Raw genomic sequence first — 57,671 nt, forward strand, 5'->3', positions numbered from 1 at the left:
CCGGCCAGGCGGTCGATGGTCGCAGCATCGATTCCGGCAGTGGCGTGAGGACCAGGAGTTCCCTCGGCGATCACCCGGGCGATTTCATCGACCGGCGTGTAGCGCCACGCCTCTTGGCGTGGGTTTGGAAACCCGTGAGCGCGAAACCAGGTCCTGCCGCGCTCGGCTCGGACACCCGTGTTGACCTGCGGTGCGAGTCGGTCGAGCAGTGAGGCCGGGGTGGTCATGCGGCGCCACTTTCGGCGGTCAGGGAGTAGCCGTGCTCCTCGAGTTCGAGCGCGAGTTCATAGCCGCCCGAGTGGGTGATGCGCCCGTCGGCCAGCACGTGGACCCGGTCGGGTCGCACCGCTTCCAACAGACGCGGGTAGTGGGTGATGATCAGCATCGACCGTTGCGGATTCCGGAGGCGTTCGACCCCCGCCGCAACGATGCGAAGGGCGTCGATGTCGAGGCCTGAGTCGATCTCGTCGAGGATGGCCAATCGGGGTTCGAGCAGCGACATCTGCAGGAGTTCATTGCGCTTCTTCTCCCCGCCGGAGAACCCCTCGTTGACCCCTCGGCTGAGGAAGGCCGGATCCATCTCCAGCTGGGCCATGTGCTGTCTGGCGAGGCTGAGGAAGTCGACCGCGGAGACCTCGGAGACTCCCCGGCTTCGGCGTAGCGCATTCAGCGCGGTACGCAGGAAGTACATGTTGCCGACTCCGGGGATTTCCACGGGGTATTGAAAGGACAGAAACAACCCGGCGGCAGCGCGTGCCTCGGGGTCAATGGTCAACAGGTCGATCCCGTCGAGGGTGGCGGTGCCGCCGACCTCGTAGCCATCGCGGCCGGCGAGCACGTTGGACAGGGTGGACTTCCCGGCCCCGTTCGGGCCCATGATCGCATGGACCTCTCCGGGGCCGATCTCGAGGTCGAGACCCTTGAGGATCGGTCGGCCGTCGACCGATGCGGTGAGTTGGTGGATGGACAGCATCACCCCACCGCCCCTTCGAGGCTCACCCGCATGAGCGCCTGTGCTTCGACGGCGTATTCCATGGGGAGTTCATCGAACACCTCGCGGCAGAATCCGTTCACGATCATGGATGTCGCATCCTCCTCGGTCAGCCCCCGTTGTCGGCAATAAAAGAGCTGGTCGTCGCTGATCTTCGAGGTGGAGGCCTCGTGTTCGATCTCGGCGCTGTCGTTCTTCACCTCGATGTAGGGGAAGGTGTGCGCACCACAGTCGCCACCGATGAGGAGCGAGTCGCAGCGGGTGTAGTTGCGGGCGCCGGTGGCCGAGCGCAGCACCTTGACCTGCCCGCGGTAGGTGTTCTGTGCCCTGCCAGCCGAGATGCCCTTGGAAACGATCGTGCTCGACGTGTTGCGGCCGATGTGGATCATCTTGGTTCCGGTGTCGGCCTGCTGGCAGTTGTTGGTGACCGCCACCGAGTAGAACTCGCCGACGGAGTCGTCTCCTTGGAGGATCACGCTCGGGTATTTCCACGTGATGGCGGATCCGGTCTCGACCTGGGTCCAGGAGATCTTGGCCCGGTTCGCGGCGCGCCCTCGCTTGGTGACGAAGTTGTAGATCCCGCCCCTTCCTTCGGCATCGCCGGGGTACCAGTTCTGCACGGTCGAGTACTTGATGGAGGAGTCGTCGAGCGCGACCAGTTCAACCACGGCGGCGTGGAGTTGGTTCTCGTCGCGCATCGGCGCGGTGCACCCCTCGAGGTAGCTGACGCTGGCTCCCTCTTCCGCAACGATGAGTGTCCGTTCGAACTGGCCGGTCTCCTTGGCGTTGATCCGGAAGTAGGTCGACAGTTCCATCGGGCAGGCAACCCCCGCAGGGATGTAGGCGAACGAGCCGTCGGAGAACACCGCCGAGTTCAGTGCGGCGAAGTAGTTGTCGCGCGGTGCAACGACCGTTCCGAGGTACTTGCGAACGAGCTCGGGGTGTTCCTGAACCGCGTCGGAAAAGGAGCAGAAGATGACGCCGACCTCGGCGAGTTTCGCCTTGAAGGTGGTGGCCACCGATACCGAATCGATGATCGCGTCCACCGCGACTCCCGACAGGCGTTCCTGTTCGGCGAGGGAGATGCCGAGCTTGTCGAAGGTGGCGCGGATCTCGGGGTCGACCTCGTCGAGGCTCTTGGGGGCAGGGCCCTTTGGCTTGGGGGCGGCCCAGTAATACATGTCCTGGTAGTCGATCGGCGGGTAGTACACCTTCGGCCAGTCGGGTTCTTCCATGGCGGCGAAGTGCTGGAGCGCGGCGAGGCGCCATTCGAGCAGCCATTCGGGCTCGTTTTTCTTTGCCGAGATGAGGCGGACCACGTCCTCGTTGAGTCCTTTGGGGGCGCGCTCGGTCTCGATGTTGCTCTCGAAGCCGAAGGCATAGTCGCGTTCGATGAGCTGGTCGATGACGTCGGTCATGAAGTCTCCTCTCCAGGTACCGCTAATTTATCTAGTAATGGGTAGAGAAATCAACAGCTGAGAGGAGTGCTACGCCTCGGCGTAGGTCCAGTCCGGCCGTTTGTGCCGGTAGGTGTCGTCGTAGGTGGCGATTCCGTCGACGAGATCGACCAACTTGGCGAGCGGCCGGGAATGGCGTGGGCATCGGCCGCCCTCCAGGTGCTCGACGAACTCCTCGGGAAAGGAGCGCAGGACGCTGGCGACGACCCGTTGCTCCTCGGTGGCGAGGAAGCAGCGGCTGCCGTCGGTGACCCGCTCGAGCCATCCGCCGATGGCGGTGATGTCGTGTTCGGTTCCGGCCCCTGACTCGATCTGCGCCAGATGTTCGGTGATTTCTCCCGTTCCCAGTTTGCAGGGCGGGCACTGCCCGCAGGACTCGATCGACAGGAACCGCGAGAACTGCCAGACGGCATCGACCATGCACGCGTCGTCGTCGAAGACGATGAAGCCGGCCGAACCCATGGCGCTACCCGCGGCGGCGAACCCCTCGTAGCTCACCGGCGTATCGAGTTGGTCCGCGGTGAGGACGGGGTTGGCAACGCCGGAAAACACCGCCTTGACCGTGCGGCCGGGTTTCGTGGCGTGGCCCACGGCCTCGATGACCGCACCCAGCGGAGTACCCATCTCGACCTCGCCGACGTCGGGGTTCACGACATCGCCGACGACGGTCACGACCACGGTGCCCGGCGACTCGGTGGTGCCCATCGAGCGGAACCAATCCACACCTCTGGCGAGGATGTGCGGCACGTTCGCAAGGGTCTCAAGGTTGTTCACCAGGGTGGGATTCGGTTCGCCGAGTCGCGATCCGGACGCGCTCGGTGTGGCCTCCCACCCTTCTTGGGGCGACGATGCGAACAGGCCGTGTTCGTAGGGTGGGAACCAACGGGGCAGCGGCGGCTTGCCTTCGATCACTTCGAGCATCGCCTTCTCTTCACCGAAGAGGTATTCGTCGGGGCCGCTCACGATCGTCACGCTGTAGTCGGTGCAGATGCCCGCCGATTGCATCTCTCGGACCGCGCGGGTGATCGCTTCGACCTCGTGTTCGAAGGAGGCCTTGAGACAGAGAAACGCCTCGGTTGCGTCGACGGCGTGTGCAGCGACGAGCAGGCCCTCGACGACCTGGTAGGGGTTGGCCCGCAGCAGGGCGCGGTCCTTGAACGTGCCGGGTTCGCCCTCTGCCGCGTTGCACACGACGTAGCGGCGTGAGGTCTGTTGGCCGGCGATCCCCGCCCACTTGCGCCCGGTCGGAAAGCCGGCGCCACCCCGCCCGCGAAGGCCGGACGCGGTGATGACGTCGATGGTGGCCGCGGCTCCCAGGCGTTGGGCGGTTTGGATCCCGACGCCTCCGACGTCGGTGGCGAGGTACTCATCGATCGAGGTGATGGGCGTCTTGGGTAACAGGAACGCGTTCATGTCACTCCTCGGTTGTGTCGGCGGTATCCGCCGGGGTGCTCAAGGGCCACGGTAGGCCCCGGCCCGGCGGCGCGTCGAGATTTTCTCTAGTCTGAGACGGAATTTACTGCGGGAGCTCACCGACGCCGGGGGGACCGACCATGTCGACCATTCAAAAGCAAGCCCGAGCCCTTGGAGACCCGACCCGCCACGGAATCTTCATGCTGATCGCCGAGGCCGACCACGCCGTCGGCGTCAGCGAACTCACCGGGCACTTCGGCCTCAACCACAACGCCATCCGCCAACACCTTGCCCACCTGGTGGCAGCGGGCCTGGTGATCGAACGCAAAGGCCGTTCGGCCGGGCGGGGCCGACCGCCGCACGAGTATCTCATCGATCCGTCGGCGCAGAACCGGTGGGGGGTCGTCGGCTCCTACGAGCAGATCAGTCGACTCCTCGCCGAGGTCATCACCTCCGGCCTGGCGCCCGAGGAGGTTGGGCGACGCTCAGCGCAGCACCTGCGGGCACCGGACACCTCGGTCGACCCGATTGCCGATCTGAGCATCGCCATGGCCCGTCAGGGTTTCCAGCCGGAGGTCCGCGAGGTTCCCGGTGGTGCCGACGTCGTGTTGCACTCCTGCCCCTTCGCATCCACGGCGAGCGTTGCTCGAGAGGTGGTCTGTTCGATGCATCTCGGGATCGCAGAGGGGCTCATCGATGGGACCGACCTGCGGGTGGAGGAACTCGTCGCTTGCGATCCCGACAGCGCGAACTGCGTTCTGCGGGTCCGCTACGACGCGTCGACCGAACCGGAGCTTCGCCGCGGGAAGTTGACCCTCGCAGGGGACACGGCTCCGGACGAACCCGGATGAACCCTGAGCAACGCGCGCGGGAGCAGCGGCGGCCATACGGCGGGTGGTTATCCGTGACGGATCCACGCCAGCGCGATGCCGACCGGAGTGGACAACAGGACGGACCAAACCAGCAATCGGTACGCCAAACGCTGGCGCTGGAGTTCCGGCGGTGAGACGGAGACGCCCCGGAGGAACAGCAGCAGCGCCGCCGCCACGCTGAGCGAACCGACCGTCGTGAGCACCGGCGATTTCGTCAGGCTTCCCGCAATCGTCAACGCAGCGCCGAGGTTCCACGTGGTCAACTCGCTGCGCACGAGGTCGGGTTCGGGGAGGCTCGTCGCGATCCACCCCTGGCCGATGCCCAGGCCCAACTGCGCCACGCCGCCGACGAGCACCAGAAATGCGGCGAGCCATGACCCCATCGCAAATCCGGTCGGCCGCGTAACCGCCGCCACGAGGCCGCCGGCCACGATGCAGATGGCCCCGATCCAGGAGAACGCGCGAATCGCCGGCCAACGTTGCCCCAGACGAACCGCTGTGTGCGCGTCAGGGGTTGAAAGGGCGGTGTTGTCGATCGTCACCGGTAGGTGACCGGCATCTTCTTGATGCCGTTGAGCCAACCGGCGCGCAGCCGTCGCTGAGGGCCGGCCGACGCGATGTCGGGGAGGTGATCCGCGATCGCGTTGAAGATGAGATCGATCTCGAGCTTCGCAAGGTGCGATCCGGGGCAGTAGTGCACGCCGCCACCGCCGAATCCGACGTGCGGGTTCGGGTTGCGGCTGATGTCGAAACGGTTCGGATCGTCGAAGACCTCTTCGTCGTAGTTCGCCGAACCGTACAGCAGGCCAACCCGCTGACCGCCGGTGATCAACTGCCCACCGATCTCGACGTCTTCGAGCGCTGTGCGCTGGAAGATCTGCACGGGGGTACCCCACCGTACGATCTCATCGGCCGTGGTCGTCGGACGCTCCCGCTTGTACAACTCCCACTGGTCGGGGTTGTCGAAGAACCCCTGCATGCCGTGGCTGATGGCGTTGCGGGTCGTCTCGTTGCCGGCGACCGCAAGGATGAGGATGAAGAACCCGAACTCCTCGGTGCTGAGCACCTCATCGTCGGCGGCAGCCACCAGCCGCGACACGATGTCGCCGCGCGGGTTGGCCTTTCGGTCTTCGCCCATGACCGTCGCGTACCCGAGGATCTCCGCAGCGGCGACGGCCGGATCGACGTCGTAGTCGGGGTCGTCATAGGCCATCATCTGGTTGGACCAGTCGAAGATCTTCTTGCGGTCCTCCTGCGGAAAGCCGACCAGTTCGGCGATGGCTTGCAGCGGAAGCTCGCACGCGATGTCCGCGACAAAATCGCCCGACCCCTTCTCTTTGGCGTCGAGGATGATCTTTTCGGCCCACCGGCCGAGCAGGTCGTGGAGCTTGTCCACCGACCGCGGCGAAAAGATGCCCCGGGACACGACGCCGCGGACGCGGGCATGGCGTGGATCGTCCATGTTCAGCATCATGTGCTTTTGGACCTCGCGCTCCTGGTAGCCCACGGTCTTGCCGTCGAAGCGAGGAATTGCCGTGTTCTCCTCGCTCGACCAGCCGGTGCGGGCACACGACACGGCCTTCACGTCTGCGAGGCGCGACAGGATCCAGAGCCCACCGTCGTCGAAGCTGCTCTCCGCCGCGGTCTGTGCGTTCCAGAACACCGGCGCCGTGCGTCTGAGCCAGGCGTATTCCTCCAGCGGCACCCCGGTTGCGAAGATGTCGGGGTTCGTCAGGTCGTAACCGGCGGGTACAGGTACAGGCATTTGCGCGCCTCCCTCGTCGTCCTGTGGACAGCGCCTGTCTATCAAGCGGTCTGCCCCGTCACAACCGGTCGTTCGTCACCTCGATGTAGTGGCACGATGTGGAGGCTCTCACCTGTGCCCGGCGCATCCATCGCCCAGCGACCCCGGGCAGAGCCGACCACGAAGGGAACCTCGATGTTCGATTTGAATGCCTCGCTCGAATCCGGCCCCGGTTACGACAACGCCGAGGACACCTTCGGCAACGACCGGGCGCACGTGTTTCATTCGTGGTCGGCACAAAAGCTCATCAATCCGTTGCCCGTCGCTCGGGCAGAGGGTTCGTGGATCTACGACTACAAGGGCAACAGATACCTCGACTTCTCAAGTCAGCTGATGAACGTGAATCTTGGCCATCAGCACCCGAAGCTGGTCGCAGCGATCCAAGAGGCGGCCGGGCGTCTGTGCACCATCGCCCCGTTTCATGCCAATGCGGAGCGCTCGGAGGCTGCCCGCCTCATCGCCGAGGTCGCCCCCGACGGATTGGAGATGGTGTTCTTCACCTCCGGTGGTGCGGAGGCGAACGAAAATGCTATCCGGATGGCTCGGCTCCACACCGGTCGCCACAAGGTGCTGGCGGCGCACCGGAGCTATCACGGGGCAACCCACGGGGCGATCACCCTCACCGGCGATCCTCGTCGCTGGCCGTCGGAACCGGCGATCTCCGGGGTGGTGCGGTACTGGGGGCCGTATCCGTACCGATCCTCGTTCCACTCCCAGAGCCCGGAACAGGAGACCGAGCGTGCGCTCGCTCACCTGGAGGAACTCATCATGTTCGAGGGGCGCGACAACGTCGCGGCGATCATCCTCGAATCGGTCGTCGGCACCAACGGCATTCTGGTCCCGCCCCCCGGCTACCTCGCGGGAGTGCGTGAGATCTGTGATCGCTACGGCATCGTCATGATCGCGGATGAGGTGATGGCCGGGTTCGGGCGATGCGGCGAATGGTTCGCCGTGCAGCACTGGGACGTCACCCCCGACCTCATCTGCTTCGCCAAGGGGGTCAACTCGGGATATGTGCCACTCGGCGGTGTCGTGATCTCCGAGGCGATCGCGGTCACCTTCGCCGAGCGTGCCTATCCCGGAGGACTGACCTACAGCGGGCATCCGCTGGCGGCAGCGGCGGCGGTCGCCTCGATCAACATCTTCCGGGACGAGGACATCTTGGGACAGGCGCGTCGGCTCGGAAGCGAGGTGATCGGGCCGGAACTCGCGTCGATGTCTGAGCGGCATCGGTCGATCGGCGAGGTGCGCGGCCTCGGGGTGTTCTGGGCGATCGAGCTCGTGCGCGATCGCGAGACCCGCGAGATGCTCGTGCCCTACAACGCGTCGGGTGCCGATGCGAAGCCGATGGCCGAGATGGTGGCGGCGATCCGAGAGCAGGGAGTGTGGGCATTCACCCACTTCAACCGCATCCACATCACGCCGCCGTGCAACACCTCACCCGAGGATGTCCGCACCGGGCTCGCGGCGATCGACAAGGCGTTGGAGATCGCCGACGCGTTCGTGGCGTAGGGCGAACTCCGGCGTTTGACTCAGCGCTGGCGCGGCGAGCGCTGGTGGCGCCTTCAGTCGTGTCCCCCAGCCGATATCGAGGTTCTGGGCGCGCTACTTCTTGAACGCTGGCGGGTCGGATGTGACCCGCTAGCGCGCCCAGAACCTGCGGCCACTCTCCATGTGGATGGGTGCTGACTCGACTACGAGAGTGGGGATAGCCCCCGATCGAATTCGGGAGGTCGCCGGATCGAGTTGGCACCCATCTCGGCGTACGTTGACAGTCGTGAACAGCGCCTCGCCCACCGCCCCGGCTCCGGTGACCTCGAATCACCCGGATGCCTCGCAACCCGGTGCCATCGGTCGGGCGTCTCTGGTCGTTCGTCCGCTGCTCGCCCCGTTCGCACCCAGCACCTGGGTGGCATTCGCCTACCTCGCCGTCGATGCCATGTGGTCGTTGGTGACGACATCGGTGATGGTCGCGCTCGTGACCGCAACGGTCGCCACCGTGTTCTTCCCGCCGGCCGCCATCGCCCTCGCCGCGTTCGCGTTCGCCTTCTCGAACGGGTTGGCACGCGTGACCCGCTGGATCGCGGCGACGGCGCTCAACGAATCTCTGCCGAGCCCACATCCTCCCCGCGCAGCGGTGCATCCTCCCGCCACCATGACTCCCGCCACCATGACTCCTGGGACGGGGGGCGATGCCGCGCCATCGCCACCGTCGACCCTGCGTCAAGCCACAGACCGCGGCGTCGCCTACCTCAAACAAACGGGGACGTGGAAGGAGTTGATCTTCCACCTCCTTCATGCGCCGGTTTCGTGGCTGTTCTTCACGATCGCCGTCGCCGTGTGGGCCGTTGGCATTGCGCTCGTCCTCGTGCCTCTCTACACGCCACGGTCGCCTGGTGGAGCTGGAAACCTCTTGTTCGTGTCGCTCGACGGCGCTGTCGAATACACCGTCGCAGCCGGAGTTGGCCTCGCGCTCGTCCTGATCGCGCCCTGGCTCACTAGGGGCCTGTCGACGGTGCTGCTGTCGTTGACTCGCCAGATCATCAGCACCGACCTCATCGAACTCGAATTGCGAGAGCGCGTTGACACGCTCGAAACCACCCGCGCCGGAGCGCTTCATGCAGCAGAGGTTGAGCGGCGCCGGATCGAACGCGACCTTCACGACGGTGCCCAACAGCGACTGGTAGCGCTCGCGATGACGTTGGGGCTCGCCCGCCAAAAGGTTGACGGTGATCGCGAGGAACTCCGATCGCTGCTCGATGAGGCCCATGGCGAAGCGAAGGCAGCGCTCACCGAACTGCGCGACCTAGCGCGAGGCCTGCACCCGCCGGTGCTCACCGACCGGGGTCTCGCCGCCGCGGTTGGGGGGCTCGCCGCTCGAAGTCCGGTACCCGTCGCCGTCGATGTTCAGCTCGACGTGCGGCCACCTCGGGCGATCGAGAGCACCGCCTACTTTGTGATCTCGGAGTCGCTCACGAACGTCGCCCGACACAGCGGTGCGACCCGTTCGTCGGTGCGCGTGTTCGAGGTGCGCCCTCCAGGCTCAGGGAAGGACCACCTCGTTGTTGAGGTCGCCGACGATGGTCACGGTGGCGCCGGCGACCCGACTGCTGGCGCCCCGAGCATCGGCGAACCAGCAGCTCGCGGGCTGGAGCCGACGCAGCGTTCTGGCTTGCTTGGGTTGCGCGAACGGGTCGAGGCGGTCGACGGTCTGCTCACGGTTTCAAGTCCCCCCGGCGGTCCGACGGTGCTACGGGCCGTGTTGCCCGTCCCACCGCCGTCGCCGCCGACTCCACCGCCACCGATCGAGCCGTCGTCATCCCCGCTCGAATCTGCTCGCCGAATCACCGAAGGGCCGTCGTCATGAGAATCGTCATCGTCGAAGACTCCGTTCTCCTCCGCGACGGTATCGCCCGGTTGTTGCAGGACGCAGGCGACGAAGTCGTGGCGACGGCGGGTGATGCCGAGTCCGGACTCGCTGCGGTCGAGGCCTATCGCCCCGACATCGTCGTCATGGATGTGCGCATGCCCCCAACCCACACCGACGAGGGTCTTCGGGCTGCTATCGCGATCCGCGCCCGGCACCCGGAGATAGCGGTGCTCGTGCTGAGCCAGTGGGTTGAGGAGCGCTACGCGACCGAACTGTTGGCGGGGAGCACCGTCGGGGTCGGATATCTGTTGAAGGACCGTGTCGCTGACGTCGCCGAGTTCGTCGACGCCGTGCGGCGGGTCGGCACCGGCGGGACCGCCCTCGACCCCGAGGTCGTGGCGCAGTTGCTGTCGACGAGCCGTCACCGTAACCCGCTCGACTCGCTCACGCAGCGGGAGGCCGAGGTCCTCGCGCTCATGGCCGAGGGATGTTCCAATCGTGCGGTGGCCGCGGCGATGGTCGTGTCGGAGGGTGCGGTGGAAAAGCACGTGTCCAACATCTTCGCCAAGCTCTCGCTCGCACCGGCCGACACCGATCATCGCCGCGTTCTAGCGGTTTTGCGGTACTTGGAGGTGACCTCATGACGAGTTCGCACAAGCTCGCGCGTCCGGCGCTGCTTCTGGTCGGCGCGGTGCTGTCGTTCGGCAGTGTGGGCACAGCATCGTTCGCCATCGCGACGGGATTGGTCGCCAGCACCACAGATTCGACCGCCCGCTACGACGCGACGGCCATTGATCGCATCGTCGTGCACAACGCCGGTCGGGTGAGGGTCACGGGCGTGCCCGACGCGATCGAGTCCGCCGAGGCGTCCGGATCAGCGGAGTCCGCCGACGGGCCGGAGTTCCCGGCCGCCTCCGCGCCCGACGGCAACTCCGTTGCGCCCGACGAGATCACGGTTCGGCGCACGCTTTACCAGTCTTTTTCTGAACCGACGATCGACGACCACGTCGAGGGAACCACCTTGTATCTCGAGTCGCGTTGTTCAGGGCTGGCCGGTCGGATCTGTTTCGGTGACGTCGAGATCGTCGCCCCTGAACGGGTTGCTGTCGACATCGGCGGGAACGACGTACAGGTTCGCAACACTTCCGGCTCGGTCACGATCACGGTTCGAGCCGGAGGCGCATCGTTGTCGAACGTTTCCGGCCCGCTCGAGCTCGACATCTTCGGCGGCGGGGTGCAGGCAACCGGCGTCCGAAGCGAGCAGGTCTCTGCAACCCTCGTCGCCGGAGCGCTCGACATGGCCTTTGACGCGTCGCCGCTCAGCGTCGACGCCGCTGTCACTGGCGGCAGTATCAATCTCGCGGTCCCGTCCGATGCCACGTCCTATCGCATCGACTCGTCCGGCTCGACAACGGTGCTGGTACCGGTCGATCCTGCGAGCCGGCATCGACTCAACCTCTCAGCACGCGGCGGCAACATCCGGGTCGCCAACCGGTGACAGCACAGATTCTCGCCAGCTGAGACCTCGGTTCGGGCCTCCCCGGGCGCCGACTTCAGTCATAGACCATCAAGGAGCATCATGAACACCTCAGCCTTGCGCGCCCCGATTTCGGAGGTTGCGGCCACCGACACGGCGCTTCGAGCAGACATCCTCTCCAAGCGCTACGGCGACGGCCCCGGAGCTCTCGACGCGCTCTCCAACGTTTCGCTCAGCGTCGCATCGGGCTCCTTCGTGGCAATCATGGGCCCGTCGGGATCAGGTAAATCGACGCTGATGCACTGCCTTGCGGGGCTTGACACCCCCACGTCGGGCATGATTGAGATCGCCGGCATCGACATTTCCGGGCTTGACGAGCGCCGGTTGACCGAGTTGCGCCGTGACCGCATCGGGTTCATCTTCCAGGCGTTCAACCTGGTCGCGACGCTCACCGCCGCGGAAAACATCCGGCTGCCTTCGATGCTCGCGCGCACCCGGCTCGACGAGAGCTGGTACCACGAGGTCGTACGGCGCGTCGGGTTGGAAGGGCGCCTCGGCCACCGTCCCAGCGAACTGTCGGGCGGCCAGCAACAACGCGTCGCGGTAGCGCGCAGCCTCGTCGGCCGACCCGAGGTGATCTTCGCAGATGAACCCACCGGCAACCTCGACTCCGGCAGCGGCGACGAGGTGCTGCGCCTGTTGCGCAGCGCAGTCGATGAGGTTGGCCAGACCATCGTCATGGTGACCCACGATCCCGGGGCAGCGGCGTACGCCGACCGCGTGGTGTTTCTTGCGGACGGCAACGTCGTCGACGAACTCGAGGCGCCGAGCGCTTCGGCGGTACTCGATCGAATGAAGCGGTTCGGCGACTGATCCTCGACGGCCCGCCACAGCTTCACCTCCACGAACCAGGGACCAGGACCAACAATGCTCATCATCATCCGGCGCAATCTGACCGCACATCCCCGCCGCTATGTCGCCACCGTCGGCGCGGTGGCGGTCGGAATCGCCTTTCTGTTCGCCGTACTTGTCGAGGTCGCGACCTTCTCGCGCAGCTTCGACGACACCATGCGATCCTCGGTCGCCGGGATCGACGCGAGCATTCGCTCGGCGAATTCGATCTCAACCAACGAGGAGACCTACCGCGGCCACGTCCCGGCGGATCTGGCCGAGATCGCCCGTGCCGTCGACGGGGTTCGCATCGCCGAGCCTGCGTACAGCCGACCCGCGATGATCGTCGGATCCGATGGCGACACGATCGGCGGAAGCGGTCCGCCACAACTCGGGTTTGAATGGCGAGACGACCCCGATCTCAACCCCTTTCGGATCGCCGAGGGGCGCGCACCGCAGGGCCTCGACGAGGTCGTGATCGACCGGGCGTCGGCCAGGCAGGGCGACCTGTCGGTCGGCGACACGGTCGAGGTGCTGGTCCCCAAGCGGCTCCGGCTTCGCCTTGTCGGAATTGCAACGTACGGCACCGCCGAATCGGCCGGGCCCATGACCGCAACGCTGCTTTCTCCCGATGCCGCAGCGGAGTACCTCGCCGATCCGGGTACCGCCGCGTCGATCTCCGTCGTCGCGCTCGATGGAATCAGCCAATCTGAACTCGTGGAACGCCTTCGCACCGCGCTTGACGAGAGCGCTGCGGCCGGATCGCTGGAAGTGGTGACAGGGCAAGAGTTGCAGGATGAGGCGGCGAAGGTGAGCGAGACCTTCTCGACGATCGTCTCTGCGGTCTTGTTGACCTTCGCGTCCATCGCGCTCGTCGTCGCGGCGTTCGGGATCTACAACACCTTCGCCATCCTCGTCGCTCAACGGACCCGCGAGTCGGCGCTGCTTCGTGCCCTGGGAGCGTCCCGACGCCAACTGTCCGGTTGGACGCTCGGAGAGTCGTTCGCGGTCGGGGTGCTCGGCTCCGCTGTCGGTCTGGGATTCGGCCTACTCCTCGCCAGGATGCTGAGTTGGCTCATCGGCCGCGTCGGCTTCTTCTCGCTCGGCGACCATCTCGTCGTTTCGGCATCGTCGGTGATCATCGGTGCCGGTGTCGGTATCGTCTCGACGGTCATCGCCGCCATCGCACCAGCGCGTCGCGGCTCACGTATCGCACCGGTCGAGGCCATGCGGAGCGCGGCGATCGACGGCGGCAGTGTGGGGCGCCGGCGGACGATCCTCGGCGCAGCGTTGATGGCCGCGGGAGTCGGGCTCGCCGTTCAGGCTGCGCTCAGCGCCAATTCGGGTGCATCGACGCGGGCCGGCGTCGGGGCCGCGATCACGCTGCTGTCGGTCGTGGTCATCGGTCCGGCCCTGGCCCCGGCCGTGGTGAGGGTCATCGGTGCGCCCATCGCCCGCACGCGGGGCACCGCCGGATTGCTCGCCCAACGCAACGCCGTTCGTCACCCGCGCCGCACCGCATCAACCGTCACAGCGCTCGTTATCGGCGTCGCCGTCGTCACGCTGTTCGCCGTCGTCGCAGCGTCGCTGAACCGGGCGGTGACCCGGAGTGTCGACGAACAGATGGCCGGTGATGTGATCGTGCAACCGACGAGCTTCAGCGGGTCGGGACTCGACGATGCGCTTGTGGATGAGGTCGCCTCGAGTGATGGGGTCGACTCCTCGCTGCCCTTGTCGTTCATGCCGGTAACTGTCGGAGGCGAGACGGCCTTTGTCACGGCAACCGACATGGCTGCCGGTGCGGCGATGTTCGACCTTGGCGTGATCGACGGGTCGGTGGCGGGAGCCACCGGCGACGTCATCGCTGTGTCGGCCACGTGGGCGTCGGATCACGACGTCGCTGTCGGAGATGCGCTGCCAACCCGGTTTCTCGACGGAGTCGAGTTGCAGTTGCGCGTCGTGGCGCTCTACGACAACACGGCGTTCGCCGGGGACTATGTCATGCCAGCTGACACCGCCGGATCGCACTCGCCCGGCGTTTCGACATCGCTGGTGGTCTTGCGAGCCAGCGAAGGCGTCTCGGCGATCGAACTCGACCGCCGCATCGACATGCTCATCAGCGACGCTCCCGGCGTCGAGTCCCTCGACCGTGAGGACTACGCCGAGACGATCGGGCGACGAATCGACACGATGTTGGCGTTGGTGTACGGGTTGCTCGCGCTCTCAATTGGCATCGCCCTGCTGGGAATCGCCACCACGATCTCGCTGGCGACCATGGAACGGGTTCGAGAGATCGGCCTGATGCGGGCGCTCGGGCAGACCCGCCGCCAGGTCCGAACGACGGTGCGACTCGAGGCGATCATGATCGCTACGTTCGGCACCATCATCGGCTTGGCCGTCGGGATGTTCGCTGCGTGGGCTGTGCTCACGTCATCATCAGACGAACTCCTTCGCACCGTGTCGTTCCCCGTCTCGAGGTTGGTGATGATCCTGTTCCTGGGGGCTCTCGCCGGAATCGCCGCGGCGCGCCGGCCGGCTCGGCGGGTCGCACGCTTGGACGTCCTCGAGGCGATCGCCGCGCCGTGAGCGTGAGGAGCTGATTCAGACGAGGACATCCTGGGTGCGGAGCGTCGGCTTGGTTGCGAGGTGATCGGGCCGGAGCTCGCGTCGACGCCTGAGCGGCATCGGTCGATCGGCGAGGTGCGCGGCCTCGGGGTGTTCTGGGCGATCGAGCTCGTGCGCGATCGCGAGACCCGCGAGGTGTTCGTGCCCTACAACGCGTCGGGTGCCGACGCGTTCGTGGCGTAGGGCGAACTCCGGCGCGACGCGGCTATGCCTGTTCGCAGGCGATGCCGTCGTTGTCGCGATCGAGATGGCTGTTGAACTTGTAGTAGGTCTCCTCCACCTGAAAATCGGTGATTGGATTCGACCCGCTGGTTGAGTCGATGGCGCCGGGCAACCCAACTCCGTGGGGGAACTGAACGCGAAGCGCGTCGCAGTTTGGGAACTTCTCGCATCCGGTAGTGGTGAGTGCGAGCGCCATGGCGGCGAGGAGACAAAGGGTTCGCTTCATGTGGCTCAGGGTAAGGGTGTCTGCTGAGAATCCTCTGGGGCTCCTGGCCCATTTCCGACGGTGCCAAGACCGGTGTCGTTGTGCATGCCGGCAGTCGGCGTACAGCGACGAGTGAGATCAGCGTCGTCGGCGACGGCATCGCCGATAGGGTCGCGATCACAATCGACATTCGTCGTAGGGGGAGGATCTCGACGTGACCGACTTGGTGGTTTCCGTTCACCGCGCCAACAGCGCTGGCCGACCTCGCGGTACGAAAGCGGCGCGTCGTTTCGTCGAGGCGCTGTTGGCCGCGACCGCGCTCGTGGCCGTCACGGCCACGACCGTCGTTCCCGCCGGTGCATCGGCGCTCGACGACTCCGCCGAGGTGGAGGTTCAAGAGCCGTTCCTGTGCACCACCGAGTACAACGATCTCGGCCAGCCGAACGTCGACAATCAGGACCGGAGGGGAACCCCGGTGTACCCGGAGTCCGAGCCCGACACGCCGGATCGTTCCCAGGAGCCGCTCGGCTGGTCGAAAGACTGCCAGGCCGACACCCGTATCGAGTACCGCTATCGCAACACCGACGGTGAGGTGGTGCCGCTCAATGTTGGTGACGGTGTGGACGCGACGTTGCCCGCCGACGTCGCGTACCTCGCCGTCAGCGACCTTGTCGGTGCGGACGACATGGACCTCGGCGGGGACACCCGCATCCCGTATCTCTACCGCTACGAACGAGGAACACTGCCCGACACCCGCTTCATCTACAGCGTGGCGATGCTCGTGCCATTTTCGGAGGTCGTCTCCGGAGCCCCTGACGACAGTCATTGGAACGGCCGACTCGTCTACAGCTTCGGCGGAGGGGTCGGCATCGGCCATAGCCAGGGCTCCCTGTCGGGCGGCGACTCGCAACTCGATGAGGCGCTGCGCCTCGGCCACGCGGTGGTGTATTCGAGCGGCACCCGCACCTCGGTGCATTACAACCTGTTGCGAGGTGCGGAGGTCGCAAAGGAACTGAAGGCCCGTTTCATCGATCAACACGGCGAGCCGCTCTACACCGTCGGTATCGGAGGGTCCGGTGGCGGGATTCAGCAGTACGTCTACGCACAGAACGTTCCGGATCTGCTCGACGCGCTCATCCCGCAGTACGCCTATCCCGACATGACCACCCAGACGATCAATGTCGGTGACTGCGAGTTGTTGGAGTACTACATGGACGTCACCGCGGCCGACGATCCGATGTGGAAGGACTGGGACAACCGCAAGATCCTCCAGGGGCAAAACACCATCGAGGGGTTCAGCTCGGACTGGTCAGAAGCGACCGGTGACTCGGGCTCGAGCGAGTGCATCGAAGGCTGGCGAGGGGCCACACCGCTGGCGTTGAACCCGAACTTTGGACTGGCTGCCGACATGGATGACGCACTGATGCCGTTCGCCGGCGAGCTCTTGAGCCTCGCGGGGGCAGGCGACCCGGCGGTCCCGGAGGACTTCCCGGATATCGGAGCGATGTTGCGCACCTCCACCGACCGTTCCGAGTGGGTCGACTGGACCCATTGGGACGATGCGGTCGATGCGTACGGAACGGATCCGGCCACGGGGGAGGCGTTGGTGCCGTGGGACAACGTCGGGGTGCAGTACGGGCTGCGCGCGGTGGCGAACGGGCAGATCACTCCTGATCAGTTCCTCGATCTCAACGCTCGGATCGGGTCATGGAAGCCGGCTTCTGAGCAGGTCCCCGAGTCGTGCGGCATGGTCGCTCAGATGACCGGGGAGACCCTGGGTGCGTTCGCCGAGGCGGTAGGGATGTGCGAGGGCGATGAACTCGACCAGTACTCGTCGCGACAGATGAACCTCGAACTCGTCAACGGGGTGGCGCCCCGGCGCGAGGCGGACGTCGCCGCGATCACCAACGCGTTCGAGTCGGGTCTTGAGTTCGACGGAAAGCTCGGCCGTGACATCCCGATTCTCGACGTTCGCCACTATCTCGAGGACGAACTCGATATGCACAACGTCCATCAGTCTTTCGTCATCCGCGAGCGGATACGGCGGGCGATGGGTGCGGCCGACAACCACGTCGTGTGGTTCGCCGACGCCCGTCCCGGCGAGGACACTGAGGCAACCTCGGCGCTGCTCGATCGCGTGTACCGCGTGATGGACGAGTGGGTCTTGGCGCTTCACAACGACGCCGACGCCACGGCGGCGTCGTTGAAACCAGTCGAGGCGGTGGACGCGTGCTTCGCCACCGACGGCACCCCGATCGCGTCCGGCGACCACGTGTGGGACGGTGCGGTCGAACTTGTGCTGAGTGGCGAGGGAGCATGGACCTCCGCCGCGCCGCGCGAAGTCGATGGGGTGAAGGTCGGCGATTGTGCGTCTCAGTTCCCGATTCACTCGACGTCTCGCGTCGTCGCCGGCGGTCCGATCACCAACGATGTCTACAAGTGCCATCTCAAGCCGGTCGCGACGGCGGTGGCCGACGGCGACTACGGCTCCTGGACCCCTGACGAGTCCGAGATGCAGCGCCTCGAGGCGATCTTCGCGACGGGCGTGTGCGACTGGTCGAAGCGCTCGGTGGGTTACCCCGCCGACCTGGCCTCGGGCGGGGGAGCCGCCGACTCGGGCCCCGCCGAGCGTCCCTCGACCGACGACGACTCCGATTCGTTGCCGTGGATCTTCCTCGGCGCCGTCGGTGGGCTCATCGTGGTCGGACTCGCCCTGCGGCTCGTGGCCAGACGCGGTGACGGGTCGGAGGACCCGGACGTTGACATGATGGTTGATATGACGGCGGCGACCGAGACGAGTGAGTGATGTTTGAACAATCGGATGTGATCCGCACAGCGACCCGCCTGAACCCTGCTTGGTCCGATCCGGACGCGATCGTGTCGCTCATCCGCAGCGCGGGGCCACTGTCGCCGCTAGCGAACTACGCGGCCAACGATGCCGAAATGGCCACGCTGTCGACTCAGGAGAATTCCTTCACCCCACCGTGGTTCCGTCAGGACTTCGTTCGTGGCGGCGAGGTGCTCGTCGACGGGGCCGAGGTCATCTTCAATAATCCGAACTTCCTCGCCGCGGCCCGTGAACTCGCCGGTCCCGACGCGGTGCTGCGACCGACCGCGGTCTACGTGAACGTGATGGGTCCGACTCCGTTCGCGTTTCCTGCGCATCTCGACATCGCGGCGTTTCGCGGCATCACCCGCGCTCATTATCCGATCTGGCTGTTGAAGGTGATGATGTCATCAGGGCTGTTCGAGGAGTGGCGCACCACCATCTTCACGGCGGTGTCGTGGTTCTACGACGGCGAGGGAGGCGACTTCCATTTCTGGCCGGAAGGGCCGAGCGGAACCGTCGGTGTCGAGTCACCACCGTTCAGCAACGTCGGCGTCATCGCCGACAACGAAACCACCTTTCACGGGGTGGCGCCGCTTGGAGCACCCGGCGCGACGATGCCCGAGGGCCTGCATTCGGGATGCCACCTCGTTCGGGGCGACGGCGGTTGGGACATCGTCGACGGCGATCGGTTGGTCTCGCGCATCGATGATGCCGACGCACGAATCACGGTCTCGTGGAAGGCGGAGTGCTTCGCGGATGCGGAGGCGGCGCAGCGTGTCGACGATGGTGAGGACGCGCTCACGTTGGACATGGTCGTCGACCGGTTCCTCGACGACCTCGCAGCGCGCGGCATCGAGGCGGAGCGCCCCGCCGACCCATTCGGCGACGAGGCGTTCGTTGCGGTACTCGCCGCCGCCTACCCCGAGGTCGCCCCCGAACTCGTCGCCTGAACACCGGTCGAACTCCTGCGAAGCGCCACGGTGGTCGTGCTTACACTTCGCCCATGTCCTCCCACCCGTTCATGCGGCTGTGGCACCACGCCCGCCGTCACCGCTCGCGGCTCGTGCTCGCAGCGTTCTTTTCGACCTTCAACAAGGCGTGCGATGTCGCTCCAGAACTGCTGATCGGGGTCGCCATCGATGTGGTCGTGCGAGGCGACACGTCGATGCTGTCGAGGGTCGTCGGAGTCACCGATCGTTTCGATCAGCTCCTGGTGTTGGCCGCATTGAACGTCGCGGTGTGGATTCTGGAATCCCTCAGCGACTACATCGCGCACCTGCTGTGGCGCGGCCTGGCGCAGTCGATCCAACACGATTTCCGCATCGGCGCCTACCGCCACGTCCAGCAACTCGAGGTGGCCTGGTTCGAGGACACGACGAGCGGCGGACTCCTGGCGGTGCTCAACGACGACGTGAACCAGCTCGAACGGTTCCTCGATCACGGCCCCGACAACATCCTGCAGACCTTCTGGAACGTCGTGTTCGTCGGCATCGTGTTCTTCACGACCTCGCCGACGCTGTGGTTGTTCGCCTTCCTGCCGATCCCGATCATCGTGGTGGGGTCGATCCGGTTTCAACGCCGACTCGAGCCGTTGTACGCGGACGTCCGGGAACGGGTCGCGGACCTGTCCTCGCTGCTGTCGGGCAACCTCGGCGGCATCACCACGATCAAGGCGTTCACCGCCGAAGAACGAGAGGCCGACCGTCTCGAGGTCGTGTCACAGGCCTACGTCGACTCGAACCGGCGAGCGATCCGGTACTCCTCGGCCTTCGTTCCGCTGATCCGTATGGTGATCCTCGCAGGGTTCACCTGCACGCTGGTCGTCGGTGGACGAATGGTGATCGACGGCACCCTCGAGGTGGGTTCGTATTCGGTGCTCGTCTATATGACCCAACGGCTCCTGTGGCCGCTCACCTCGCTCGGTGAGACGTTGGATCTCTACCAGCGTTCGATGGCGTCGATCCGTCGTATCACCGACCTGTTGGAGGTGCAGCCGAAACTCGTCGGCGGACCCGACGCACTCGACGAGCCGGTTCGCGGTGAGGTGGAGTTGCGCGACGTGCATTTCGGCTACGGGAACGGACCCGACATTCTCGACGGCATCTCGATGCGAATTCCGGCGGGGCAGACCCATGCCGTCGTGGGGGCGACAGGGGCGGGAAAGTCGACCCTCGCCCGTCTCGTGTTGCGGTTTCACGACCCTCGATCGGGCGAGGTGCTGGTCGACGGCCGCGACGTGTCACAGCTCGGCTTCGTGTCGTTGCGCCAGGCCATCGGCTACGTCAGTCAGGACGTCTTCCTCTTCCAGGGAACGGTTCGGGAGAACCTGGCCTTCGGTCGTCCCGACGCGTCCGAGGAAGAGATCGTCACGGCTGCACAGCTCGCCGAGGCACACGAGTTCATCGAGGCGTTGTCGGATGGCTACGACACGATTGTCGGCGAACGGGGCCAGAAGCTCTCGGGTGGCCAGCGCCAACGGCTGTCCATCGCCCGCGCCATTCTTCGGGACCCAGCGATCCTGATCCTCGACGAGGCGACCTCGGCCGTCGACAACGAAACCGAGGCGGCGATTCAACGGTCGCTCGCCCGGGTGGCAGAGCACCGCACGGCGCTGGTGATCGCTCATCGCTTGTCGACGGTGCGCGACGCCGATCGAATCTGGGTCCTTGAGGCGGGCGGGGTGGCCGAGTCGGGAACCCACGACGAACTAGTTGCCGCAGGTGGCCTGTACGCGGCGCTGTGGCGGGTGCAGACCGGCGAGGTGAGCTCCTGAGCCTGCGCAGGTGGTCGCGTAGACTGGTGCACGATGACGGCACAGATACTTGATGGTGATGCGGCTGCAGCTGCGGTGAAAGACGACCTCCGCGGGCGGATTGCTGCGCTGGCGGAACGCGGGGTCGTGCCGGGACTTGGCACGATCCTGGTCGGCGACGACGGCCCGTCGCACAAGTACGTGGCGATGAAACACGCCGATGCGGCAGAACTCGCAATGGCGACGACCGACATTCGGCTGCCTCAGGACGCGACCCAGGCCGAGGTCGAAGCGGCGGTGGCGCAACTGAACGCCGACCCGGCGATCGACGCGTACATCATGCAGTATCCGTTCCCGAAGCATCTCGACTTCGCTGCAGCGATGGAAAAGGTGTTGCCGCGCAAGGACGCGGACGGGATTCATCCGTTCAACCTGGGTCTGCTGGTGATGGGCGAGGAGGCCCCCCTGGCGTGCACCCCCGCGGGGATCGTGAGGCTGCTTGAACATCACGACATCGAGATTGCGGGCCGCCATGTGGTCATCATCGGGCGGGGCCTCACCATCGGCCGCCCCCTCGCCAACCTGCTCAGTTTGAAGTCGGTTTGGGGCAACGCTGCGGTCACGGTGGTGCATACCGGAGTCCAAGACATCGGGCAGTTCACCCGCAGTGCCGACATCGTCGTCGCTGCGGCGGGCAGTCCGGCGATGCTGACCAAGGAGATGATCCGCCCGGGCGCGGTCGTCGTGGCGGCCGGGGTGAGCTTCGTCGACGGCAAGGTGGTCTCGGATGCCGCCGACGACGTCGCCGAGGTGGCGTCGTGGCTTTCGCCCCGCGTGGGTGGGGTCGGCCCGATGACGAGGGCCATGCTCCTGGCCAACACCGTGGCAGCGGCCGAACGTTCGACCGACGCCGCAGCGCTCGGAATCCCGCTGTGACCAGGATTTCCGATCTGTTGGCCGAGGGGCCGACGTTGTCGTTCGAGTTCTTTCCACCGGCCACCGCGGCTGGGGTGGACGCGCTCGATGCCGCAGTGGCCGAACTGGCGGTGCTCGATCCGTCGTTTGTCTCGGTGACCTATGGGGCCGGAGGGTCCAACCGCGATCGCACCCGTCAGATCGTCGCTCGGATCACCGAATCGCAGCGTTACCCGGCGATGCCTCACCTGACCTGCATCGGCCACACCCGCGAGGAATTGGTCGACCTCGTCGACGGCTACCTCGCCGCGGGAATCGAGAACATCCTGGCGCTCGCCGGCGATCCCCCGGCCGACGGATCGCCGGCGATCGGCGATTTCGAGCACGCCGCCGACCTCGTCGAGTTGATTCGAACACGTTCCGACGCAGCGGTGGGGGTCGCGGCGTTTCCCGAGGGGCATCCGCGTTCGGCGTCGCTGTCCCAGGACCGTCGCCACCTCGCCGCCAAGTTGCAGCGGGCCGATTTCGGCATCACCCAGTTCTTCTTTCGCTCCGAGCACTACTTGGCGATGCGCGACGATCTCGAAACGCTGGGCTGTGAGGTGCCGGTCCTGCCGGGTCTGATGCCCATGTTGAACCCCACCGCCGTCAAACGGTTCGCCGACATGAACGGGACGTGGTTCGACACGGCGTTGGCGGACAAGGTCGAGGCCGCGGATGAGTCCGATCGGCTGATGATCGCAGCCGATGCCGCCGCCGAGCTCGCCAATAAACTGATCGCGGCGGGAACCCCAGGGATCCACGTCTACTGCCTGAATCGGGCATCCACCGCGATCGCGTTGGTGGAACGTCTCACCGCATTTCGTTGATTCTTGCCTTGACCCGAGGCGGCGCGGCCCGCACAGTCGTTGCGGGAGCGTCGGACGGCGAACCCGGCGAGCCCTAGACGGTGAAGAACGGCAGTGAATGACGACGATACGATTCGGCCCACGGTGAGCGGGGCGAGGTCGAAACGACAGATTCGGACATCGGGCGGGGCGCCGGAACAGGCGCCCGCTGTTGTCATGGCCGTGGCCGCGTCGCCGCGCCGTCGCGTTTCGCAATGCGGTGGCACTTTGGTCGAAGCGCTGTTGGCGATCGCCATCTTGAGCATCCTGCTGCTCGGGGTCATGGCGGCACTGACCACCACGGCCACGGTGTCGCGGTCGACCGGGCAGATTGCGGCGACGCGGAGCGCGTTGTCCACGGTGATCGAGCGGGCAGGAGCCGCTGCGTACCCGGGGTGTGACGCTGCGGGAGCGGTCGATACGCGTTTGCATGACTCGACGAGCCGCTCGTTGGTCGAGGCGCCCGACGGATACGGATTCGAAGTGGTCGCTGTTGCTTCGGCGCACCCGCAGGCCGCCTCCTGTCAGGCCTCCACCAGCGCGGTGCTGGTGACGATTCGGGTGAGTCATCTCGACTCGGGTGAGGCGCTCGACGGTCAGGTGGTCATTCGGGATCGGGGGACGCCGTGAAAGCGCTGCTGGTCGCTCGACGTCGGGCGATGAACAGTCAGCGGGGGCTGACGCTGATGGAGGTGTTGTTGACCTCCGCGATCTCCACGATCATCGCGGTCCCCGTGCTGGCGTGGATGATCACGGCGTTTCGTACCGATGCCGTCGTTCGAGCGACCTCCACCCGCACACAACTCGTCACCCAGATCACCCAGTACTTCCCTCGGGATGTGGCCTCATCGGCCGGGGTGATCTACACCAGCGAGGGCGGCGCCGCCCCGGGCGTGGTCAACTACGACTGCGAAGCGCCTCAGGGCAACGTCGCGGTGTCGATGCGTACCAGCGATGGCGCCGGGCTGGTGGTGATCGCAGCCGTGGAGGACGAGGCCGGTTCAGTCTCGTTGGTGCGCCGGGTATGTGCGATCGGTGGGCCGGTTCTCAGCTCCACCGATCTTGGAACCGGCCTTCGCGGTGAGGCGTCGACCATCGTGCGCGCCGTCGCCCACAAGGGAAGAGCGTTCACCGATGACGAGGTCAGCAGCGTCGACCTGATCGTCGATCTGCCGAGCGCGCGGCCGGTTGTGGTCAGCGGTTCGCGCAAGGTGGGCGCGGACGCGGCGGGTGCCCCATGAAACGATTGCGAACGCACCTCGATCCCGCCCGGCGGTCTCGTCCGCAGGACGAACGCGGCTATGTGCTGTTGACGGTGCTCGTCGCCACGATGATCTTCGGACTCATCGTGGTGGCGCTGCTCTCGATGGTTCAGACCGACGCTCGTGTGCAGCCGACCTACATCAACTCCGACAAGGTGAAGCGGGCCCTAGATGGCGGGCTCCAGACCGGCATTGCCCGGATCAAGGCGGTTCCGACAGCGGCCTTGAGCGCCTCCACCGATCCATGCGTGGGGATGGCCGGTTCGAATGGCATCGAAATCGAAGGCCGCACCGTCGAGGTGTCGTGTGTGAAACGTGCTGACGCGGCGCCGATCTGGGTGCCGACGACGGGAGACGGTGGAACCGCCCTGGCCGTCACCGGACGGTGGCCTGCACGTAGCGACCTCAAAGAACAGCTGATGAAACCGACGTGGAGCGGCGGTGGTGGGTTCTCCGAAAACTGGGCGGACGGGTTGCTCGACGCGTTGGGCGTCGTCGAACCGAACACGCCGGGCTTGTTCGCGCTCGGGCCGAATCCCCCGACGGTGCACGGCGATGTCGCGGTGAAACACTGGTTCCTCGGTGCCACCCCGAAGGCCAACAGAAGCGCACTCGAGGTTCGAGGTTCGTTCCAGCAGGGCGACAACAAGGAAAAGGCCTGCAACCTGCTCAAGGAGTGGACGATCAAACCGTTGGGGGTGTCGATCCCGCTTGGCTTCATCGGTAACGTGGAGGCGACGGGAGCGAAGAACTGTGCGAGCCCACCGGCCGACTCGGAGTTCGATCGGCCCGACACTGATGGGTTGGCGGTGCGAACGCTCGATGCCGCGGCCTGTGTCGACGGCAAGGTCCTCGCCCTCGAACCCGGGCGTTACGGCCCCGATGCGGTGGCCGTGCTGAATCAGTGGCTCGCTCCCGGGCCGTGCCAGAACGCGGTGCTGTGGTTCCAACCCGGTACCTATCGCTTCGACGCGGGTGGGACGTTGACAATGGCCAACCTGGCGATTGCGGACCCGTCGATGCAACTCGTGTTCGGCACGTGGGCCGGCGCTGCGACGTGGACGCCGTTCACGCTCGGAGCCCCCCATTGCGACCCCGATTCGGCCGGGGTGTCGGTCACGCTGGGCGCGACGACCCGGATCGCCCACACAGCGGGCCGGATCTCGATGTGCGGCGACCCGGCGACGAATGCGTCGCCCACCCCGGTTCTCACCCAGCTCGATCCTCCGGCGACGATGGACGCCAGCGGGACGTTCCGTTGGGCGGTGGACTCGACGAGTGCCGAGCGTTGCACCCGGGTGAACGGGGAGGTCGACTGCACCGCTCCGATTCCCGTTCCGGAGATCACAGCGACGACCGGCGTTGCTCCTGTCGGCTTTCCCGCGGGCGGCGACGGGTGGGATAACAGCGAGGCGACCCGTGTATGGGACCGGATCGGGTGCGACGGGCCGTGCTATCCGGTGTGGAGGATGTCGGGCTGGGGTCCGATCAATCCGACCGGTGAAGACGCACCGTTGAGCACAGCGGAGATCCACCTTCGCGGGGCCTACACCGATCTCAACGTGTTGGATGGCAACACGAAGTTCTTCGCTGACGTGACCCTTGCCGATGGCACCAATTGCATCTCGGGTGTCGGAAACAAGGTGCCTTCGATCAACAACACCGCCGGAGATCTCGTCATCAACCTGTTGAACAAGGGTTATGGATGCGGGGCACTCATCGATTCGGCCGACGACCTGGTGGGGGCGAGTATCCAGATCCGCGGCGCCATGACCGGTTCGGGTAACGGGAACTTCCGCCTGGACTACGTCTGGCTGGAGTTCGCCACGAGGGTTCCGCGCGACCATGAGGTCCGGATGGATCGGGCCGGCGGGACGTCATTCACCGCGCATGGGGTGGTGTATCTGCCGACTTCGTTCCTGCGGGTCATCTGGGCCGATACCGCCGCTCCTGCGTTGGGAACCGATCTCCCGGTGGTCATCGGTCAGTTGGCGGCCGCTTCGGTGCTGAGCGCCACGGGTGAGGGCAGCAGTTGGCGGGTCGGATCGTTGGCATCGCGAAGCATCGCAGCGGTCGGGCGGAGTGTGACCCTGCAGGCCTCGATCGACGGCCGGCTCTTGGCGAGTGCGGATGTCACGATCAACGACTGGGATGTTTCGACGTTCAGCATCGCGGCCGCGCGAGGCCTCGAGACGGCCAACTGGGCGTATTGCAACAAGGAACTCACGCCGACCGCGACCTGTTCGACGCCCTGACCGCGCCCTGACGCCGCGCCCCAGCCTGTTCTCCGATAACCAGTGGTCGTGATCACGACCACTGGTTATCGGAGAACAGGCAGGCGGGAGGTCAGGGCGCTCAGCGGCCGGTGCCGGACCCGCCGGCGATGCTTCGTATCGTGCGAACCGCGACGCGCAGGTCGAATCTCAGGTTCTGATTGCGCAGGTAGAAGAACTCGTACTGCAGCTTCTCCAGAGCGTCGCGGTCGTCGCTCGCATAGCCGTACTTGACCTGAGCCCATCCAGTGAGGCCGGGGCGCACCAGGTGCCGGAGTTGGTAGAAGGGCAGCTTCTCGCTCAGTTGTTCCACGTAGTGCGGCTGTTCCGGTCGGGGACCGACGACCGCGAGATCGCCGCGAAAGATGTTGATCACCTGCGGCAACTCGTCGAGATGACTCCTGCGGAGGAACCGCCCGAAGCTGGTGATGCGAGGGTCATCGGCCGCGGTCCACGGTGTCCCATCCGGCCCGGCGACGGGGCCCGAGGTCATCGTGCGGAATTTCAGAATCGTGAAGGTCACTCCGCCCTTGCCGACCCGCGGCTGGCGATACATGAGCGGACCACGGTTGGCGACCAGGTTTCCGACCAGCACCACCGGGGTGATGCCGATGAGCACGACGAGGCCCGCCGCTGCGCACGCGAGGTCGAAGAGGCGCTTCATCCGGCCGTAGGTACTGCGGTGAACCTCTCCGATATCGAACAACAGCGACGTGCGCTCGAGTTCACTGAGCGGAAGTTTGCCCAGCCAGGTCTCATAGAACGCCTCCAGCGTGCGGATCCGAACGCCAGCGGCGTGCAACGAGGCGGCCTGAGCGATGATGCGGTCGTCGCCCTGGGCTAACCGGTCGAGGACCACGACCGTGGCCGCCACGTTGTGGACGGTTGCGATGAGCGGGTTGCGGCCCGGATCGCCGGAGGCGTCTGCGACGCTCAGTGCGGTGGCGATCGACGCGCTGCGTTCGGGCGAATCAGCCAGGTCGTCGAGCAACCGCGCCCGCTCGGCATCGGTCGACACGAGCAGGATGCGGTCGCGCTGTTCCCCCCGTTGATCCCCGCGCCGCACGAGTGCATTGGCGAGAACCTGGATCGGCAACACCATCAAGACGGTTCCGAACACGACGAACCTGGGGAGCAGCGCATCGCCGAGGACGAGTTGAACCGCCGACATGCCGAGTGCGGCCGCCAGCGCTGCAGCGGTCGCATGAAAGAACGCCGCGCGCGCCGATCGAGGCTGGTCGGGGAGGCCGAGCGCGTACGCCGCGACCGCCAGCATCGAGATGTAGGCGAGGGCCCAGAGCACACGGCTCGATGCGGTGAAGTCGTATGGTGGGTCGGCGATGAACCGTGCGTGTGCCTTCGACAGCGCCAGCACCACGACCGCACCGGCGCCGACACTCATCAACCGGGCGACGCGACGCATGCACTCAGGCTACGGACAGGGCCGATGATTCCCTCGTGGGCGCACCGAAGTGAGCCGAAGGACCTACCCGTCGGCCTCGGTTTCCGCAGGCTTGCGCGGCGCTGTAGCTTTGGTTGACGTTTCACGCCGCCCAAGGGGAGGATTCATGAGCTCCGAAACCACTGTCGTCGAAGAACTCGAAGCCGTCGCCAACGACGTTGCGCCCAGCGCCGACGCAGCGCTGGTCGAAGAGGAACTGCTCGTCGAGGAGATCTCCATCGACGGCATGTGCGGCGTCTACTGATCCGCAGCCTGGTCAGTAGACGATCGAAACGGCCCACCCGTTGACGAATGCGGTTCGAGCGCTGCTCGATCGGCCCTACGAACTTGATCCGATGGTTTCGCTGCGGCCCGAGCCGTTCGGCGCGCTCGCGTACCATTTCGGCAACCGCCGCCTGAGCTTCCTTCGCAACCACGACATGGTGCGCGTCGTCGAATCCCTCGGCGCACACGACAGTGTCGCCGATGCGCTGGAGGCGGCCGGAGTCGAACGGCGGCGATGGCCGTCGTTCGAAAAAGCGCTCGCCACCCTCGAGTCATCGGAGATGATCCGTGTCCGTGCATGAACCTCTCGAACTGAACGTCCAGAGCGGCGCTGCGCCGGCCGTACTCGCGCCGAATGGACGTACAACGATTCCGGTGATCACGACGCAGCCGCCGGCGCCGAAGCGGTCGACGCTGACCGACGACATGAAACGGGGCCTCGATGCTCCGATCTGTCTGACGTGGGAGCTCACCTACGCCTGCAACCTCGCGTGCGAGCACTGCCTGAGCAGCTCCGGGCGCCGCGATCCTCGCGAGTTGAGCACCGAGGAGTGCTTCGCGGTCATCGACGAACTCGAACGACTCCAGGTTTTCTACGTGAACCTCGGCGGCGGGGAACCGATGCTGCGGCCCGACTTCTTCGAGATCATCGAATACGCGGTGAGTCATCACGTCGGGGTGAAGTTCTCGACCAACGGCACCTACATCGATGCTGAGACCGCGACGCGGCTGGCGTCGATGGACTATCTCGACATCCAGATTTCCATCGACGGCGCGACCGAGGACATCAACGATCCGCTGCGCGGCGACGGGTCCTTCGCCAAGGCCATCGCAGCGATGGAACACCTGCACGCCGCCCAGTTCGGTCCGTTCAAGATCTCGGTGGTGGTGACGCGTAACAACGTCGATCAGCTCGACGATTTCGCCGCGATCGCGGCGCGTTACGGGGCACAGCTCCGGGTGACGCGCCTGCGTCCCTCAGGACGCGGCGCCGACAGCTGGGATGAGCTGCACCCGACGATGGATCAGCAGCGTCAGCTCTATCACTGGTTGAAAGACCGGCCTGAGGTGCTGACCGGCGACTCGTTCTTCCACCTTTCCGCCTTCGGTGAAGCGCTGCCGGGTCTCAACCTGTGTGGTGCGGGCCGTGTGGTCTGTCTTATTGACCCGGTCGGCGACGTGTACGCATGCCCGTTCGTCATTCACGACGAGTTCCTGGCGGGCAACGTGCGTGACGCCGGCGGGTTCACGGCGGTGTGGCGCAACTCGGAGTTGTTCACCTCGTTGCGTCAGCCGAGTTCGCCCGGGGCCTGTGGTTCCTGTGGGAGCTACGACGCATGCCAGGGTGGTTGCATGGCCTCGAAGTTCTTCGTCGGACTCGAGCTCGACGACCCCGACCCGGAATGCGTAAAGGGCCATGCTGAGGAGCTGTTGGCGGCCCGGGTTCCGGGAACGGCGCCGGTTCCTTCCGTCGACCACAGTCGGCCAGGAATCGAGCGAACCTTCGGGCGCACCGGTGTCTCCATCGGCGCCAAGCCGCAACCTGTCGAGGCTCGAGTTTCCGAACCGGCCACGTTCACGTGAGTCTCACCGACCCACTCCGAATCGGCCCATTCGAAGCGCCGAGCCGTGTCATGTTCGGCCCTCACGAGACCAACCTGGCACACGGGCGTGCGCTGTCGGACCGTCACGTTGCCTACTACGAACGTCGGGCCGCGGGAGGCGCAGGCGTCATCGTGGTCGAGGAAGCTTCGGTGCACGGAAGCGACTGGCCCTACGAACGAGCGCCGCTGGCGGCGGACGCTGGTCCGGGATGGTCGGCAATCGCCGCAGCCTGCCATCACCACGGTGCGGTGGTGCTCGCGGCGCTCGGGCATTCGGGCGGGCAAGGGTCCTCGGCCTACTCCCAGATGCCGCTGCTTGCGCCGTCGAGGGTTCCCGAGGTCAACACCCGCGAGGTGCCCAAGTGGATGGAGGTCGACGACATCGATGTGGTCGTGTCGTCGTTCGCCGAGGCGGCGAGGAGCGCGGTCGAGGCCGGCTGCGACGGGGTGGAGATCAACGCCGGGCAGTACTCGCTCATACGTCAGTTTCTCTCGGCGCTCACCAACCAGCGCGGTGACGAGTGGTCGGCGGGAACGAGGTTCGCACGCGAAGTTCTGACGACGGTTCGCGCTGCGGTCGGCGCCGACCACATCATGGCGCTGCGGCTGAGCGCTGATGAACTCGCCCCGTGGGCCGGCATCGTCCCGGAGGTCGGGGCGCAGATCGCGGCCGAACTCGCCGAATGGGTCGACCTGATCACCGTCGTGCGCGGTGCGATCTTTTCGACCGCGGCCACACGTCCGGATGGTCACACCGAGCCCGGGTTCAACCTCGAGCTGGCGTCGCAGGTGCGCAATGCGGTGCGCGAGCGTCACGGCGAACGCGTCGCGGTGTTCGCTCAGGGCTCGATCGTGGATGTCGGCCAAGCGCGTTGGGCCCTCGACGAGGCACGTTGCGATGGCGTTGAAATGACCCGCGCCCAGATAGCGGACGCCGACCTCGTCGCCAAGGTCCGGGCCGACCGCGCTGCGCACATTCGTCCGTGCATCCTGTGCAATCAAACGTGCAACGTGCGCGATGCCAGGAACCCGATCGTGACCTGTGTGGTCGACCCGCGAAGCGGCTACGAATGGCATGACGCGGAACCGGCCGTCGCCGGGGTTTCGAACGATCAGCGCCCGAAGCGCTCCGTTGTGGTGGTCGGCGGCGGCCCCGCAGGGCTGGAGGCCGCGAGAGTCGCGGCCCTCGCAGGCCGCTCGGTGACGTTGCACGAACGACGCGGACGCCTGGGCGGCATGACGACGGTTGCGGCAGCGGGCTCTGGACGTTCGCGGCTCGCCGCGATCGCCGAGTGGCTTGCAGTCGAAGTCGAACGGCTTGGAGTCGTCGTTCGATTGGGCTCAGAGGTCGCGGCAGGCGACCTCGACCCGGACGCTGACGTGGTGATCGCCACCGGTTCGGTGGACGCGCCGGCGTCCTACAAGGTGTCGCGTTCGGCGGTGGTGGTTACCGCGGCTGAGTTTCTCGAGCGAGGCGAGGCGGTCCTGCCCGATGGTCCTGTCTTCGTCTGGGATCCGATCGGGGGCCCGGTTGCCGTTTCGATTGCGGAGCGATTGTCGGCACCCGGCGAGGGACCGTCACGATCGGTCGTGTTGGCCACACAGGACAACATCGTCGGAAATGAGCTGAGTCGTTCGGGCGACCTGGCGCCGGCGAACGCTCGGCTACAGCAGGCGGGTGTCGTTCTGGAGCGTCGAACACTGCTGCGATCCGTCCGAAAGGGTGGCGTCGAGGTCGAGGATCGTTTCAGCGGCGAGACGCGCACGATCAAGGCCGCCGTCGTCATCGACTGTGGCCACCGGCTGCCTGACGAGGACCTGTATCGAGCCGTGTCGTCAGACGATGACCGGACCGCCACGGCGTCGCGACGTCGGGTGGTGCGGGCTGGCGACTCGGTTGCCCCGCGCTCGATTCTCGAGGCGATTCGTGAGGGTCGCGCCGCGATCGCAGCGCTCGACGGCGATGTCGCCGTGAGCGATGGCGTGGCGATGGGGCCGAAGCGGCTGGGTTCGGAGGCAGGGCACTGATGGCTGAGCAGATGTTGTGGTCGCCGTTGCGGCTCGGGCCGGTGACCTTGAAGAACCGGGTGGTGTTCTCGGCCCACCTGACGAACTATGCGACCCAGGACGGCAAGCCCTCCGACCAACACGTCGCCTATTACGCCGAGCGAGCGAAGGGTGGAGCCGGCCTCATCATCACCGAAGAGCACTCGACCCATCCGACCGACTGGCCCTATGAGAAGCTGATCCACGGGTTCAACCCGGCGGTGATCGATGGCTACCGCCGGATCACCGAGGCGGTCCACCGTCACGGAACGCCGATCTTCGCACAACTCAACCACAACGGCGGTCAGGCGTCGTCGATGTTCAGCCGCTTGCCGGTGTGGGCGCCCTCGGCGGTGCCCGACCCGCTGTTTCGCGAGGTCCCCAAGGCGGTCAGCCTCGCGGAGATCGCGGAGATCGTCGAGAGCTACGCACTCGTGGCACGCCATTGCCGCGAGGGCGGCTTCGACGGGATCGAGTTGCAGTGCTCTCACTCTTCGATCGTGCGCGGGTTCCTCTCGCCGGCGACGAACAAGCGAACCGACGGATACGGCGGCTCGATCCCCAATCGGGCGCGAATTCTGGTGGAGATCGTGGAGGCCGTGCGCCAGGCGATCGGCCCCTCGCTCGCGTTGGGGGTGCGCATCTGCGGCGATGAGTTGATCGACGGGGGTACCACGATCGACGACGCGCTCGAGGTCGCCAAGATCGTTGAAGCCACCGGAAACGTCGACTACATCAACACCTCGATCGGCGTGGCGACCGCCTCGCTGTTCATGATCGAGGCGTCGATGCACATCCCGCCGAACTACGCGATGTTCATTCCGTCGGCCATACGCAAGGTCGTCGATCTTCCAGTGGTCGGGGTCGGTCGTTTCAAAGACCCGCTTCAGGCGGAGCGAGCGCTGCAGGAAGGTCATTGCGATCTGGTGGGCGTCGTGCGCGGTCAGATCGCTGATGCCGATTTCGCCCGCAAGGCCCGTGCCGGTCACACCGACGACACACGATTGTGTCTGAGCTGCAACCAGGAATGCGTCGGTCGCATGGGCCTGAACCGCTGGCTGGGTTGCATCGAAAACCCGCGTACGGGCCGCGAATCCCAAGGGGTCGCCGAGGTGCGGCTCACCACGGCACCGAAGCAGGTCCTGGTGGTGGGTGCTGGGCCGGCGGGGCTGCAGGCGGCGATCGCTGCGGCCCGCAACGGCCACCGGGTCACCGTGGTCGAGGCGCATGCCGAGCCCGGCGGTCAGGTGCGCCTTGCCGCGTCGGTGCCCAACCGCGCCGAGTTCGGCGACCTCGTTCGTAACCAGCTCAGCGAGTGTCGACGCCTCGGCGTGTCGATCGAGTACGGCATCCGTGTCGACGCGGCGGAGGTCCGGCGCCGTGGCCCCGATTCCGTGGTCGTCGCCACCGGAGCCCGCGCCGCGCGGCCGTGGTGGGCTCCGGGCGATGCCGACTGGATCGTCGACGTTCGCGACGTCCTGGATGGGTCGAGCCATCCGGACGGCCAGGTGATCGTGCTCGACGAGCTCGGGTTTCACCACGCGACCTCGGTGGCCGAACTCCTCGCAGACCGTGGCGCGAGGGTGGAGGTCATCACCAATGGAATGGTCGTTGGTCAAGACCTCGGCATCACCCTCGACATGGAGAACTGGTGGATTCGTGCCAATGCCAAGGGCATCCTGCAGAGCACCGAACTGGTTCCGATGGGTGTGAGCGTGGCCGACGACGGCACCAAGACCGTCGAGTTCCAGCATCACCCCACGGGACAGATGCGCTCACGCACCCCCGACTGGGTGGTGCTGGCAGTGCCGGCCGACCCAGTCGAGGAGCTGTATCTCGAACTGAGCGGTGACGAGGCCTTGCGTGCGGCGGGAGTCGGTGTCGAACGGGTCGGAGACTGCGTCGCCCCACGTCGCGCACACGCAGCGATCATCGAGGGTGAACGCGCCGGAGCCGGCCTGTGAGCATTGGCGCAGCGGACGCCGCCGACGAACAGCTCTAAGGAGCTTGAACCTCGACGGTGCCGGTGAATATCTCGATTCCGCTGTAGCTGAATCGAAACACCCCGACCGTGTCGAAGGTGCGTACCACCGCGCCGCCCGCCGGGATCTCGAAGGATTCGAGTTCGGTACCGGCGTCGTCGAGTATCGCGACGGTGCGGGGCTCGGTGTCGGTGTTGTTGAAGGTCACCGGGGTTTCGGTGGTGACGGTGACGTAACCGAGACAAACGTGTTCGGTGTCCATGATCACGTGTGCCTGTTCGGCGGTGAGGAGATCGCCTGGCATGTGCATCTCGCACTGAAGCGCATCGCTCTCACTCGACATCACCCCGTGGTCGGAGCCATCGCTCGAGGTGCTGTTCGTGGTGGCTTCCTCACCTGAAGAAGCTGTGGTCGTCGTGACCGCAGCGTCCTCGGAGCCCGTGTCGCCACAGGCTCCGAGGACGAGGGTTGACGCCAGTGTCGCCGCGAGGGCGAGGCGCCGCGTCGGGGTCATCAGGCCGCTGCAGGATCCTGGACGACGACAGCGGTCACCATACCGAACATGCGCTCTGGTGTTTCCACGTGGTTGAGGATGTGGCAATGCCAGACCCATGTTCCGAGGTCGGTTGCCTTCACCAGGATGGAATAGCGCTCACCGGGACCGACCGTGATCGTATCGACCCAGAAGGGTTGATCGAGGGTGATGCCGTCTCGTGCCACCACGAGTTGTGGGAACCCGTGCATGTGCATCGGGTGAACCTGCAGACCTTCGTTGAAGTAGGTCACGAGGAACCAGTCGTCCTTGTTCACCACGACCGGCTCGGTGGAGGGGAAGCTCTTGCCGTTGAGGCTGTAGCCGATCGCTCCGGCATCGTTGAGGACCATCGGAATTTCCTGGACGATGTTCACGTCGTTGGGAACGTTGATACCCGAGACGGTCCTGCCGCGTGGGAGTTCGACGTCGCCGACCTGGAACACGCCGAGCATGCCGTTGGGGACGGCCTCCTCGCCGTGCATGTGAGCGTGGTACATGCCGTTGTTGCGGGTGTCGGCGGTGAACTCGTAGGTGAATGTTCCGCCGTTGGGAGCGATCGGGTCCTGGGTGTAGGGGGCCACACCGTCCATCTCGTTGGGGAGATGAATGCCGTGCCAGTGGATGTCGGTGCCGAGTGGAAGGTTGTTGGTCACCTTGATGCGAACGCGATCGCCGACGTCGACCTTGAACCACGGGCCGGGAACCTGACCGTTGTAGGTCCAGGCATCGACGAACTTGCCGGTTTCGACCTCCCACTTGGTGATGGCGGCGGTGAGTTCAAATTCCTTGGCTCCGTCGGCGGCGATGGTGAACTCCGCCGGGGTGTTGCCACGACCTTCGGTTGCAGCCTCGTCGGTGCCGAAGGACATCATGCCGGCCATCATGTTGTCGTCGCGTGCCTGTGCTTCCTCGGGGGTCAGCGAGGTGTGGTCGTGGCTGCTCGACCCTCCAGAGGCGGAGCCACCCGACTCGCCGACGGTCAACGTTGCGGTCATTCCGGATTCCTTGTGGCCGGCGACCGTGCAGATGATCTCATAGGAGCCAGCGGCGGCATCTTCGATCACGACGGTGGTCGACACACCGGGAGCGATCTCGTCGGTGAGGATCCCGAGATCGGCGATTTGGAAGTCGTGGGCGACCGAACCGTCGTTGGTGATGTTGATCATGATCTTGCCCGGGGTGGCGTTCAAGTCGCCTTTGATCGCGAACTCGCTGAGCGAGATGTTGAGGATTGACTCATCGCTGCCCGAACCCGAACCCGAACCCGAACCGCCACCGCCCCAAGCGGCGGTCGCGAGAACGATCACTCCGATACCGATGAGGTAGACGAGCGTGAACGCGCCAATGATCAGCCCGAGAGACCGGCTCTCACGTTTCTCCGTTGACATACATCCTCCACAGATGTCTGGTAGTTGAGGCACATCCTTACAGGGTCGATGGCTTGCGGGCAGGGACCGAAGTCCCCCGGGTGCGTGACCATCTTCACAAGGTGCCGTAGCGCTCCATGATCCGCGCAGCGTAGACCGCCGCCTGAGCCCGACGTGAAACCCCGAGTTTCGCGAACAGCGCGGTGACGCGGTTTTTGATCGTCTTTTCCGCAAGGTACATGTGCTCGGCGATCTCGCGGTTGCTCTTGCCCATCGCGATCAGTTCAAGAATCTCGCGTTCCTGGTCGGTCAGCGACTCAAGCGGCTCGTTCGCTTCACGGTCGGCTCGCACCCGTTCGAGCGACCGTGCCGTGACATCGGGATTCATCGTCGAGCGCCCCTGCGCCGCCGCTCGCACGGTGGCGACGATCTCGTTGCCTTTCAGCTGTTTGAGCGCGTAGCCCGACGCCCCCGCCAGCGCAGCTTCGATGAGCGATTCCTCGTCGTCGTAGGAGGTGAGGATGATGCTGTGCATGCGAGGTGCGCTCGAGCGCAGTTCGCGGCAGATTTCGATGCCGGACCCGTCCGGGAGTCCGAGATCCAACACCGCCACATCCGCGTTGCTCAGTGGGATCCGTGCGAGGGCATCAGCGACGGTCGCCGCCTCGCCGACCACTTCGAGGTCGGACTCGCGGTTGAACAGGTCGCGCAAGCCGCGCCGGACGATTTCGTGATCGTCGACGAGAAAGATCCGCGATCCCACGGCTCAATGTTGCACGATTCGCAGTGTCCCCTGCGACTCGATGGGTAACGGTTGTCACCCCCGCGTAGGCTTGCACCATGCAGGGTTCGCTCGGACGCGAGAACCAACGGCGTCTACTCGACGCGATCATTCACATCGGTTCGGAACTTGATCTCGCACCCGTTTTGCGTCGCATCGTCGAGGTCGCAACCGAACTCGTCGACGCGAACTACGGCGCGCTCGGCGTGCTCGACGAGACAAGAACGCATCTCGCTGAGTTCCAAACGGTTGGCATGCCCGACGACCAGGTCGACCGCATCGGCGAGCCCCCGAAGGGCCACGGCATTCTCGGGGTGCTCATCGTCGATCCCCGTCCATTGCGGCTTCCGGATCTCACCAAGCATCCAGACAGTTTCGGTTTCCCGCTCCACCACCCGCCGATGACGTCATTGCTCGGCGTACCGATCATCGTGCGCGGGGAGGCGTTCGGGAACCTCTATCTGTGCGACAAGCGAGACGGCGGTGTGTTCAGCAGCGAGGACGAGGTACTCGTGGTGGCCCTCGCGTCCGCTGCTGCGATGGCGATCGACAACGCCCGCCTCCATTCGCGGGTGTGCGACCTGGCGAGAAATGAGGATCGTGAACGCATCGCCCGCGATCTGCACGACACGGTCATCCAGCGGGTGTTCGCCGTCGGGCTGGGACTTCAGCAGGCGATGCTCATCGACGACCTCGACGAGGTCCGCGAGCGGATCGACACCGCCATCGATGAGCTCGACGAGACGGCGCGAGAGGTCCGGTCGGCCATCTTCGAGCTCAAGGCGGTCGAACGCAGCGCGCGGACGCTTCGCGAGTTGATTGCCAGCACCGCGGCCGAGGCGGCCCGGGTGCTCGGGTTCGAGCCGACCGTGACCCTGACCGGCCCCGTGAACGCTGGGGTGTCCGAAGAACGCGCGGTGCACGTGATTGCGGTGATTCGCGAGGCGTTGTCGAACGTGGCGCGCCATGCGGAGGCGACGGCGGTGACGATCACATTGTCGGTGGGTGACGGTCATCTGTCGCTGACCGTGGTCGATGACGGGGTCGGGGTTACCCCGGGCGAGATCGGCGGTCAGGGGCTGTCGAACATGGAAGGACGCGCCGCACGCTTCGGCGGGTCGATGCTGATCACCCCGGCGACGCCGCAGGGATCGGGCACTCGGGTGACCTGGTCGATTCCGCTGGAGGACTGACCCGCTCGTCGGGACCGACCGGGATCGGACACCGACCAGAAGGTTCCATCAGTGGCTGGCCGATCTGGCGATCTGGCGAATGCGGGTCTCGAGGCGTCGCACGACCGTGTCGTAGGCGACCGGATACAGCGACTTCGCCAGTTCAACATCCATGACGTTGCCAGGGCGCACCCCGATGCGCGACGCGAACGCCGCACCAGGTCGCAACACGATGGTCGTGCCGCCATGGCGTTCGCGCCAACGAGCCATTGCTCGTCGCGCCGCTTGTTCGAAGGCTCGTCCGACGGGGCCGAACACCGCCCCCGCGATCGGCAGGCTCACGATCAACAGGTCGGCGCCAGCGGCCGAACCCGCCGAGGCCATGGCGCGGACCCCGCCGTCGACGTAGCGCCGGCCGGCGATCTCGTGGGGCGAGAACACACCGGGCACCGCGGACGATGCGGCGATCAGATCGGGGAGGGGGAACCTGGAGGCGTCGAGCAGGTGATGGCGCATCGTCGGTAACGCCGTCACCGAGATGCGTACGTTGTCGAGGCGTGCCTCGCCGTAGATCTGCGCCGCCAACCCGCGCAACAATCCGGGGGAGCGGTCCGGTAGGTCGAGGTCGCCGAATCCGGCAAACTCATCGAAGCTAAGTCCGAGCCGTGCCGCGCCGCATGCCCATGATCCGGCGCTGGTTCCGATCGACGGAGCGGCGTCGACCGGGAGTCCGAGCGAACGCAGCGCGTCGATCACCGCCACATGCCAGGCGATCCCCATGGCCCCGCCGCCTCCGTAGACCACCGAAATGGTCGGGTCGCCCGAAAGGCGACTTCGACTCCGCGGCTTCGGACGGGCGAAATCGCTGAGGTCGATGACGCGCTCGGACGGTCCGACGAGAGCGGCTGCATTCAACATGTCGACATCGTGACAGGTGTCACGTCGCGTGGCGAATGGGAAGTTCGGCTCATCCGGTGAACGGCCCGTCCGAACAGCGTCCGGCCGGAGCACGAACCCGAGGAACTAGCGGATCTTCCAGCCGATGCGGACACTCAACGGCGGATGATCGCTGAGTGGCTCGCCCGCCGCGTCGACGAACCGATCGCTCACGAACCTGTGGGATTCGACACGGAGTTCGACGGTGGCGCCACTTCTCACTGCCACCTTGTCGATCTGGTCCCGTTCGGCGCACGAGGTGGCATCGCAGGAGTCGGTGAGCCCGGTGGACGCGAGAAACTCCTCCCAAATCCGGGTATCGGCACCGTCGCTGGCGTCTTCGTGGTCGCTGTAGGTGTGCAGGTTGGTGTCGCCGGCGACGATGACCGCGGCGTCGGTGCTGTGTTCGGCGATGAACGTGGCGAGTTGCCGGTAGTCGGCCACTTGGAGGTCCTGGTCGGTGGGGGATCCGCCCGCCTCGCCGTGGAGGTCATAGAGATGGACCAGGTCCCCTGACGGCAAGGTGACCTCGGTCATCAGGAATCCCTTCATGGCAGCACAGTCGGCCGCGCCGCCGTCGGAGGTGTCCAGGCCGCCGAAGCAGCCGTCCCATGGAACCCGACGAGTATTGGCGATCGGCAGGCGCGACAACACGCCGAGACCGTCGCCGATGAAGGGTTCCATCCGGGCGGCGAGGTCGAGACCGACCGCCTCAGGGCCAGGGTGCTGCTCGGTTCGGAATTCGTGGGTCGCATCGGCGCGGAGGCGGTCGTGGTAGTTCACGAAATCGAAGTTCGCAGCGAGAGGACCCCACCAGTCGAAGTCCTCCTGAGTGGCGACGATGTCGTAGTCGTTCAGGAGTGGACTGATCAGCGGGAGATGCTCGGCGGGATCGACCGACGAGATCTCCGCGGGCAGGCCGGCCACGTTGTAGCTGAGCAGCGTGAAGCTCCCCGAGGCGCCCTCCTCGGCCACCTCTTCGGCCCCCTCTTCGATGGTCGAGGTCGTGGTCGAGGGCGTCGCCGCGGAAGTGTCGCCCGAGGCCGAGTCGTCATCGCCGGAACAACCGGAGGCGAACAGCAGTGCCGTAGCCACGGCGGTCGCCAGAGCTGCGGTTGTCCAACGTGTGGTGCGGGTCATGGGGAACCAACCTACCCGTGGGGCTCGATCTCGTCGTTGAGGGCCGCCGTTGCCGCTCCTGTAACTTGTTGGCCATGTCAGGACGTCCGCTCGTCGTCGTGCCGGTTCGAGGAGGGGTCCTTCCTGCCGGTGGGCTCGAATCGATCGCCGAGGCGCAGGCCGCGGGCGATGCTCGCATCGTGCTCATCGGAGACGGCCTCGAAGCGGTCATCGCCGATCTCGCGTCGATCGCCGACTCGGTCGAAACGCTCGAAGCGGGCGCCTTCGCAGTAGCGGCCTGGTCGGCGCTGCTCGCCCCGTTGGCGGCCGAGGCCAGCTTCGTGGTGCTGCCCGGTTCTCCGGATGGGCGCGATCTGGCGGTACGTCTCGGAGCCCGCATCGAATGCGACGTCGTCACCGGTGCCCTCGCCGTCTCGGCCGACGCGGTCACCGTCAGCCATCACGGGGGACTGGTGCAAACGACGCTGCGACCGACGGGTCGATTCATCGCCACGCTGCAACCGAACGTCCGCGGGGTCGACGCCCACGGGGGTCCCGACACCGAGGAGTCGGAGGCGACGGTGGTCTCGCTCGCGGTGCAGGTCGAACCCTTGGCGACGGCACGCGACGCCGCTGTCGTGCGCGTCGAGGCCCCCGAGGCGTCCGCCATGGATCTGGCGGAGTCCGCTCGGATCGTCGGCGCCGGAGCGGGCCTGATGGCCGACGAGGGTCAGGCCGATGCGCTGCGCGCCCGGTTCGAGCGGCTTCGTGCCGTCGGAGCATCCCTCGGCGCGTCGATGGGCGCCACGCGGGTGGTGACCGACGCCGGGTGGGTAGGCCATGACCGACAGATCGGAACCACCGGAGTCGTCGTCGACCCCGAGCTCTACGTGGCGTTCGGCGTCAGTGGGGCGGTGCAGCACACCGCCGGTTTGGGCCATCCCGACCACATCATCTCGGTCAACCTCGACCCGCACTGTCCGATGATGGCCATGGCCGATCTGGCGGTGGTCGCGGACGGTGCCGCAACCCTCGACGCCATCGCCGAACTTCTGCACGTTGGTGACGGTTCAGCTCAGGAGGTAACCACCGATGGTTGACGTCGACGCGATCGTGGTGGGGGCCGGCCCTGCCGGGGCGGCTGCGGCAATTGCACTGGCCCGAGCCGGCAGGTCGGTGGTGTTGCTGGAACGCGGGCCGTTTCCGGGGTCGAAGAACATGTACGGCGGGGTGATCTACGGACGCATCCTCGACGGCATCGTGGCGAACTGGTACGACGAGGCTCCGATCCAACGCTGGATCACCCGGCGATCGACGATGATGATGACCGGCCATCAGGCGCTCACCATCGACTACCGGACCAGCACCTGGGGCGAGGCCCCCTACAACGGTTGCACGGCGTACCGGCCCGACTTCGACAACTGGCTCGCCGGCCATGCGACCGACGCCGGTGCGGAACTGATCTGTTCGACCACCGCCACCGGCCTGCTGCGCGAAGGCGGGCGCGTCGTGGGGGTGCGCACCGATCGCCCGGACGGAGACCTCACCGCCAAGGTGGTGATCGCGTGTGACGGGGTGAATTCCTTTCTTGCCAAAGAAGCCGGGATGTATCACCACACCGAGGCGGAGCACTTCACGGTGGGGGTCAAGGAGACCATCCATCTCGGCTCCGACGTGATCGATCAGCGGTTCGCACTTCGCGGCCGCGAGGGTGCGGACTTCGAGATCGTCGGCTGCACGGGCGGAATCCCCGGTGGCGGATTTCTGTACACGAACCTCGACACCGTAGCGATCGGTCTCGTGCTGCAGCTCCCGGGTCTGGGTGCGCAGGACAAGCGTCCGGAGCAGTTGATCGCCGACCTGAAGTCGCACCCGTCGATCGCCCCGCTCGTCGAGGGCGGCGAGGTCAAGGAATACAGCGCACACCTGATTCCTGAGGGTGGCTACAACATGATGCCGGACCTGGTCACCGACGGAATGCTCGTCGCCGGCGACGCGGCAGCGATGTGCCTGGCCGCCGGCATCTGGCTGGAGGGCGTCAACTTCGCGATCGCCTCGGGGTTCGCTGCCGGACAGAGCGCGGTCGACGCGCTTCGTCGCGGCGATACCTCAGCAGACGGTTTGTCGCGATACCGCCACCGGCTTGAGACGTCGTTCGTGTTGGCGGATCACCTCAAGCTCCGCGCGGTCCCCGACCTGTTGATGAACGAACGGGTGCAGCAGCGGTACCCGCAACTGGCGTGCAACGTCGCCGAGCGGATCTTCACGGTCGAGAACCCTCGGCCGAAACCGGGCTTCAACACTATCGTGAGATCCGAGCTCAAGGCGTCGGGGCTGAAGATGCGCGAGGTCCTCAAGGACGCCGTGACCGGGTTGAGGAGCTTCGGATGAACGCCAGCGAGGACAACTACCTCGACATCAGTTTTGAGCATCGCATGGGACTCGTTGAGTTCCGGGTCGCCGAGACGGCCCACATCACCGTCGACGGCGACGCGTGTCGCGGCTGCACGACGATGCAATGCGTGACGGCCTGCCCGGCGAATCTGTTCATCCCCACCTCCGACGGCGGCATCTTGTTCAATTACGAGCAGTGCTTCGAGTGCGGCACCTGCTACATGGTGTGCAACACCGAGGGCGCGATCTCGTGGAGTTACCCGACCGGCGGCCACGGCGTCGTGTTCTCGAAGTCCTAGGGGTTCGGCGGTGAACGACACGGCATTGAATGGGTTGAATCCCCTCGGACGAACGGCAACCAGCGGGGTACCGGCCGCTCTTGGCGTGCCGAGGAGCGCGATCGTCGTCTGCGTGAACTGGGTCGACCTTCACCCGGAGATCGACCTGATCGACGGTTCGATCTCGACCGACCGTCGCCGTTACGGGTTCTCCGAGGCCGACCGGGCGGCGCTTGAGGTCGGCCTCGGCATTGCCGATCGCGACCGCGGCGACGGCTGCGATGTGGAGGTTGTCGTGATGTCGGTCGCCCCGAGCGCGGCGGATGACTCACTGATCGAACTGGCGGCCTCGGGCGCCGACCGGATCGTGCGCATCGACGGTGACCCCGACGGTGATCCGGCGTTGTCGGCCGCCGCCGTCGGCCGAGCGCTCGCCCACGGCATCGAGGCGATCGGCGATGTCTCGCTGGTGGTGTGCGGCGACCTCGGGTTCGCTTGGGGCAGCGGCGCGGTGCCGGGATACATCGCACATCATCTCGAGGTGCCCCAGGCGCTCGGTGCGCTTGAGGTGTCAGCGGACGTAGACGCCGTGGGGGCCGCGAAGGTGGGCCCCTGCGACCTCTCGGTGCTTCGACGCCTCGACGGCGGTCGTCGCGAGCTGTTGCGGGTGCCCCGACCTGCGGTGGTGTCGGTCGAAGGTGCAGCGGCCCGATTGCGGCGGGCGCCGCTGCGCTCGGTCATGGAGTTGCGGCGACGAGGCATCAGCGCGGATTCGGCTTGTTCTCCGATGCCGTCGGGGTTGCTGGCCGAACACGTTGGGCCGATTCGTCCGCGGGCCCGTGTCCTGGCACCACCGGGTGCCGCCCGTGCGCTGGACCGCATCGCGGAGCTCACCGGAGCGTTCGTCGATCGCAACCCGCCCCGTACCGTCGAGGCCGAACCGGCCGAAGCTGCGGCGCTGATCGTCGAACAGCTGCGGACGTGGGGATACCTCACCGACGATCCGATTCCGTGACCGCACGACAGCTCGGCGACGCGACCTGGCCGGAGATCGCACAGCGTTTGTCAACGCTGGTGATCCCGCTCGGCTCGACCGAACAGCACGGGCCGCATCTGCCGCTCGATACCGACACGCGTATTGCTGTTGCGTGTGCGACGCGTCTGGTCGAGGCGCGCCCCGATCTCGTGCTGGGCCCGGCGATGGCCATCGGCGCCTCCGGTGAGCATGCGGGATTCGCCGGCACCTTGTCGATGGGGGCCGAGGTGTTCGAAGCCGCCATCGTCGAGATCGGCCGGTCGGCCGACGCGTTCGATGGGGTGATTTGGGTGAACGCCCACGGCGGGAACTCAGTCGCCTTGCGCAGCGCCCACGCGACGTTGGTGAGTGAAAGCCGGAGGTCGCTGGTGCTGCGTTGCGCGGTGCCTGGCGGCGACAGCCACGCGGGACGTACCGAGACCTCGATGATGCTGTCGATCGCCCCGCAGGTGGTTCGAAGCGACCTCGCCGCGCCGGGGCGCAGCGGACCCTGGGAGGAGTTGTCCGAGGCGATCCTGGCCGGGGGAGTTGTGGCCGTGTCCGACAACGGCGTGCTCGGCGACCCCGCAGGGGCGACGGCCGAGGAGGGGAAGCGATTTCTCGACGGGATCCACGCGCAATTTCTCGACGCGGTGGCACGCTGGATCGATGGCGACTCCTCCTGAACCGCAGAACCCGACCGGCGCCGGACCCGATGGTGGGGCCATCGTCGGGGTGGCGCTCGTCACCGGCGCGGCGCGGGGCATCGGCGCAGCGACCGTGCGTCGACTGCTCTCGCAAGGCTGGGGTGTGGTGGCGACCGATATCTGCGGCAACATCGACGGCCTCGGGTACCCGATGGGGACGCTGAAGGAGTTGAGGGCGGTCGTCGACGGTAGCGGTGGTCGTGGTGTCGCCGTTGTCGCTGATGTGCGCGATCGGCGTGCGCTCGACGCAGCGGTCGAGATCGCGCTCGACCGCTTCGGCCGCCTCGATGCCGCCATCGCCTGCGCCGGGGTGATGCTGGGGGCGACCCACGGGTGGGAGATGACCCCCCGGGCCTTCGACCTGTGCGTCGACATCAACCTCGGTGGAGTCCAGCGATGCGCCTCGGCGGCCCTGCCGGCGATCATCGAATCGGCGACCCCGGGGGCCGGAAGGTTTGTCGCCGTCGCGTCAGCAGCGGCGAGTTCGGGACGTCCGCAGATCGCGGCCTACAGCGCCGCGAAGGCGGGGGTGATCGGGCTCGTACGTTCGCTCGCCGCCGAACTCGCGCCGCTCGGGGTGACCGCCAATTGTGTGTCTCCGGGGTCGACCGACACGACGATTCTGGCCGCAAGCGCAGCCTTGTACGGTCTCGCCGATCCCGCCGAATTCGTGGCCCATCAGCCCGTCGGTCGTCTCCTCGACCCCGACGAGGTCGCAGCCGGCATCGCCTGGTTGTGTTCGCCGCAGCGTGGGGGCGTCACCGGCATCGTGTTGCCGATCGACGGCGGCATGTCCCTGTGACGACTCGCCGGTACCGACTCGCTGGGTCGGTTCGATCGGTCGCCGGTGGGCGTGGCCTCCTCGGCGGAGACCCGATTCGGTTGATGCGCCTGTCCGTAGCGGGGTCGCGTCTGGCGCGCTCCTGGGGCGATGACGGCATCGTGGTCGGCAGCGGGTCGGAGGCGGCCGATGCGTTGGCGGAACGGCTTGTCGACGCAGGGATGGCCGTGCCGGTCCCCGCACTGCTGACTCCGGCGGAGCTCGCCGCCGCGCTGGAGGACCTGACGGTGATCGTCCCCGTCTTCGAGCGCGTCGACGCGTTGGATCGCTGCCTGAAGGCCTTGCGCAACTCGGGGGTCCGCAACATCGTCGTGTGCGACGACGCGTCCCCGAACGGGGACGAAATTCGCGAGGTCTGCACCCGCCACGACGCCCGCGTGGTGCGACGCGGCGCCAACGGCGGCCCGGCCGCGGCCCGGATGACCGGTTGGGTGTCGTTGGAACGACCCGATGTCGGTTTCATCGCCTTTGTCGACTCCGACGTCGAGGTGTCTCCATCGTGGCTACATCCGTTGCTCGGACTGTTTGGCGATGAGCGCGTCGCGTTGGCCGCGCCGCGGGTGGCCCATCTCGAGACCGACGGCGGTGTGCTCGACCGCTATGAGGAAGCGAATTCACCGCTCGACCTTGGCGGTCGGCAGGCAGCGATCAGCGCCGGAACCCGGGTGTCGTATGTCCCGGCCGCAGCGCTTGTCGTTTCCGGCGCAGCCTTTTCCCAGGTCGATGGTTTCGATCGGAGTCTCAGCGTCGGGGAGGACGTCGATCTGTGTTGGCGACTCGTCGATTCCGGGTGGCGGTGTCGTTACGAGCCGGCATCGGTGGTGGAGCATCGCGGCCGGTCGTCGTTGGGGGCGATGCTGGCGCGGCGCATCGACTACGGGCGCTCCGCAGCACAACTCGATCGCCGACATCGCGGAGCGCTGCCGCCGCTGCGAGCCAACGTCTGGTCGTTGGCGGCGGTCGCCGCGCTCGGCGCCCGTCGCCCGGGCATCGCTGTTGCGTTGACGGCGTGGGCCGTGCGGTCGATGTCGAAACGGCTCGACGACATCGAACCCCGGATCGTGGCGCGTCTGGTGCTGTCGGGCGATGCCGGAGCCGGTCGTCAACTGGCCCGAGCCCTGGTGCGGCCATGGCTTCCGGTGACGTTGGTCGCCGGGGCGGCGTCGCGGCGGATTCGGCGTGTTGCGATGATCGCGGTGGCGGTCGACCTGTTGTGGCGTTGGGCGGAACGCTCGCCGCGTTTGGATCCGGTGCGGTTCGGCGCGTTATGCCTGCTCGACGATGCTGCATACACGCTGGGGGTGTGGATCGGGTGCGTGCGGGAGGGTCGCATCGGTGTGCTGTTGCCAGAGATCTCCATGGCAGCGCCGGGCTCGGCTGGCAAAAAGTAGAATCTGTTCTAGTATTTCGTTTCGCCCGCACGGGGGTGTGGGCTCTACGAAATGAAGGGGACAGTCCATGGGGAATGTCGCAGGGTCTTCGGACCTGCTCCGCGCCGACCTGGTGCTCGAATACCCGTTCAACCGGACCACCGGCCCCGTCATCGGAGCGTTCTACACCGGCCTGCGCGAGCAGGTCGTCGTGGGTATCCGTGACGCAGACGGCCGAGTCGTGTGTCCTCCGGTTGAATACGACCCGACGACCGGCGCGCCGCTAACCGAACTCGTGAAGGTGGGCGACACCGGCACGATCACCTCATGGACCTGGGTCGACAACCCTCGCGAAGTCGAGGCTCTCGATCGACCCTACGCTCTGGCCCTGATTCAACTCGATGGCGCGGACACGGCGATGCTGCAGGTCGTCGACGCACCCGGACCAGACGCACTCTCGACGGGTGCCCGCGTGAAGATCCGCTGGGCGGCCGAGCGCAGCGGCGCGATCACCGACATCGAAGCGTTCGAACTGGTGGAGGGCTGAGATGGCTGCTGAATCCAACATTGCCGAGTTGCCGGCCGGATTGTGGGCCCAGCCTGCGATCGACACCTCTGCTGTGGGCGAGGTTGTGGAAAACGACCCTGTTCAACGCGTTCGCCTTCCCGCCTCGATTCGCTACGACTTCGTTCCCGGCGTGGCGACGACCCGTTTCCTCAAGGGGCTGAAGGAAAAGAAGATCCTCGGAGAACGCGAGGCCGACTCCGATGATGTCTACGTGCCGCCCCGCGGCATGTCGCCCACCTCGGGCAAGCCGACCACGGTGCAGGTCGAGTTGCCACACAAAGGATCCATCGCGTCGTATTGCGTCGTGCACATCGGCTTCGGTGTCAACGCCCCGCCGACCCCGTTCGTATCGGCCCTCGTGTTGCTCGACGGCGCCTGCATCTCGATCTACGGACCCGTGCAGGAGATCGACTACGACAAGGTACGCATCGGCATGCGCGTCGAGCCCGTTTGGGTCGACGACGACCAACTCGACACGAGCTTCGAAAGCATCAAGTACTGGCGCCCGATCGACGAGCCCGATGTGCCCGCCGAGAGCCTGAAGGGACACATGTGATGGCCGCCGAATTCGCCGCCCCCTCCCGCGACGTCGCCATCGTGAGCGTCGCCCAATCCAAGCACGAACGCGCCATCGTTGAACGCAACGAGGTCGAGCTCATCCAGCCGGTCATCCAGCAGGCGATGGAACAGATCGGTGCCCACATCAGCGAGATCGACTTCGTCTGTTCGGGAAGCTCCGACTATCTCGCCGGGCAGGCGTTCAGTTTCGTGATGACCCTCGACGCCGTTGGCGCCTGGCCTCCGAAGTCGGAGAGCCACGTCGAGATGGACGGTGCGTGGGCCCTCTATGAGGCCTGGTTGAAGATCCAGGCAGGCCATGCCGACACCGCCTTGGTCTATGGCTACGGCAAGAGTTCGCCGGGCGACTTGCCTTCGGTGCTCAGTCGCCAACTCGACCCGTACTACTACCAGCCCCTGTGGCCGACCTCGGTCGCCCTCGCCGGCCTGCAGGCCCGTGCGATGCTCGACGCCGGCAAGATCACCGAGGCGGAGATGGCCCAGATCGCCTTCGACAGCCGCGAGGCGGCCAAGGCGAACCCGAACGCCCAACTTCAAGGTTCGGCTCCGGTCGAGGAGCTGCTGGCGGCGCCGCGCATCGCCGATCCACTGCGCCGCCACGACGTCGCGCCGATCACCGACGGCGGCTGTGCGATCGTGCTGGCCGCCGGGGATGCCGTCGCGAAGTGGGCCGATCGTCCGGCCTACATCCGTGGCATCGATCACCGCATCGACAGCCACAACTTCGGTGCCCGCGACCTGACCGATGTTCCGTCGGCACGCCTCGCCGCCGAACGCGCCGGAGTCGCCAATGGCCCAGTCGATGTGGCCGAACTCCATGCCCCGTTCACCCACCAGCACAAGATGCTGGTCGAGGCCCTCGGCCTTGGCGACGACGTCGACGTGAACCCCTCAGGTGGTGCGCTCGCCGCCAACCCGATGATGGGTGCGGGTCTCATTCGTATCGGAGAGGTCGCCAACCGGATCATGTCCGGTGAAGCGACCCGCGGCGTCGCCCATGCGACGAGTGGACACCTGCTGCAACAGAACCTCGTGGCAGTCCTGGAAGGAGCCTGACATGGCGAATCGTGCAGCAGTAATCGGAATCGGTCAGACCAAGTACTCCGCCGTGCGGGGCGACGTGTCGCTCGCCGGTCTTCTTCGCGAGGCCGTCTTTCGAGCACTGGACGACGCTCAACTCACGATGGATGACATCGACGCAGTTGTGGTCGGCAAGGCCCCAGATTTCTTCGAGGGCATCATGATGCCCGAGGGGTATCTCGCCGAGGCGCTCGGAGCGGTCGGCAAACCGCTGTTTCGGGTCCATACCGCTGGCTCGGTGGGCGGCTCGACCGCGATCGTCGCGGCCAGCCACGTCGAGGCCGGCGCCGCCGAGCGGGTGTTGACCATCGCGTGGGAACAGCAGTCGTGTTCCGAGGCGATGTGGGCGTTGTCGTTCCCTATCCCGTTCCAGCAGCAGTTGGTGGCGGGCGCGGGCGGCTACTTCGCCCCGTTCATCCGCGAGTACATGCGCCGTTCGAATGCTCCCGAGGACATCGGCATCCTCGTGGCGTTGAAGGACCGTCTGAACGCGTTGAAGAATCCGTATGCCCACCTGCATGAGCCCGACATCACCTATGACTCGGTGCGCGACTCGTTCATGTTGTGGGAGCCGATCCGCTACTCCGAAACCTGCCCGTCCTCCGACGGAGCGATCGCCATGGTGATTGCCGGTGAGGCCGCAGCCGAGGCCTCCGCTGCGGCCACCGGGACGAACCCGGCATGGATCCACGGCACAGCGATGCGCTCAGAGCCGGCGATGGCCAACGGACGAGATCAGGTCTCGCCACAAGCGGGCCAGGATTGTGCGACCGAGGTGTATCGCCAAGCGGGGATCGCCAACCCGATCGAGGAGATCGACGTCGTCGAAATGTACGTGCCGTTCTCCTGGTACGAACCGATGTGGCTCGAGAACCTGCACTTCGCCGCCGAGGGCGACGGCTGGAAGCTCACCGAGGCCGGCGAGACCCAGATGACCGGAAAGCTGCCGGTCAACTGCTCGGGTGGCGTGTTGTCGACAAACCCGATCGGGGCGTCGGGCATGATTCGCTTCGGCGAGGCCGCCATGCAGGTGCGCGGTGCCGCTGGCGAGCATCAGATCGACGGCGCCAAGCGTGCGCTCGGCCATGCCTACGGCGGTGCGGCGCAGTTCTACGCCATGTGGATCGTCGGATCCGACAAGCCGGAGTAGGAGGTAGCCATTCCCCCCAAAAGCCCGTTCTCCGATAACGAGTGGTCGTGATCACGACCACTCGTTATCGGAGAACGGGCTTTTCGCGTGTGCGAGAGGGTCAGGCGATGGGTGCGGAGCCGTACTTCTGGCTGGCGGACTTGCCCAACTCTTCCGCCGGGTAGCTGCCGTCGGGCGGATAGAAGTCGAGTGGGGCTTCAACCGGGGTCGTATAGAACTGCGAAGCCCACCGGCGAAATTTGGTGAAGGGGCCGTCGGTGTCGGCGAGGGCGGGACGGGGCACGAACGCCTTGTTTTCCCAGATCGGCTTGTCCTCTCGGACCTGCCGCGTCACCTCATCTACGAAAGCCGCACCGACACTGGAGTTGAGCGCAGCGTCGTCGCCGAGCTTGCGAACCGTGAAGGTGAAGCGCATCTCGCAGTGGTTCTCATCTACCGGAACGTTGGTGCCCATCAAGACGGTGTCGATGATGCCGCCGAAATGCACGACCGAAAGTCCGGGACCGAAGGAGTCGGAGTTGATGTAGCCCTCCACGACACCTCGGGGGGTGGGGAAGAGCTGCTTGGACTTCATGTTGGCGATCGGCCCGGTGGTCGTGTATTCGACGAGTTCGGGCACCTCTTCGGTGTTGTGGACGTATCGGAAGTGCGCTGCGTCGACCCCGTTTTCGGCGAGTTCCTGCCACGGTGCTGCGACCTGGAAGATCCGATGCACCGGCTCGGTGAAGTTGTCGGGGTCGTTGAATTCGGGAACGACGGGAACCTCCCACATCGGCTCGACATGGTCGGGGTGGTACCACGCGAAGATCAGTCCGTTGACTTCAACCGAGGGGTAGGTCTTGACCTTGCCCTTGGCGTTGGTGCGCGAGCTGTAGGGGATGAGGGTGTTGTTGCCGTCCTCGTCGAAACGCCAACCGTGGAAGGGGCATGCGATCTCACAGCCGAGCACCTTGCCGCCATGCCCAAGGTGTGCACCCAGGTGCGGGCAGAAGGCGTCTTGGACGTGTGAGGCACCCTCTTCGTCGCGCCACAACACGATGTGTTGGCCGAAGTACTGCAGCGGCTTGGTTTCGCCGACTGCGACGTCTTCAGACCATCCGATGCAGAACCAGCCGTACGGTACCGGGAAGGGTGAGCGCGCCATGATGAGCCCCCGTTGGGTCGTTCGAGGCCTGGCAGCCACGAAAAAACTAGAACGTGTTCTAGTATATCGATCGCTGATGGTGGGTCAACCGGGTCGGAGGTCCCGGACCGACCGCCGGTCCGGGACAGCGCGAACGGTTCGGGGCAGCGCTAGTCGTTCAGCCCGAACAGCCGCGCCGCGTTGTGGCGCAGGAACTTGGGCCAGACATCGTCGTTGAACGCCACATCGGGCAGGTCGCCGAAAATGCGCTCGAGGCTCAGTCCCATCGGGAAGTACCCTGCGTACATGATCTTGTCGGCGCCCCGCGTGTTCGCGTAGTCGATGATGGCCTTCGGGTAATGCTTCGGCCGAAACGCTGAGGTCGAGTAGTACAGGTTCGGCCACTTCAGCATCAGCTTGACGGCCAGGTCGACCCACGGCTCGGCCCCGTGACGCATCACGAACTTCAGCTCGGGGAAGAACCAGCACACCTCGTCGATGTACTCGACCTTCTGCGGTTCCATCGGCACGCGGGGTCCGGGGACCCCGACGCAGCACAGGACCGGAATGTCGAGTTCGCATGCCTTCGCGTAGACGGGGTACATCCGCTTGTCGTTGATCGCCACGCCCGGATTGCAGCCCGACGGAAACAGGGTGATGGCCTTGAGGTCGGTCGCCTGCGCAGCCGTATTGATCTTCTGGATCGCCTTCATGCCCTCGTTCGGATCGACCGACAGGCTCGCCAGGAACCGGTCGGGGTGTTGCACAGCAGCGTCCCACTGCACCCCGCCGCCGACCCGAACGCCGATCAGGGCCTTGTCGATGCCGAATCGGTCCATCTGCCCGATCGTGTACTCGACCATGTCATCCACGGTCGGGTCTTCGGGCACCTCTTTGAACATGTACTGGGCTGGAAACTTGAACGTCGCCGACTCAGCGTCGCGCAGATTCGGCTTCAAGAAGTCGTACCACGACTCCTTGTTGCCGGGATCGGGGATCCCCATCATGAGGTCGATGATGCCGATGTCTGTCGGAAAGCCCATACCCACAAACTAGTGCCGTGTCTGCGGACGTTTACACGTTGCGACGGCCAGTTGACTCCGCTCGCTGCCCGACGTGGCGAAGCGGCGCATGAGGTCGGGGTCAGTCGGGTTCGGTGAGCTGGCCGGCGAGCGACGCGATAGCGACGGTACGGCGTGCTTCTCGTAGAAAGTTCCGATCGATGCCGTTGGTGAGATAGCACAACGACAACCCGGTCTCCGGGTCGGCCCAGACGATCTGACCGGCCGCGCCGTTGTGCCCGAAGGTGCGCGGCGACACGGTCTTGCCCATGCCCCGAAGCGAACTCAACCCGTCGTCTCCGGCGATGACGAGACCGAGCGATCGATTCGAAGGGTGGCCGAGGATCGGGTCGGGCAGGGTGCCGCGAATGCGGCCCGTACCGTCGGCAAGCCACGCCGCGTCCATGAATGTCTCACCATCGGGCCGGCGATTGTGTAAGAGCGCCTGATAGAAGGACGCGAGGTCCGCCGCGTTCGACATCCCGCCGCCGCCGGGCACCCCGATCGCCCGCACCGCTGGATCGTTGAAGAACGTGAGCGCCTCGGGGGTGACCTCGCCGAGATCGTAGGTGCGGACTCCGAACGCCGCCTCGAGTTCGTCTGGCGTCGGCGCTTCGCCGATCGGGGCCATGTCGGCAACATCGCCCTGCTCGTCGGGGGCGACTCCGAGGGCCAAGGACCGCAAGCCGAGCGGAACAAGTACCCGCTCACGTACCGACTCGCGGTAGTCGCGTCGGTCGACGCGTTCGATGATCTCGCCGAGCACCCAGTGCGCCGAAGTCGGGTGGTACTCGAACTGTGTGCCCGGCTCCCAGTTCAGGCGCCACGAGGCCATCTTGTCGATGCGCCACGATCGGTCCGCCCAGCGTGGTGGCCCGATCGGTGCTCTCGGGAAGCCGCCCTGGTGGATCATCACCTGTTCGATGGTGATGTCACCCTTGCCCTGCCCGGCGAACTCCGGGAAATGGCGCGCGACCGGATCCTCGGGCGCGACGGCGCCCTCGGACATGAGTTGCCACATCACCGTCGCGATGAGGGCCTTGGTGGCCGAGAAGATGTTGTAGCGGGTCTGTGGCGTCGCGGCGCCGAATGACTCCGAGACCACGACCTCGCCGTCCAACCCGATCGCAATCTGCACCGAGGGCAACAGCCCGGCCTCGACCTCACGTCTGGCCCGTTCCAGCAGTTGCGCAACCCGGTTCTCGTTCAAGCCCATGGGCGAACGTTACCGCCTCTGTTCCACTGTGACTCTGGGCACGTTCTGAGCATCGCCTGCAACGTGTTCTAGAGTGACGCGCATACGCGTCACGTTCATGAGGGGAACCGAGATGAAGATTGTTGTCGACTACGACGTCTGCGAATCGAATGCCGTGTGCATGGGGGTCGTCCCGGAGATCTTCGAGGTCCGAGACGACGACTTCCTCTACGTGCTCGATGAGAACCCCGGCGAGGAATGGCGCGAGAAGGTCGAGGAGGCCGCGCGCCGCTGCCCGAAACAGGCGATCACCGTCGTCGACTGACGGTGCCTTGCGGCGTCGGTGTCGACCACTGATCCAACCCATCGGAGCTGAAAGACGTTGTATCTCGAACGGATCGTTGTCGTCGGGGCGTCGCTGGCTGGGCTCACCGCTGCGGCGACGCTGCGCAACAAGGGGTGGGACGGTGAGTTGATCGTCGTCGATTCCAACCCGCAGATGCCTGCCGATCGGCCGCCGCTGTCCAAGCAGGTGCTCCGAGGCGACATGAGCGGGGCACAAGCCCAAGAGGCCTTGTCGTCACGGATCGAAGGTTGCGAGGTCGACGTGCGCCTCGGTCTTCGCGTCGCCGGTGCGGGCTTTGCCCCCGATGACCTGCGGCTGAAGTTTCACAACGACCACGAGCTGACCTGCGACGGGGTGGTCATCGCGACCGGCTCGGTGGCGCGGTGGCCGGCAGGGTTCCTCGTCGAGACCCCCGAGTCCACGCCGAACGAGCCGAAGCTGGTGCCCTCGCTCAGCGGCGTCCACGTCGTTCGCAACCTTTCGGATGCCGAGGCGTTGCGGGACGATCTCGCCGCTGGCCCCGATCGGCTCATCGTCGTCGGCGCGGGGTTCATCGGCGCTGAGGTGGCGGCGACCGCTCGAGGGCTCGGGGTTGAGGTGACCATGATCGAGGCGGCGGCGCTGCCGCTGAATCGGGTGCTCGGGGGAACCGTGGGCGAGTTCATCGCGGAGCTTCATCGAGACGAAGGGGTGGATCTGCGGCTCGGAGTAGGTCTCGACGAGGTGCTCGGCGCCGATGGCCGAGCGGTCGGCGTGCGGCTGAGCGACGGCACCATCGTCGACGGCTCCGTAGTCGTGTTGGGCCTCGGCGCCGCGCCGCAACTCGACTGGCTCGCCGGATCCGGTGTGTCGACCGACAACGGAGTGGTCTGCGACGAGACCCTGTGGTGCGGACCCGGCGTTGTTGCGGCCGGGGATTGTGCCAACTGGCCTAACCCACTTTTCGGCGGTGCTCGAACGCGTGTCGAGCAGTGGGAGAACGCCATTGAACAGGGCGAAGCGGCCGCGCTGCGGCTCCTCGCCGCGGACGAGGCGAACGACTGGGGGACGCCCGCTGCGTTCTCGTCGGTGCCCTGGTTCTGGTCGGACCAGTACGACGTGAAGCTTCAGATGGCCGGCCGACCGGACGCCAGCGACGAACTCGTGGTGATCGACGGCGATGTCTCCGAGCGCCGCTTTGCGGTCGCGTATCGACGTGGTGATCTGTGCACCGGCGTCGTCGCGGTGAACCGTCCACGAATCGCGGTCATGGCGCGGATGCGTATGCGCGAGTCGCTCGAGTGGTCACACGTCGTGCCCAGCTGATGACGAGCTCGTCGACGTGAACACACTCTCCGGCATCTTCCTCGCCGTCACGGTCGTGGTCGCCATGATCGATTGGTGGGCCGTCGCGGCCGAGCGCCAACGCGTCGAATGGGCCGCCAAGCCGCTGACGATGGTCGCGTTGGGGGCAGCGCTGTTGGCGCTGGACCTCCCCTCGTCGACCTTGAGGTGGTGGTTCTTCGTCGGTATCGCCTTCTCACTCGTCGGCGACGTGTTCCTGATGCTCCCGTCGCAGCGGTGGTTTCCGGCCGGACTCGGAGGCTTCCTCGTCGCCCAGGTCTGCTACGGCGTCGGGTTCCTGTCGACCCGAACCTCGACGGCGTGGCTGCTGGCCGGGGTCGTAGTGATGTTCACCGTGATGTTGGCGATCGGACCCACGATCGTGTCGTACGCCTCGCGCGAGCAGCAGGTGCTCGGCGTCGCGGTCGCGATGTACATGATGGCCATCTCGTTCATGGCCGTGGCCGCGTTCTCAACCGGTTCGATTGTCGCGGTCGTCGGGGCGTTGTTGTTCGTGGCGTCGGACGCGACGATCGGATTCACCGCGTTTGTCCAGCCGGTTCGACATCAGCGGATGATCATCATGACGACCTATCACGTCGCCCAGGTGCTCATCGTGTTGTCGTTGCCAGGGCTTCACTCCTGACCGATCTTCGACCGGCTGCGCAACTGGGCGCTCAGACGTTCGCGAGCCGCGACGTTGACGCGTGCCCGCTCAAGGTGTTGTCGAAGTGGGAGGTCGGCCTTGCGAATCGGGTGGGCAGCGAGGAATTCGGTGACCTCATCGACGAGTGTCCGATCGGCAAATGCCCGCACACCACCGATCAGACGGTCGTGGGAGGAGGACGGGAACCGGGAGAGCAGCTCTTCCCAGTGGCGCTCGACGAAACGCCACACCTGAGCGCCGTGTTCGGGGTTCGCCATCGCCGACGCGAGTGTGTACGGGGCGTTCTGTGTCCGAACGACGGTCGCGCAGCGCTCGCAGAGTCGTTCGATGAGGATCGGGTCGCGGAACCGTGCCAGCGCATTCAACGCCCGGAGTTCCTCTTGGGGGGTGTCGCCGTGTTGTGAGAGTTCGATCAACCGGTCGAACTCGGTGGGACCTGCGTGGCACGCGACGATCTCGATTGCTGCTGCATCAAGGTCCGGCCCGACGAACTCGTCGTGCGTGCGCTGGCGTCGGTCGAAATGGCGCCGAGCTGCCTCCACGACATCGGCACGGTCGGCGATCGTGCCGGCCAACCGTGCGACGATCGCCTGGAGGTCACCGACCTCGGAGGTGCCGTGTGGCCCGGCCTCGAAGGGGCTGTGCACATCGATGACCGGAGCGGTCAGATCGTCGACCAGAGTGCGCACGACATGGCGGTCTTCCGGATGCGCAAGCAACAACAAGTTGCCGCAGATGGAGGCGATGAGGCGCCAGACGCTGGAGTTCGACTCCACCGCAGCGACGCCACGCAGGGTCTCGGTGAGGTCATCGAAGTCGACTCGAGCGGCGAGAAACAGCGCCCAGGAGTCGTCCAGGAGGCCGTAACGATCGATGGGTGTGAGTTCGGCGAGGTTTGCCATCAGCGAGCTGCGCAAGGTCGGCGCGTAGTCGCTGCGGTAGAAGCCGGTGGCTCCGAAGTTGATCGACACGAAGTCGATCGCGTCACCGACCTCGATGGTGGCCGACTGGTCGTTCAGGATCATCGTGTGGTGTTCGATGGTGCCGGCGCGACTCACCGCAATTCGCATCGGAACCGTCCAGATGGTCTCCGGCACCGGGTCGCCGCCGGCGTAGGCGAATCGACGTTGAGACAACACCAGCGTCGTGTCGAGAAGTTCGACGCTGATCAACGGGTGTCCACCGTGGTGAATCCACCGGTCCAGCATGTCGGCGACGTCGACGCCGGACGCTTCGGACAACGATCGCCAGAGATCGCCGGTCTCGGTGTTGCCGTAGGCGTGCCGCCCGAGATACGAGCGGACTCCGTTTCGAAACGCCTCGGGTGTCGCCCACTGTTCGAACATGCGCAGCACCGCTGCACCCTTTTCGTAGGTGAGTACGTCGAACATGGCCTCGGCATCGGCCGGGGTCTCGACCTCGAACTCGATCGGGCGGGTGTTCGCCAGCGCGTCGGTGTCGAAGGCGGCGCTGCGCATCAACGAAAACGAAGTCCAGATGCTCCAATCCGGGCGGTAGTCGTCGGCACAGCTGATCTCCATGAAGGTGGCGAACGCCTCGTTCAGCCAAATACCGTCCCACCACTGCATCGTGACGAGGTCGCCGAACCACATGTGCGCGATCTCGTGTTCGATGACCGTGGCGGCCCGTTCGGTTTCGGACCGGCTGGCGTGGCTTGGGTCGAGCAGCAGCAGCGTCTCGCGAAACGTCACGCAGCCGAGGTTCTCCATCGCTCCGAACGCGAAGTCCGGAACGGCGATCAGATCGAGCTTCTCGCCCGGGTAGGCGATCGCGTAGTAGTCCTCGAACCAGGCAACCGCATGCGCCGCGCATTCGAGAGCGAAGGAACTCAACGCGGCAACTCCGGGACGATGCGCCACCCGCACCTGCGTCGAGCCGGCGGTCACGGGTTCGCTGATCTCCAGGTCGCCCACGACCCACGCGACCAGGTAGGTCGACATTTTCATGGTTGGCGCGAACCGGAAGGTCACCCGGCCGTCGTCGTGGTGAGTGCGACCCACCTCGTTCGCGTTGGACACCGCGGTGAGCCCCTCGGCGCAGGTCAGCGAGATCTCGAATGACGCTTTGAACTCGGGTTCGTCCCAACACGGAAACGCCCAGCGCGCGTACGGTGCCTCGAATTGTGTAACGGCCATGACTTCGCTTCGGCCGTCGACCGAGAACTCAGAACGGTAGTAACCGACCAGTTGGCTGTTGAGTGCCCCGCGGAACTCCACGCGAATCGTGGCCGGGCCGCACGGCAGCGTCTCGTTGGCGATGAGTTTCAGGAGTTCGCGGTCCGGATCGAGTTGCGCCGACACCGGCATCGAGCGGCCAGCGTCGACGGGTCCGACCGTCAGCGTCGTGTCGAGGATCTCGAGGTGGGCGCAGTTGCAGATGATGTGCGCCGTGGGCTCGACGATGTCGACAGTGATCTCGACGGATCCGTGAAAGGTCGAC

General features: G+C 65.9%; 53 protein-coding genes (2 of these 53 running past the window's edge). 36 read left to right on the top strand and 17 right to left on the bottom strand.

Annotated features, from left to right (window positions below):
* From sufD to M9952_05770, 4 genes are all read right to left on the bottom strand, one after another.
* On the bottom strand, positions 1-227 hold the start of the coding sequence (gene sufD, locus M9952_05755) for a Fe-S cluster assembly protein SufD (protein ID MCO5312428.1). The gene continues 1,051 nt to the left of window position 1, outside the view; only the first 227 of its 1,278 coding nucleotides appear in the window; it begins with the start codon at positions 225-227; its stop codon lies off the left edge, out of view.
* Positions 224-973, bottom strand: a complete 750-nt coding sequence (sufC, locus tag M9952_05760) for a Fe-S cluster assembly ATPase SufC (protein ID MCO5312429.1) — start codon at positions 971-973, stop codon at positions 224-226. Before sufC ends, sufD begins: the two co-directional genes overlap by 4 nt.
* The gene (gene sufB, locus M9952_05765) at positions 973-2,409 is read right to left on the bottom strand and encodes a Fe-S cluster assembly protein SufB (protein ID MCO5312430.1); all 1,437 of its coding nucleotides are present in this window, start codon (positions 2,407-2,409) and stop codon (positions 973-975) included. Before sufB ends, sufC begins: the two co-directional genes overlap by 1 nt.
* A 69-nt stretch (positions 2,410-2,478) precedes the next feature.
* Entirely contained in the window at positions 2,479-3,861 is a 1,383-nt protein-coding gene (locus tag M9952_05770) for a hypothetical protein (GenBank protein MCO5312431.1), read from the bottom strand.
* 140 nt (positions 3,862-4,001) lie between these two features.
* Between M9952_05770 and M9952_05775 the strand changes: the two genes are divergently transcribed.
* Positions 4,002-4,712 (top strand): ArsR family transcriptional regulator, encoded by a 711-nt coding sequence (locus M9952_05775; GenBank protein ID MCO5312432.1) that lies wholly within the window; start codon positions 4,002-4,004, stop codon positions 4,710-4,712.
* A 47-nt stretch (positions 4,713-4,759) separates the two neighbouring features.
* Here the strand turns inward: M9952_05775 and M9952_05780 are convergent, their stop codons facing one another.
* Both M9952_05780 and M9952_05785 read right to left on the bottom strand, forming a co-directional pair.
* Positions 4,760-5,275, bottom strand: a complete 516-nt coding sequence (locus M9952_05780) for a hypothetical protein (GenBank protein MCO5312433.1) — start codon at positions 5,273-5,275, stop codon at positions 4,760-4,762.
* Positions 5,272-6,498 carry a cytochrome P450 gene (locus M9952_05785; GenBank protein MCO5312434.1) on the bottom strand — a complete coding sequence of 409 codons (1,227 nt, stop codon included), beginning with the start codon at positions 6,496-6,498 and terminating at the stop codon, positions 5,272-5,274. Before M9952_05785 ends, M9952_05780 begins: the two co-directional genes overlap by 4 nt.
* A 174-nt stretch (positions 6,499-6,672) precedes the next feature.
* On the opposite strand from M9952_05785, the gene M9952_05790 reads away from it, so the two are divergent.
* From M9952_05790 to M9952_05820, 7 genes are all read left to right on the top strand, one after another.
* Positions 6,673-8,049 carry an aspartate aminotransferase family protein gene (locus M9952_05790; protein MCO5312435.1) on the top strand — a complete coding sequence of 459 codons (1,377 nt, stop codon included), beginning with the start codon at positions 6,673-6,675 and terminating at the stop codon, positions 8,047-8,049.
* Between the two features lie 265 nt (positions 8,050-8,314).
* Complete coding sequence (locus M9952_05795; GenBank protein MCO5312436.1) at positions 8,315-9,904, top strand: histidine kinase; 1,590 nt, start codon at positions 8,315-8,317, stop codon at positions 9,902-9,904.
* Positions 9,901-10,551, top strand: coding sequence for a response regulator transcription factor (locus M9952_05800; protein MCO5312437.1), 651 nt, complete (start codon positions 9,901-9,903; stop codon positions 10,549-10,551). The genes M9952_05795 and M9952_05800 overlap by 4 nt, the downstream gene beginning before the upstream one ends.
* Entirely contained in the window at positions 10,548-11,405 is an 858-nt protein-coding gene (locus tag M9952_05805; protein MCO5312438.1) for a DUF4097 domain-containing protein, read from the top strand. Before M9952_05800 ends, M9952_05805 begins: the two co-directional genes overlap by 4 nt.
* Positions 11,406-11,486: 81 nt before the next feature.
* Entirely contained in the window at positions 11,487-12,257 is a 771-nt protein-coding gene (locus M9952_05810) for an ABC transporter ATP-binding protein (GenBank protein ID MCO5312439.1), read from the top strand.
* A 54-nt stretch (positions 12,258-12,311) separates the two neighbouring features.
* On the top strand, positions 12,312-14,861 hold the full coding sequence (locus M9952_05815) for an FtsX-like permease family protein (GenBank protein ID MCO5312440.1): 2,550 nt from the start codon (positions 12,312-12,314) through the stop codon (positions 14,859-14,861).
* A 60-nt stretch (positions 14,862-14,921) separates the two neighbouring features.
* The gene (locus M9952_05820) at positions 14,922-15,083 is read left to right on the top strand and encodes a hypothetical protein (protein MCO5312441.1); all 162 of its coding nucleotides are present in this window, start codon (positions 14,922-14,924) and stop codon (positions 15,081-15,083) included.
* 22 nt (positions 15,084-15,105) lie between these two features.
* On the opposite strand, the gene M9952_05825 is transcribed toward M9952_05820, so the two are convergent.
* On the bottom strand, positions 15,106-15,348 hold the full coding sequence (locus tag M9952_05825; GenBank protein MCO5312442.1) for an excalibur calcium-binding domain-containing protein: 243 nt from the start codon (positions 15,346-15,348) through the stop codon (positions 15,106-15,108).
* Between the two features lie 193 nt (positions 15,349-15,541).
* Between M9952_05825 and M9952_05830 the strand changes: the two genes are divergently transcribed.
* From M9952_05830 to M9952_05865, 8 genes are all read left to right on the top strand, one after another.
* Positions 15,542-18,133 carry a DUF6351 family protein gene (locus tag M9952_05830; GenBank protein ID MCO5312443.1) on the top strand — a complete coding sequence of 864 codons (2,592 nt, stop codon included), beginning with the start codon at positions 15,542-15,544 and terminating at the stop codon, positions 18,131-18,133.
* Entirely contained in the window at positions 18,133-19,107 is a 975-nt protein-coding gene (locus M9952_05835) for a hypothetical protein (GenBank protein ID MCO5312444.1), read from the top strand. The genes M9952_05830 and M9952_05835 overlap by 1 nt, the downstream gene beginning before the upstream one ends.
* Positions 19,108-19,160: 53 nt before the next feature.
* Positions 19,161-20,930, top strand: coding sequence for an ABC transporter ATP-binding protein/permease (locus M9952_05840; GenBank protein ID MCO5312445.1), 1,770 nt, complete (start codon positions 19,161-19,163; stop codon positions 20,928-20,930).
* A gap of 33 nt (positions 20,931-20,963) precedes the next feature.
* A complete protein-coding gene (locus M9952_05845) occupies positions 20,964-21,845 on the top strand; it encodes a bifunctional 5,10-methylenetetrahydrofolate dehydrogenase/5,10-methenyltetrahydrofolate cyclohydrolase (protein MCO5312446.1) in 882 nt (293 codons plus the stop codon).
* Entirely contained in the window at positions 21,842-22,693 is an 852-nt protein-coding gene (locus M9952_05850; protein ID MCO5312447.1) for a methylenetetrahydrofolate reductase, read from the top strand. The genes M9952_05845 and M9952_05850 overlap by 4 nt, the downstream gene beginning before the upstream one ends.
* 93 nt (positions 22,694-22,786) lie before the next feature.
* Complete coding sequence (locus M9952_05855) at positions 22,787-23,341, top strand: hypothetical protein (protein MCO5312448.1); 555 nt, start codon at positions 22,787-22,789, stop codon at positions 23,339-23,341.
* A complete protein-coding gene (locus M9952_05860) occupies positions 23,338-23,952 on the top strand; it encodes a prepilin-type N-terminal cleavage/methylation domain-containing protein (GenBank protein MCO5312449.1) in 615 nt (204 codons plus the stop codon). Before M9952_05855 ends, M9952_05860 begins: the two co-directional genes overlap by 4 nt.
* On the top strand, positions 23,949-26,228 hold the full coding sequence (locus M9952_05865) for a hypothetical protein (protein MCO5312450.1): 2,280 nt from the start codon (positions 23,949-23,951) through the stop codon (positions 26,226-26,228). Before M9952_05860 ends, M9952_05865 begins: the two co-directional genes overlap by 4 nt.
* Before the next feature lie 100 nt (positions 26,229-26,328).
* On the opposite strand, the gene M9952_05870 is transcribed toward M9952_05865, so the two are convergent.
* A complete protein-coding gene (locus M9952_05870) occupies positions 26,329-27,669 on the bottom strand; it encodes a sugar transferase (protein ID MCO5312451.1) in 1,341 nt (446 codons plus the stop codon).
* Between the two features lie 145 nt (positions 27,670-27,814).
* Between M9952_05870 and mftA the strand changes: the two genes are divergently transcribed.
* The 5 genes from mftA to M9952_05895 all read left to right on the top strand — a co-directional run bounded on the left by mftA (position 27,815) and on the right by M9952_05895 (position 33,586).
* Entirely contained in the window at positions 27,815-27,952 is a 138-nt protein-coding gene (gene mftA / locus M9952_05875) for a mycofactocin precursor MftA (protein MCO5312452.1), read from the top strand.
* A gap of 40 nt (positions 27,953-27,992) precedes the next feature.
* Positions 27,993-28,274: a mycofactocin biosynthesis chaperone MftB gene (gene mftB, locus M9952_05880; protein MCO5312453.1), complete on the top strand. Its 282-nt coding sequence runs from the start codon at positions 27,993-27,995 to the stop codon at positions 28,272-28,274.
* Between the two features lie 73 nt (positions 28,275-28,347).
* Complete coding sequence (gene mftC / locus M9952_05885; protein ID MCO5312454.1) at positions 28,348-29,556, top strand: mycofactocin radical SAM maturase; 1,209 nt, start codon at positions 28,348-28,350, stop codon at positions 29,554-29,556.
* A 50-nt stretch (positions 29,557-29,606) separates the two neighbouring features.
* Positions 29,607-31,604: a mycofactocin system FadH/OYE family oxidoreductase 1 gene (locus M9952_05890; GenBank protein MCO5312455.1), complete on the top strand. Its 1,998-nt coding sequence runs from the start codon at positions 29,607-29,609 to the stop codon at positions 31,602-31,604.
* On the top strand, positions 31,604-33,586 hold the full coding sequence (locus tag M9952_05895; protein ID MCO5312456.1) for a mycofactocin system FadH/OYE family oxidoreductase 2: 1,983 nt from the start codon (positions 31,604-31,606) through the stop codon (positions 33,584-33,586). The genes M9952_05890 and M9952_05895 overlap by 1 nt, the downstream gene beginning before the upstream one ends.
* A gap of 34 nt (positions 33,587-33,620) precedes the next feature.
* Here the strand turns inward: M9952_05895 and M9952_05900 are convergent, their stop codons facing one another.
* The 3 genes from M9952_05900 to M9952_05910 form a co-directional block, all read right to left on the bottom strand.
* Positions 33,621-34,118, bottom strand: a complete 498-nt coding sequence (locus M9952_05900) for a hypothetical protein (protein ID MCO5312457.1) — start codon at positions 34,116-34,118, stop codon at positions 33,621-33,623.
* Positions 34,118-35,527: a multicopper oxidase domain-containing protein gene (locus M9952_05905; protein ID MCO5312458.1), complete on the bottom strand. Its 1,410-nt coding sequence runs from the start codon at positions 35,525-35,527 to the stop codon at positions 34,118-34,120. Before M9952_05905 ends, M9952_05900 begins: the two co-directional genes overlap by 1 nt.
* A 94-nt stretch (positions 35,528-35,621) precedes the next feature.
* On the bottom strand, positions 35,622-36,269 hold the full coding sequence (locus M9952_05910) for a response regulator transcription factor (GenBank protein ID MCO5312459.1): 648 nt from the start codon (positions 36,267-36,269) through the stop codon (positions 35,622-35,624).
* A gap of 77 nt (positions 36,270-36,346) precedes the next feature.
* On the opposite strand from M9952_05910, the gene M9952_05915 reads away from it, so the two are divergent.
* Positions 36,347-37,480 carry a GAF domain-containing sensor histidine kinase gene (locus M9952_05915; GenBank protein MCO5312460.1) on the top strand — a complete coding sequence of 378 codons (1,134 nt, stop codon included), beginning with the start codon at positions 36,347-36,349 and terminating at the stop codon, positions 37,478-37,480.
* Positions 37,481-37,528: 48 nt separating this feature from the next.
* Here M9952_05915 and M9952_05920 read toward each other — a convergent pair whose 3' ends face one another.
* Both M9952_05920 and M9952_05925 read right to left on the bottom strand, forming a co-directional pair.
* A complete protein-coding gene (locus M9952_05920) occupies positions 37,529-38,377 on the bottom strand; it encodes a patatin-like phospholipase family protein (GenBank protein MCO5312461.1) in 849 nt (282 codons plus the stop codon).
* A 105-nt stretch (positions 38,378-38,482) separates the two neighbouring features.
* Positions 38,483-39,535 carry an endonuclease/exonuclease/phosphatase family protein gene (locus M9952_05925; protein ID MCO5312462.1) on the bottom strand — a complete coding sequence of 351 codons (1,053 nt, stop codon included), beginning with the start codon at positions 39,533-39,535 and terminating at the stop codon, positions 38,483-38,485.
* A 74-nt stretch (positions 39,536-39,609) separates the two neighbouring features.
* On the opposite strand from M9952_05925, the gene M9952_05930 reads away from it, so the two are divergent.
* The 11 genes from M9952_05930 to M9952_05980 all read left to right on the top strand — a co-directional run bounded on the left by M9952_05930 (position 39,610) and on the right by M9952_05980 (position 49,496).
* Positions 39,610-40,614, top strand: a complete 1,005-nt coding sequence (locus M9952_05930) for a mycofactocin-associated electron transfer flavoprotein alpha subunit (protein ID MCO5312463.1) — start codon at positions 39,610-39,612, stop codon at positions 40,612-40,614.
* Positions 40,607-41,905, top strand: a complete 1,299-nt coding sequence (locus tag M9952_05935; protein MCO5312464.1) for an FAD-dependent oxidoreductase — start codon at positions 40,607-40,609, stop codon at positions 41,903-41,905. Before M9952_05930 ends, M9952_05935 begins: the two co-directional genes overlap by 8 nt.
* Complete coding sequence (locus M9952_05940; protein ID MCO5312465.1) at positions 41,902-42,207, top strand: hypothetical protein; 306 nt, start codon at positions 41,902-41,904, stop codon at positions 42,205-42,207. The genes M9952_05935 and M9952_05940 overlap by 4 nt, the downstream gene beginning before the upstream one ends.
* A gap of 112 nt (positions 42,208-42,319) precedes the next feature.
* Positions 42,320-43,201, top strand: a complete 882-nt coding sequence (locus tag M9952_05945) for a mycofactocin-associated electron transfer flavoprotein beta subunit (protein MCO5312466.1) — start codon at positions 42,320-42,322, stop codon at positions 43,199-43,201.
* A complete protein-coding gene (mftE, locus tag M9952_05950; GenBank protein MCO5312467.1) occupies positions 43,198-43,887 on the top strand; it encodes a mycofactocin biosynthesis peptidyl-dipeptidase MftE in 690 nt (229 codons plus the stop codon). The genes M9952_05945 and mftE overlap by 4 nt, the downstream gene beginning before the upstream one ends.
* The gene (locus M9952_05955; GenBank protein MCO5312468.1) at positions 43,871-44,710 is read left to right on the top strand and encodes a mycofactocin-coupled SDR family oxidoreductase; all 840 of its coding nucleotides are present in this window, start codon (positions 43,871-43,873) and stop codon (positions 44,708-44,710) included. Before mftE ends, M9952_05955 begins: the two co-directional genes overlap by 17 nt.
* Complete coding sequence (mftF, locus tag M9952_05960) at positions 44,707-46,140, top strand: mycofactocin biosynthesis glycosyltransferase MftF (GenBank protein ID MCO5312469.1); 1,434 nt, start codon at positions 44,707-44,709, stop codon at positions 46,138-46,140. The genes M9952_05955 and mftF overlap by 4 nt, the downstream gene beginning before the upstream one ends.
* Positions 46,141-46,207: 67 nt before the next feature.
* A complete protein-coding gene (locus M9952_05965) occupies positions 46,208-46,666 on the top strand; it encodes an OB-fold domain-containing protein (protein MCO5312470.1) in 459 nt (152 codons plus the stop codon).
* 1 nt (position 46,667) lies between these two features.
* Positions 46,668-47,243 (top strand): OB-fold domain-containing protein, encoded by a 576-nt coding sequence (locus M9952_05970; protein MCO5312471.1) that lies wholly within the window; start codon positions 46,668-46,670, stop codon positions 47,241-47,243.
* Positions 47,243-48,322 (top strand): thiolase domain-containing protein, encoded by a 1,080-nt coding sequence (locus tag M9952_05975; GenBank protein MCO5312472.1) that lies wholly within the window; start codon positions 47,243-47,245, stop codon positions 48,320-48,322. Before M9952_05970 ends, M9952_05975 begins: the two co-directional genes overlap by 1 nt.
* Before the next feature lies 1 nt (position 48,323).
* Positions 48,324-49,496, top strand: a complete 1,173-nt coding sequence (locus M9952_05980) for a thiolase domain-containing protein (protein ID MCO5312473.1) — start codon at positions 48,324-48,326, stop codon at positions 49,494-49,496.
* A 100-nt stretch (positions 49,497-49,596) separates the two neighbouring features.
* On the opposite strand, the gene M9952_05985 is transcribed toward M9952_05980, so the two are convergent.
* The 3 genes from M9952_05985 to M9952_05995 all read right to left on the bottom strand — a co-directional run bounded on the left by M9952_05985 (position 49,597) and on the right by M9952_05995 (position 52,896).
* Positions 49,597-50,640 carry a Rieske 2Fe-2S domain-containing protein gene (locus tag M9952_05985; protein ID MCO5312474.1) on the bottom strand — a complete coding sequence of 348 codons (1,044 nt, stop codon included), beginning with the start codon at positions 50,638-50,640 and terminating at the stop codon, positions 49,597-49,599.
* A gap of 149 nt (positions 50,641-50,789) precedes the next feature.
* Positions 50,790-51,662, bottom strand: coding sequence for an amidohydrolase family protein (locus M9952_05990; protein ID MCO5312475.1), 873 nt, complete (start codon positions 51,660-51,662; stop codon positions 50,790-50,792).
* A 100-nt stretch (positions 51,663-51,762) separates the two neighbouring features.
* The gene (locus tag M9952_05995) at positions 51,763-52,896 is read right to left on the bottom strand and encodes a beta-lactamase family protein (protein ID MCO5312476.1); all 1,134 of its coding nucleotides are present in this window, start codon (positions 52,894-52,896) and stop codon (positions 51,763-51,765) included.
* A gap of 112 nt (positions 52,897-53,008) precedes the next feature.
* Between M9952_05995 and M9952_06000 the strand changes: the two genes are divergently transcribed.
* Genes M9952_06000 through M9952_06010 form a run of 3 tightly spaced genes read left to right on the top strand, consistent with a single transcriptional unit; the run spans position 53,009 to position 55,190 of the window.
* A complete protein-coding gene (locus M9952_06000) occupies positions 53,009-53,200 on the top strand; it encodes a ferredoxin (GenBank protein ID MCO5312477.1) in 192 nt (63 codons plus the stop codon).
* A 57-nt stretch (positions 53,201-53,257) separates the two neighbouring features.
* Complete coding sequence (locus tag M9952_06005) at positions 53,258-54,526, top strand: FAD-dependent oxidoreductase (GenBank protein ID MCO5312478.1); 1,269 nt, start codon at positions 53,258-53,260, stop codon at positions 54,524-54,526.
* A gap of 16 nt (positions 54,527-54,542) precedes the next feature.
* Positions 54,543-55,190 carry a lysoplasmalogenase gene (locus M9952_06010; protein MCO5312479.1) on the top strand — a complete coding sequence of 216 codons (648 nt, stop codon included), beginning with the start codon at positions 54,543-54,545 and terminating at the stop codon, positions 55,188-55,190.
* Here M9952_06010 and M9952_06015 read toward each other — a convergent pair.
* Positions 55,181-57,671: the 3' portion of a M1 family metallopeptidase gene (locus M9952_06015; GenBank protein MCO5312480.1), read on the bottom strand. The gene runs 83 nt beyond the window's last position; 2,491 of the gene's 2,574 nt are visible here — the last part of the coding sequence; the start codon falls outside the window, past its right edge; it ends in the stop codon at positions 55,181-55,183. The genes M9952_06010 and M9952_06015 overlap by 10 nt on opposite strands.

Source organism: Microthrixaceae bacterium (genome assembly GCA_023957975.1).
GTDB lineage: Bacteria > Actinomycetota > Acidimicrobiia > Acidimicrobiales > Microtrichaceae > JAMLGM01.

Coding starts and splice junctions, on each gene's coding strand:
- M9952_05810 (MCO5312439.1), top strand. CDS start 11,487: ATGAACACCTCAGCCTTGCGCGCCCCGATTTCGGAGGTTGCGGCCACC.
- M9952_06000 (MCO5312477.1), top strand. CDS start 53,009: ATGAAGATTGTTGTCGACTACGACGTCTGCGAATCGAATGCCGTGTGC.
- M9952_05980 (MCO5312473.1), top strand. CDS start 48,324: ATGGCGAATCGTGCAGCAGTAATCGGAATCGGTCAGACCAAGTACTCC.
- M9952_05935 (MCO5312464.1), top strand. CDS start 40,607: ATGGTTGACGTCGACGCGATCGTGGTGGGGGCCGGCCCTGCCGGGGCG.
- M9952_05985 (MCO5312474.1), bottom strand. CDS start 50,640: ATGGCGCGCTCACCCTTCCCGGTACCGTACGGCTGGTTCTGCATCGGA.
- M9952_05775 (MCO5312432.1), top strand. CDS start 4,002: ATGTCGACCATTCAAAAGCAAGCCCGAGCCCTTGGAGACCCGACCCGC.
- M9952_05845 (MCO5312446.1), top strand. CDS start 20,964: ATGACGGCACAGATACTTGATGGTGATGCGGCTGCAGCTGCGGTGAAA.
- M9952_05785 (MCO5312434.1), bottom strand. CDS start 6,498: ATGCCTGTACCTGTACCCGCCGGTTACGACCTGACGAACCCCGACATC.
- M9952_05995 (MCO5312476.1), bottom strand. CDS start 52,896: ATGGGCTTGAACGAGAACCGGGTTGCGCAACTGCTGGAACGGGCCAGA.
- M9952_05870 (MCO5312451.1), bottom strand. CDS start 27,669: ATGCGTCGCGTCGCCCGGTTGATGAGTGTCGGCGCCGGTGCGGTCGTG.
- M9952_05805 (MCO5312438.1), top strand. CDS start 10,548: ATGACGAGTTCGCACAAGCTCGCGCGTCCGGCGCTGCTTCTGGTCGGC.
- M9952_05865 (MCO5312450.1), top strand. CDS start 23,949: ATGAAACGATTGCGAACGCACCTCGATCCCGCCCGGCGGTCTCGTCCG.
- M9952_05770 (MCO5312431.1), bottom strand. CDS start 3,861: ATGAACGCGTTCCTGTTACCCAAGACGCCCATCACCTCGATCGATGAG.
- M9952_05925 (MCO5312462.1), bottom strand. CDS start 39,535: ATGACCCGCACCACACGTTGGACAACCGCAGCTCTGGCGACCGCCGTG.
- M9952_05890 (MCO5312455.1), top strand. CDS start 29,607: ATGTTCGGCCCTCACGAGACCAACCTGGCACACGGGCGTGCGCTGTCG.
- M9952_05825 (MCO5312442.1), bottom strand. CDS start 15,348: ATGAAGCGAACCCTTTGTCTCCTCGCCGCCATGGCGCTCGCACTCACC.
- M9952_05975 (MCO5312472.1), top strand. CDS start 47,243: ATGGCCGCCGAATTCGCCGCCCCCTCCCGCGACGTCGCCATCGTGAGC.
- M9952_05940 (MCO5312465.1), top strand. CDS start 41,902: ATGAACGCCAGCGAGGACAACTACCTCGACATCAGTTTTGAGCATCGC.
- sufC (MCO5312429.1), bottom strand. CDS start 973: ATGCTGTCCATCCACCAACTCACCGCATCGGTCGACGGCCGACCGATC.
- M9952_05920 (MCO5312461.1), bottom strand. CDS start 38,377: ATGTTGAATGCAGCCGCTCTCGTCGGACCGTCCGAGCGCGTCATCGAC.
- M9952_05965 (MCO5312470.1), top strand. CDS start 46,208: ATGGGGAATGTCGCAGGGTCTTCGGACCTGCTCCGCGCCGACCTGGTG.
- M9952_05815 (MCO5312440.1), top strand. CDS start 12,312: ATGCTCATCATCATCCGGCGCAATCTGACCGCACATCCCCGCCGCTAT.
- M9952_05930 (MCO5312463.1), top strand. CDS start 39,610: ATGTCAGGACGTCCGCTCGTCGTCGTGCCGGTTCGAGGAGGGGTCCTT.
- sufB (MCO5312430.1), bottom strand. CDS start 2,409: ATGACCGACGTCATCGACCAGCTCATCGAACGCGACTATGCCTTCGGC.
- M9952_05970 (MCO5312471.1), top strand. CDS start 46,668: ATGGCTGCTGAATCCAACATTGCCGAGTTGCCGGCCGGATTGTGGGCC.
- M9952_05790 (MCO5312435.1), top strand. CDS start 6,673: ATGTTCGATTTGAATGCCTCGCTCGAATCCGGCCCCGGTTACGACAAC.
- M9952_05915 (MCO5312460.1), top strand. CDS start 36,347: ATGCAGGGTTCGCTCGGACGCGAGAACCAACGGCGTCTACTCGACGCG.
- M9952_05900 (MCO5312457.1), bottom strand. CDS start 34,118: ATGACCCCGACGCGGCGCCTCGCCCTCGCGGCGACACTGGCGTCAACC.
- M9952_05905 (MCO5312458.1), bottom strand. CDS start 35,527: ATGTCAACGGAGAAACGTGAGAGCCGGTCTCTCGGGCTGATCATTGGC.
- M9952_05955 (MCO5312468.1), top strand. CDS start 43,871: ATGGCGACTCCTCCTGAACCGCAGAACCCGACCGGCGCCGGACCCGAT.
- M9952_05840 (MCO5312445.1), top strand. CDS start 19,161: ATGTCCTCCCACCCGTTCATGCGGCTGTGGCACCACGCCCGCCGTCAC.
- M9952_05800 (MCO5312437.1), top strand. CDS start 9,901: ATGAGAATCGTCATCGTCGAAGACTCCGTTCTCCTCCGCGACGGTATC.
- M9952_05835 (MCO5312444.1), top strand. CDS start 18,133: ATGTTTGAACAATCGGATGTGATCCGCACAGCGACCCGCCTGAACCCT.
- mftA (MCO5312452.1), top strand. CDS start 27,815: ATGAGCTCCGAAACCACTGTCGTCGAAGAACTCGAAGCCGTCGCCAAC.
- M9952_05990 (MCO5312475.1), bottom strand. CDS start 51,662: ATGGGCTTTCCGACAGACATCGGCATCATCGACCTCATGATGGGGATC.
- M9952_05895 (MCO5312456.1), top strand. CDS start 31,604: ATGGCTGAGCAGATGTTGTGGTCGCCGTTGCGGCTCGGGCCGGTGACC.